The organism is Nonomuraea sp. NPDC049141 (assembly GCF_040648415.1).
Lineage (GTDB): Bacteria > Actinomycetota > Actinomycetes > Streptosporangiales > Streptosporangiaceae > Nonomuraea.
In genome coordinates this window covers 57,672-113,043 of sequence record NZ_JBEZDR010000006.1, presented here as the reverse complement: position 1 = coordinate 113,043, position 55,372 = coordinate 57,672, and the positions used below count along the sequence as shown (strand labels likewise).

Here is a 55,372-nt window from a genome sequence, read left to right as displayed (position 1 = left end):
GCGCGGGTCTGCTGACCGCAGCCGTTCGCGCCCGCCGCTCAAGGGTGCCGGCTACTTCCACACGGCCTTGCCGAGGATGGCGCCCAGGCCCGGCGTCTTCCAGTGGTCGACGACGATCACCTTCTTGGCCTTCACGTACCAGACGCGCTGGGTGTAGGAGGCGACCTTCGTCCTGCTGCCGTCGCAGGACACCTTCCACTCGGTGAACCGCGCCCGCTGCCCGGTCCCGAACGCCACCGTCGAGGTCCTTACGCGGGTGGCCTGCCCGCTGTAGTACTTCTTCATCGGCACGCACTCGATCACGCCGCTGCTGGGATGGTAGGGCCGGCCAAGCCGGTACGCGCTGCCCTCGGAGGCGTACTTGACCGCCTGGGGGCCGCCCAGCAGGAAGCCCTCGCACTCGGCGGCCCGAGCGGAGCAGGCGCCGGTGACGACGCGCAGATCGACCCCCTTCTTCTTGACCTTCCACTGGGCGGGGACCTGGAGGGTGAACCCCTGGAACGTGACCGGCTTGGTGGCGACATGAGCGGGCGAACCGCTCAGAGCGAGAGAAGCGCTGAGCGCGATAGTCGTGATCATGGGCGGCGATCCTACGGCGACCACGCTCCGCGTCGTCAACCCCGGTCGTGTTGATCACGAAAGGGTGCCGAGGCCGGGGACTTCATTCCATCCCGCTCGCCGGCGTGGCGATACTGGCAGGCCATCTCGTCGGTCTCGGTCTTTGAAGGGCGCCCCATGTACCCGCCACCGTTCACACCGCCACTGCCGTTACGTCCGGTACGCCTCCTGGCCAACCTCGCACTCGGCGCGCTGGCGCTCGACTGCCTCACAGGCCTCGCCGTCGCCGTGGTCGACTTACGGGAAGTGGCGCTCATCAACCGGCTGATCAGCGACCCCGACGCCGTCAGCGAGGCGGAGATCAACACGAGCGACATGATCTACGCCACGTCTGGATACGTGGAGACGGCGGTCTACTTCGTGGCCGGCCTGGCGTTCCTGATGTGGATGTTCCGGGTCCGGGCGAACGCCGACGTGCTGGAGCCCGACGGACACCGCCACCGCAAGCACTGGCTGATCTTCGGCTGGATCGCCCCGATCCTCGCCCTCTGGTTCCCGAAGCAGATCATCGACGACATCTGGCGCGCCTCCCGGCGGATCGACCAGCCACCGCGCTCCGGAGTGATCATCGCCTGGTGGACGGCCTGGCTGCTCAGCTCCTGGGTGTCCTACGTGGTCGTCAGACTGATCATCAAGACCGACGACCTGGAAGGGATCGCCGCCGCGGCCAAGTTCGACCTGGTGAACCTCGCGATGTGGATGGTCGCCGCGGCACTCGCCGCCGCGGTGATCCTGCGGATCACCAACGCGCAGGAAACGCGGCGGCTGGCGCCCTCCGCCCAGCCCGCCCAGCCCGCCTAGGCCGGGGAAGGGCGTCTGATCTGCCGTGAGATGCTGCATTCGTGACGACGAGCGAGCCCGCCGAACCGACTCCGCGCCGTGGTCGTGGCCGTCCCGGCTACGACCAGGCGGCGATCCTGCGCGCCGCGGTGGAGCTGTTCAATCGCAAGGGGTACGACGCCACGAGCATGGGAGACCTGGCCAAGGAGCTCGGGCTGACGAAGCCGGCCATCTACCACCACGTCACGAGCAAGGAGCAACTGCTCGGCCAGGCCCTCGACGACGCCCTCGACGAGCTCACCGCGGCCGTGACCGCGGCCTCCCGCGACCAGGCCGAGGCGACCGCCTACGAGCGGCTGCGCGAGGTGGTGCGGCGCAGCGTCGAGGTCCTCGTGGCACATCAGCCCTCCGTCACGCTCCTTCTGCGGGTACGTGGCAACAGCGGGCTCGAACTGGCCGCCCTGGAGCGGCGCCGCTGGCTCGACGACCGCCTCGCCGCGCTCGTCGCGGACGCCGTCGCGGAGGGCTCCCTGCGTGACAGCGTGCCGCCGGCGCTGGTGAGCCGGCTGCTGTTCGGCATGGTGAACTCGCTGGTCGAGTGGTACCGCCCCGACGGCCTGTACGACCTGGCGACGGTCGCCGACGCCATCACCGTCATCGCCTTCGACGGCCTGACCAAGCACGAGCCCTGAACCCACCTCTCACCACGCGTAGAAGCCCTGGCCGGTCTTGCGGCCGAGGTGCCCGTCGGCCACGAGGTCGCGCAGGATCCGCGGTGGCTCGAAACGGGGTCCGAGCTCGCGGGCCAGATGTTCGGCGATGGCGAGCCGTACGTCGAGTCCCACCACGTCGGTGGTCCGCAGCGGCCCCATCGGGTGCCGGTAGCCGAGGGTCATCGCCGTGTCGATGTCGGCCGCGCTCGCCACACCCTCCTCGAGCATCCGCATCGCCTCGAGCGCCAGGCAGACGCCGAGGCGGCTGCTCGCGAAACCCGGCGAGTCCGAGACCGTGATCGGTGTCTTGCCGAGCGCGGCCACCCAGTCCTGGGCTTGCGTCACGAGCGCGGGCGTGGTGCGGCGCCCGGTGACGATCTCGACGAGGTCGCTCACGGGGACGGGGTTGAAGAAGTGCAGCCCGAGAAAGCGGTCCGGTGCGGTCAGGCCGGCGGCCAGCCCGTCGATCGACAGGCTGCTGGTGTTGGAGGCGAGCACCGTGCCCGGCGCCCGCTGCTCGGCCAGGGCGAGCACCTGTGCCTTGAGCGCCGCGTCCTCCGGGACCGCCTCGACGACGAGCTCGCAGGGGGCCAGCTCGCCGGGGTCGGTCGTCGTCCGCAGCCGGGAGACGGCGTCCTGGAGCGGAACCCCGAGCCGGCCTTTGTCGTGGGCCTTGGCCAGACTGCCGGTCACCCGGGTCCTGGCCCGGTCAGCCGCCTCGGGGTCGTTCTCCACGACGATCACGTGGCTGCCCGAGGCGAGGAACGCGTGCGCGATCCCCGACCCCATCCGCCCACCGCCGAAGACGCCCACCGTACGTGGCAGGGTCATGAGCGCCGCTCCTGCCGCCGGTCCAGGAATGCCGTCATGCGGGTGTGTTTCTCCTCTGTCTCGAACAGGATCGCCTGGGCGACGTCGTCGATGAACGGGTGCGCGGCTCGCGGGGCGTGGAAGACGGCCTTGGTCAGCCGGGTCGCCAGGGGCGCCCGCGCGGTAATGCGATCGGCGAGCCGATGGCCGGCGGCGAGCAGGTCGTCGGCCTCCACGACGTCGTTGAGCAGGTGTACGGCCCGTGCCTCGTCGGCCGTGAGGATGCGGCCGGCGAGCAGGATCTCCTTGGCCAGGGGTTCGCCGACGAGTTCGGCCAGGCGCCAGGCCGCGCCGGCCGCCGCGATGATGCCGAGGTCCGTCTCCGGGTTGCCGATGCGCGTACGCGGTGTGCCGATCCGGAAGTCGCAGGCGTAGGCGAGCTCGGCGCCGCCGCCCAGGGCGTACCCGTCGACGAGGGCCACGGTCGGCATCGGCAGCCGGTGGATCCGGTCGAAGATCTTCGAGTTGATGCCCCGCAGCGCGTCGTCCCGGTTGCGTTCGCGGAGCTGGGCGATGTCCGCCCCGGCCGCGAAGGCCGGCCCTTCGCCGGTGATCAGGACGACGCGCGGCTCCTCTTCGACGGCGGCGCACGCCTGGTGGAGCGCGGAGACCAGCTCGCGGTCGATCGCGTTGCGGACCTCGGGTCTGTTGAGCCGCCACACGACCCGGTCGGCCGCTTCTTCGATGATCAGCGTCATTTCGGGTGTCCTGTCGGCGTCCGTACGCAGGAGTGGGTCACGAAGGGCTCCTATCCATCAAGGAACAAGATCAGGCGTCGTAGTCGACGGTGACACTCTCGCCGACCGGGAACGTCTGGCAGGTGAGCACGAACCCGGCGTCCACCTCGGACGGTTCGAGGGCGTAGTTGCGGCGCATGTCGACCGCACCCTCACGGACGACGGCCCGGCACGTTCCGCAGACGCCGCCCTTGCACGCGAACGGCAGGTCGGCGCGCGTGGCCTGGGCGCCGTCGAGGAGCGTCGTCTCCCGGGACACGGTCGACGTCGCCCGCAGCCCGTCGAGCACCGTCGTCAGGACGCTGGTCGCGCCGGCCGGCACCTCGTCGGCCCGCCGCGGTCGCGGTGGCGGCTCGTCGACGTAGAAGAGTTCGACGTGGACGTTCCGCGCGGGGACGGCGAGGTCGGTCAGCACCGCCCGCGCGTCCTGGATCATGCGCAGTGGTCCGCAGAGCCAGACATGATCGAACACCTCGACCGGCACCAGATCGGTGAGCAGGCGGCGCAATCGGTCACCGTCGAGCCGGCCCGAGAACAGCTCCACCTCGCGCGGCTCCCGCGACAGGACGTGAACCAGCTGGAACCGGGCACCGTAGCGGTTCTTCAGGTCGCCGAGTTCCTCGGTGAACATCACGGTGCGGCTCGTGCGGTTGCCGTACAGGAGCGACACCTGGGCGCCGGGGTGGGCCAGCACCGTCGAGGCGACCGACAGCATCGGGGTGATGCCCGACCCGGCGGCGATGCACAGGTGCCGCTCTCCCCGTGCCGGGTCGGCCCGCCAGGAGCCGGTCGGAGTCTGCACGTCGATCCGCGTTCCCGGCACCACCTCGCGGACGAGCCAGGAGGAGAAGAGCCCGCCCGGTATCTCGCGGACCCCGATGCGCGGCGCGGCGCCGGCCGGCGCGCAGATCGAGTAGGACCGCCGGTGCTCCCGCCCGTCCACGACGCGGCGAAGGGTGAGCGACTGCCCCGCCTGGAAGGTGTACGCCTCGCGCAGTTCGTCGGGCACGGCGAACGTGATCGCCGCGGCGTCCTCGCACAGGTGGTCGACCGCCGCCACGGTCAGCGGCCGGAAGGTGGCGGACGCCCGGGTCGGCGCCGGTCCGGGCGCGAGCGTGGTCATCTCATATCTCCTTGACATGCTCGAACGGCTCAAGGCAGTCGGTACAGGTGTAGAGGGCCTTGCAGGCGGTGGCGCCGAATTCGGAGGTCAGCCGGGTGGCCGCCGAACCGCAGCGCGGACAGGTCGGGGCGGACCGCGCCGGTCCGAGCGTGAGCGCGATGGGCCCGGACGTCCGGCGGGCCGGGCCGGGCGCCGACAGGCCGGCCTCCCGCAGGGCGGTGCGGCCGCGTTCGGAGATCCAGTCGCTCGACCAGGGCGGGTCGAGCACGACGCGTACCTCGACGTGGGGGAAGCCCGCGTCGTTCAGGCGGTGGACGAGGTCGTCGCGCATGGTGGCCATGGCCGGGCAGCCGGTGTAGGTCGGGGTGATCGAGGCGATGACGAGCTCGTGGCCGTCCGCCGTCCGCTCCACATCGACACCGCGCAGGACGCCGAGATCGGCGAGGGTGAGCATCGGCATCTCGGGGTCGCGTACCTGCCCGGCGACCTCGACGGCCCGCTCTCGGATCCTCGCCGGCGCCCGCTCGGCCCCGGCGGGCTCCCGGACCGTCAGCGGCGCTCGCTCGGCCTCGGCGGCCTGCCGGACTGTCAGCGGCGCTCGCTCGGCCCCGGCCGGCTCGGCGCCGTTCACCAGCGCCCGCTCGGGTGTGCGCGGGCGACCACCTGCATCTCGGCGAGCAGGTCGGCGAAGTCTTCGGTGTGCGTGCCGGTCCGACCGCTGCCCTCCAGGGGTGGGTGGTCCGGGCGGGCGACGCCGCTCATGGCGAGTACCTGGTCGAGGAGGGCGTCCACCTCGCCGCGCGTGGTGGCGGGGTCGACGCCGACGCCGGCGCGGGCGAGCGAGAGCTCGACGGGGTGCGTGGCGACCAGCTCGGGCTGGAGCGGCCACAGGGCGTCGAGCGCTGTGACGAGCCTGCGGCGCGATTCTTCGGTGCCCTGTGCCAGGGTGAGGAACCAGCGGGCCGCCCAGTCCCGGTGGTAGGTGACCTCCTTGACGCCCTTGGCCGCCACCGCGGCCAGCACCGTGTCGCCGCTCGCGCGCAGCCGCTCCAGCAGCGCGAGCCGAGCCACCGCGAACAGCAGCAGGCGGACGACGACGTGCCCGAAGTCGCCGTTCGCGACCTCGGCCAGGCGCACGTTGCGGAACTGTCCGGCGTCACGGAAGAACGCCAGCGCGTCCTCGGTGGGCACGGGCGAGCCCTCGGGGAGGGCGGGCAGGAGGCCGGGGTCGGCGGCGGCCGCCCGCGCCAGGAGCAGGCGCGCCTGCCCGAGCAGGTCGAGGGCGATGTTCGCCAGCGCGATGTCCTCTTCGAGGTCCGGTGCGCGGCTGCACCACTCCGTCAGGCGCTGCGACATGATCAGGGCGTCGTCGCCGAGCATGAGGCAGTATTCGGCGAGTTCGGTGTGGTCGACGCCGTCGGGCACCGTCGTGTCGATGCCGGCCAGCGGGTCCTCGAAATCTGTGCCGAACGCCCACTGGGAGGAGTCGCCGCCGAGCAGGCCGTCGTAGACGCTGCCGTGTTCGTCGCTCATGGTGATGAGTGTTCCGATCGTGTGGTGCTCACATGTGCGGGACGTTGTCGGGAATGTCGTAGAACGTCGGGTGCCGGTAGACCTTGTCGCCGTTCGGGGCGAACAGTGGGTCCTTCTCGTCCGGGCTGGAGGCCGTGATGGCGTCGGCCCGTACGACCCAGATGCTCACGCCCTCGTTGCGCCGCGTGTAGACGTCGCGCGCGTGCCGTACGGCCATCGCGTCGTCCGGGGCGTGCAGCGAGCCGACGTGGACGTGGTTGAGCCCGCGCTTGCCGCGGACGAACACCTCATACAGCGGCCACTCCCGCCGGTCGGCGCTCACCGGGCACCCGCCTCGCCGGACAGGCTCGCGCCCGCCTCGGCGGATCGGCTCGCGAACGCCGACGCCGCCTCGCGTACCCAGGCGCCGTCCTCATGGGCGGCGCGGCGGTGGCTCATCCGCTGGGCGTTGCACGGACCGTCCCCGCGGATGACCGCGGCGAGCTCCTCCCAGTCCGGCTCGCCGAAGTCGTGGTGTCCGCGCTCGTCGCTCCAGCGCAGGTCGGGGTCGGGCAGCGTCACCCCGAGCGCGTCGGCCTGCGGGACCGTCATGTCCACGAACCGCTGGCGCAGCTCGTCGTTGGAGTTGCGCTTGACGCCCCACGCCATCGACCGCGCGCTGTTGGTGGACTCGGCGTCCGGCGGGCCGAACATCATCAGCGCCGGCCACCAGAACCGGTCGACCGACTCCTGCACCATGGCCCGCTGGGCGTCGGTGCCGCGCATCATCGTCATGAGCAGCTCGTACCCCTGGCGCTGGTGGAAGGACTCCTCCTTGCAGATGCGGATCATGGCGCGGCCGTACGGTCCGTAGGAGGTGCGGCAGAGGGGCACCTGGTTGCAGATCGCGGCCCCGTCGACCAGCCAGCCGATCGTGCCGACGTCGGCGTAGGACAGCGTGGGGTAGTTGAAGATCGAGGAGTACTTCTGCCGGCCGGCGAGCAGCAGGCCGGTCAGCTCGGCGCGGGAGACACCGAGGGTCTCGCACGCCGAATACAGGTAGAGGCCGTGCCCGGCCTCGTCCTGCACCTTGGCCAGGAGGATCGCCTTGCGGCGCAGGGACGGGGCACGTCCGATCCATTCGCCCTCGGGCTGCATGCCGATGATCTCGGAGTGCGCGTGCTGGGCGATCTGGCGTACGAGCGTCCGGCGGTAGGCGTCCGGCATCCAGTCGCGCGGCTCGATCCGGTCGTTGCGCGCGATGGTCGCCTCGAACCCGGCAAGCAGCCGCTCCTCCGCTTCAACTGCCATCTTCCCTCCAAGATCTCGGTCGTATTTACTTATCACTCGGTCAGTAATACGGTTGCACGGGTCGGGGCTCCTGCGCAATAGGTCCCCCAGGGAGGAGACAAGGTGAGCGCGATTCTGGAGAGCTACGCCGCCGGACGCTGGTTCCGGGCAGCGGACGACGGGGAACCCCTGCTCGACGCCGCCACGGGCGAGGAGGTCGCGCGCATCTCGAGCCGGGGCCTGGACGTCGCCGCGATGGTCCGGCACGCCCGGGACACCGGCGGACCCGCACTGCGCTCGCTGACCTTCCACGAGCGGGCGGCCCTGCTCAAGGCGCTCGCCAAGCACCTGTCCGAGCGCAAGGAGGAGCTGTACGCACTGTCCGTACGCACCGGCGCCACCTCGCGGGACACGATGATCGACGTGGACGGCGGCATCGGCACCCTGTTCAGCTACGCGAGCAAGGGGGTCCGCGAGCTGCCGAACGACACCGTCGTCCTCGACGGCGGCCTCGAACGCCTGGGCAAGGGCGGCACCTTCGTCGGCCAGCACCTCTACACCTCCCGGCCGGGTGTCGCGGTGCAGATCAACGCCTTCAACTTCCCGGTCTGGGGCATGCTGGAGAAGCTGGCCCCGGCCTTCCTCGCCGGGCTGCCGTCGATCGTCAAGCCCGCGAGCCAGACCGCCTACCTCACCGAACTCGCCGTCCGGCAGATCATCGAGTCGGGAATCCTGCCCGAGGGAGCGCTCCAGCTCGTAGCCGGCGGCGCGGGCGGGCTGCTCGACGAGCTGACGGTGCAGGACTCCGTCGCCTTCACCGGCTCGGCGCACACCGCGGGCATCCTGCGCCGCCACCCGAACGTGCTCGACGGCGGCGTCCGGCTCGGTGTCGAGGCCGACTCCCTCAACTGCTCGATCCTCGGGCCCGACGTGCGGCCGGACGATCCGGAGTTCCACCTGTTCGTCAAGGGCGTCGTCACCGAGATGACGGTCAAGGCGGGGCAGAAGTGCACCGCCATTCGCCGGGTGCTCGTTCCCGAGACGATGGCCGGCCAGGTGACCGAGGCGCTCGCCGCGCGCCTGGCGGAGGTGACCGTCGGTGACCCGCGCGATCCGGACGTGCGGATGGGCCCGCTCGCCAGCCTTGGCCAGCGCGAGGAGGTACGCAAAGCCGTCGAGGCGCTGAGAGCGAGCGCCGAGGTGGTCTACGGCGCGTCCCTTCTCAACGGGGTCCCCGGCTCGTCCTTGCTGGATGGAGACCCCGAGCGCGGCGCGTTCATGACCCCGCTCGTGCTGCGCGCCCGCCCCGGTGCCACCGAGCCGCACGACGTGGAGCCGTTCGGCCCGGTCGCCACCGTGCTCGGCTACGACGGCATCGAAGCGGCGGTCGCCCTGGCCGCCCGGGGCAAGGGCAGCCTCGTCGCCTCCGTCGTCACCCACGACCCGCAGGTCGCTCGGTCCGTCGTCCTGGGTCTGGCGCCATGGCACGGCCGGGTCCTCGTCCTGGACCGGGACGACGCCAAGGAGTCCACCGGGCACGGCTCGCCGCTGCCCGTCCTCGTCCACGGCGGCCCCGGGCGGGCCGGCGGTGGGGAGGAGCTCGGCGGCGTCCGCGGGGTCCTGCACCACATGCAGCGCACCGCCGTCCAGGGCTCCCCGGACCAGCTCACCGCGATCACCGGACGGTGGACGACGGGCGCCGCGCGTGCCGAATCCGGCGTTCACCCCTTCCGCAAATCGCTGGCGGAGCTGCGCGTGGGCGACACGATCGGCTCCGCGCCGCGGACGGTGTCGCTCGCGGACATCGAGCACTTCGCCGAGTTCACCGGAGACACCTTCTACGCGCACACCGACGCCGCGGCCGCCGCGCGGAACCCGCTGTTCGGCGGCATCGTCGCCCACGGCTACCTCGTCGTGTCCCTGGCCGCCGGGCTCTTCGTCGACCCCGCGCCAGGACCGGTCCTGGCGAACTTCGGCGTGGACGGGCTGCGCTTCCTCACCCCGGTCAAGGCCGGCGACGCCATCGACGTGACGCTGACCGTCAAGCAGATCACCCCGCGGGCCGGCGCGGACTACGGCGAGGTCCGCTGGGACGCCGTCGTGACCAACCAGGACGGCCAGGCGGTCGCCACCTACGACGTACTGACCCTCGTGGCCAAGACCTGGCCCGCGACGCCCGCCCAGGAGGCCTGACATGGACGCCGCCTCGACCACTTCGGGCGCTTCGGCTGCTCCCGGTGCGTCGGCCTCTCCGGGCGCTTCGGCTGCTCCGCGCGCGTCGATTGCTTTCGGTGCGTCGGCCACTCCCGGTGCGCCGACCGCGCTCGCTGTCCCGGCGGCCCCGGTCGTGTTCGAACGTGACGGGGCCGTGGCCGTACTGACGCTCAATCGCCCGGATCGCCGCAACGCGCTCGACGCCGCACTCAAGACGGCGTTGCGCCGGGCCCTCGAGGAGGTCGCGTCCGATGCCGCCGTCCGTGCCGTGCTGCTGACCGGCGCGGGGAACGCCTTCTGTGTCGGTCAGGACCTCGCCGAGCACGCGGCCGCTCTCCGTACCGACGCCGACCACGCGTTCGACACCGTCGAGGAGGACTACGCGCCGATCATCCGGCTCGTGGCCACGATGGGCAAGCCGGTCGTCGCCGCCGTCAACGGCACGTGCGCCGGCGCCGGGCTGGCCCTCGCGCTCGCCTGCGACCTGCGGGTCCTGGCCGAGGAGGCGGTTCTCGCCACGGCGTTCACCGCGATCGGGCTGACGTGCGACTCCGGGTTGTCCACGACGCTCGCGCGGGCGGTCGGTGAGGCCCGGGCCAAGGAGCTCGTCCTGCTCGGCGAGTCCTTCAGCGCCCAGCAGGCGGTCGCGTGGGGAATCTCGGGACGCGTCGTCCCCCGCGCGGACGTCCGTACGGCGGGCCGCGAGCTCGCGGCCCGGCTCGCGGCCGGGCCGACCGCCGCCTACGCCGAGTCCAAGCGGCTGATCGCGCAAGCCTGGGACCAGGACCTCGGGACGGTGCTGACGGCCGAGGCCCGCGCCCAGGCGCGCCTGGGCCGGACCGCCGACCACGCCGGAGCGGTCGAGGCGTTCCTCACCAAGCAGCAGCCCGTCTTCGAAGGGCGCTGAACTCCCGCCCCTCGGTACGGTCATCGCCCCGGCCACCTGCGTGGTGACCGGGGCGAACGGCGCACGCCGCCACTTCCCTGAACGTCCGGCTTTCCTGGACGTCCGGCTTCTCTGGACGTCCGACTTCTGTGAACGCCCGACTTCTCTGAACGTCCGGCGGGGGCTCAGCCGTGGGACGCCCGCTGTGCCGACGAGGCGCGGGCGAGGTCGACGGCGGTCCACGCCATGGCCGTGGCGCCGTCGAGGACCGCCCTGTCGGCGGCCGGGGTGACGCAGGCCGCGGTGAACTCGGGCTGATGGTTGACCGCAGGCAGGCAGTCGAGCCCCAGCATGGGATGGATGCTGGGCACGGCGTGGGAGACGTTGCCCATGTCGGTGGCCGCGCCGGCCGGGGGACCGCCGCGCAGATCCGGGAAGACCCGCCCGAGCGCCTCCGCATTGGCCCGGTACATGCCCAGCATGACCGCGTCGGGCCGCAGGTCGGCGTAGTCGGGGGCCGGCGGAGTGACCACCAGGTCGCAGCCGGTGGCCAGCGCCCCGGCCTCGAAGCAGCGCCGCACGCGTGGCTTGAGCTCGGCCAGTGCCTCCACAGTGGAGGATCGGACGATCCACCGGCCGTGGCTCACGTCGGGGATCACGTTCGCGGCCGTACCTGCCTGGGTGACGATGCCGTGGACGCGGTCATCGGCGCCCGTCTGCTGACGCAGCAGCCCGATCGCCACCTGCGCGACGGTCATCGCGTCGGCGGCGTTGACGCCGAGCTCGGGGTACGCGCCGGCGTGGGCCGGCTTCCCCCGGTAGGAGACCTCGAACTGGGCGACCGCCGAGCCGGGCATCGCCGCCATCTCGACGGCGGCGGGGTGGACCATCATGGCGGCGTCGAGGCCCTCGAACGCGCCGCGTTCCAGCATGAGGATCTTGCCGCCGCCGCCTTCCTCCGCCGGGGTGCCGAGGACGGTCACGGTCAGCCCGAGATCGTCGGCCAGCCCGGCCAGCGCGGCTCCCGCGCCGACCGCTGCGGCGGCAATGACGTTGTGCCCGCAGGCGTGCCCGATGCCGGGCAGAGCGTCGTACTCGGCGCAGATCGCGATGTGCAGCGGACCGGTTCCCACGGTCGCGCGTACGGCCGTGGGCAGGTCGTAGCAGCCGTGCTGGACGTCGAAACCGGCGGCGCTCAGCGCGTCCGCCACCCACGTGCTCGCCAGCGTCTCCTCGAAGGCGAGCTCGGGGTGGGCGTGGATGCGATGGGACAGGTCGATCAAGCGGGCCGCCCAGGCGCCGACGGCGTCGGCGGCCTGCCGCTTGGCGCCCTGGGCCGCGGGCGTCACGCGCCCGGAGCGCCAGCGGCGCCCGGAGCGCCCGGGGTGGCCGGAGCGCCCGGGGTGGCCGGAGCGTCCGGGGTGGCCTGAGTGTCCGGGGTGGCCTGAGTGTCCGGGGTGGCCTGAGTGTCCGGGGTGGCCGGGGCGGCGGGGGCGGCGGGGGCGACGTGGACAGAGACGGGGCGGGTGGCCGCGTCGTAGGCGGCCCGGGAGCCGGTAGCGCCCATGCCGCTGTCGCCGGCCGGCTCGTACAGCCGCTCGGGACCGCCGCCCTGCCATTGGTTCACCCACACCACGCCGGCGGGGATGCCGCGCGCCGCGATCATGTGCGCGGGGTCGTTGGTGTACACGGTGGCGGCGAGGCCGAAACGCGTTCCGGCCGCCTTCTCCAGGCCCTCCTCGAAGGAGGAGACGACGGCGACCGGGGCGAGCGGGCCGAAGGTCTCCTCGGTCATGACCAGCATGGAGTCGTCCACATCGGTCAGTACGGTGGCGGGGTAGAAGAAGCCCTTGCCCTCGGGCACGGTTCCGCCGGTGCGGACGGTCGCGCCGCGCTCGACCGCGTCGTTCACATGCCGGACCACGATGTCGCGCTGGCGCCGGTCGACCAGCGGGCCCAGCACCGTGGTCGCGTCGTGCCCGTCTCCGAGGGCGAAGGTGCCGGCGACGTCCACGAGGGCGTCGATGAACTCCTCGGCGATCTCGCGGTGCACGTAGATCCGTTCCATCGAGGTGCAGATCTGGCCCGTGTTGACGAACGCGCCGAACGCGACCGCCGCGGCGGTGGCGACCGGGTCGACTCCCGCGTCGACGACCACGGGGTCCTTGCCGCCGAGTTCAAGGATCGAACGGTGCAGCAGGGCCCCGCTCTCCGCGCCGACCCGGCGCCCGGCCTCGACGGAGCCGGTGAAGTGCACGAGCCCGATCCGTTCGTCGGCGACCAGCGGCGCACCGGCCCGGGAGTCGCCGAGAACGAGGTTCACCACGCCGGCCGGCGGGTCCATCAGCTCCAGCAGCCGCACCGCCGACATCGGCGAGCGTTCGGACGGCTTGAGCACCACGGTGTCGCCCGCGGCCAGCAGCGGGCCGAGCGCCCCCAGTGCCATGGGCACCGGGAAGTTCCACGGCACGATGACCGCCGTGGCGCCGAGCGGCCGGCGCAGGATCGTGGTGCCGCCGGTGACGGTCTCCTCGAATGGGTAGTCCAGGGCCTCGGCCACCGCCGCCTTGAACCCCTGTGCCGCGCCGGCGATGAAGGTCCGGCCGAGGGCGACGGGCTTGCCCATCTCGCGGCATTCGATCTCCGCCAGTTCGTCGGCGTGCTCGGTGATCGTGTCCGCCCACCGGCACAGACGCGCCACGCGTTCGGCGACCGGTAGCGCCGCCCAGGCCGGCTGGGCCCGGACGGCCGCGTCCACGGCCTGGCGGGCGTCCTCCGGTGAGCCGCTAGGGCAGCGGGCGACGACCTCTTCCGTCGCCGGATTGATCACCTCGTGGAAGGCGTCACCACGGGAGTCCTCCCAGATGCCGCCGATCAGGTTCTGCAGGGTCTTCACGGAATGGTGCTCCTTCGCCGGATTCGGCTCAGCCGAGACGGTCGGCCATGAGCTCGCCGACCATGATCGATGCCAGGTTGGTGTTGGCCCGCGGTACGGACGGGAAGATCGACGCGTCGACCACGCGCAGACCGTCGACCCCGAGGACACGGCAGGACGGGTCGACGACCGCGCCGACGTCGCCGGGCGCGCCCATCCGGCAGGTGCTGGTGCCGTGCTGGGCGTCCACCGCGGTGGTGAGGAGGTGGTCGTCGAGTTCGGCGTCGTTGTCCAGCACCGCGAACAGCCGGCTGTTACTGGTCTCGATGGAGCCGGCGACGATCGAGGCGACCTCGGCGCCGCGCGCCAGTTCGACCAGGGCGCGTACCCCCTGGCGCAGCCGTTCCAGATCACGGGCGTCCGACAGCATCCGCTCCCGGACCTCGGGCTGGGCCTCCGGGTCGGCGGAGGTGAGAGTCAGCACACCGCGCGAGTGGTTCTGGTTCAGCCACACGCCCAGGCCGCCCGCCGGGAACCGCGTGTCGGCGGCCTCCATGGACAGCACGTTCTGGTTCAGCGAGACGAACATCATGTCGTGGGGGAGACCCCCGGGCCCGCTGGTGTAGCGGACGCAGACATTGGTGTGGCGGTCGCCGGCCGTCTTGATGGCGGCGTCCGCGGTCAGCGGCAGCTCGACGACGACCATCGGATGGTCCTGCATGCCGAGGCCGACCGGCAGGTCCCGCCGTACCGTGATCCCCAGCCGGCGCAGGTCGGCCGCCGGGCCCACCCCCGACCGCATCAAGATCGCGGGGGAGTGGATCACGCCCGCGCTGAGCACGATCTCGTCCGCGTACTCGGTCGTCGCCGTCCCGTCCACGATGACCCGGACGCCGACGGCGCGGTCACCGGAGAAGACGACCCGGTCCACCAGCGCCTCGCCGCGTATGGTGAGGCCGGGCAGCGACCGGGCCGGTTCGAGGTAGCCGTCGTTGACCGTGACCCTGCGCCCGGCGCGCGAATTGATCGGATACGGCGAGACCCCGCTCGCCTGCGGCGCGTTCACGTCAGGAGCCCAGGAGTGGCCGGCGGCGAGCGCCCCGGCGCACAGGGCGGCGTCCACGCCGCCCCACTGTTCCTGCGGCATGCGGAAGATCGGGGTCGGACCGCCCTTGCCGTGGTACGGCTCGTCCCCGAACTCCTCGTCGTCCTCCAGCTTCGCGAAGTAGGGCAGCACGTCCTGCCACGACCAGCCGGCGCAGCCCGCCGCGGCCCAGTCGTCGAAGTCCTCCATCGGCGGACGGATCGCGATCTGCCCGTTGATCGACGAACTGCCGCCCACACCCCGGCCCCGCCAGTACGGGCCCTGCGGCTGCTTGTCGGTCCGGGAGGAATGGACGCCCGCCCAGACCAGGCCCTCGGTGGCACTGGGGTCCAGCAGCGCCCGGACGGGGTTCGGCGACCGCCACGCCTCGTGCATGTGCGCTGAGCGGTAGTCGGGTCCGGCTTCCAGAAGCAGGACGCGCTTCCCCCGCTCGGCGGAGCGGGCAGCGAGCGCCGCGCCTGCGGAACCCGCACCCACGACGATGATGTCCCAGCCCGTGCCTGTCACGGCGAACCTCCTGCGTTCGGCTCAGGGAGCGGCTTCGGACATGTCCGGGCCGCTGTTAGCCGGTAGACTGCCCCCAGCAGGAAGTTCAGTCAATAGTGAAAGTTCATTTTTTTCTGAACGGATGGTGCCCCGTTGGTGCTCAGCCCCGTCGGTGACGAAGCTCGCGGCGCTGCGAATCCGCTGATCGACGACTTCGGCCTGCACATCGGCCGCGCCATGGGATGGCCGCCGATGGCGGGGCGGGCCGCGGGCGTCCTGATGCTCAGCCAGGCGCCCATGACGATGCTGGACCTGCAGAACGCCCTCGACGCGAGCAAGGGCTCGGTCTCCGAGATGACCCGCCTGCTGGTGCTCAGCGGAACCGTGCGGCGTTTCAAGGAGCCCGGCTCCCGGCAGTACGTGTACGAGTGGCGCGACGACGCCTGGATCGGCTGCCTGCAGCACCAGCTGGAGCAGACGGTCGAGCTGCTGGCGCTGGCCGAGAACGCGCAGACGCACGCGGCCGACCTCCCCGAGCCGCAGCGCGGGCGCCTGCGGGAGATGCGCGACTACTACACCTTCATGGTGCGGCACATCGAAGCGATCCTCGAGGAGTACAAGGCGGCCAGGGAGAGCTGACCGGCGCCGCTCAGCTCTCCCGTGCGGCCCACTCCGTGCCCAGACCCCGGGCCTCCTCGAAGACCAGCCAGGTGCGGGTGGCGCGGATGCCGGGGATGTCCTGGATGCGCTCCAGCACCACGTGCCTGAGCACCTCGTTGTCCGGCGTCCTGACCAGCACCAGGACGTCGTAGTCGCCGCCGACCATCGCGAAGTGCTCGACGTACGGGGTCTCGCGGAGCCGGGCCGAGACCGTGCGCCAGGAGTTCTGCTCGATGGTGACCGAAACGTACGCGCTGGTGCCCAGGCCCGCCTTGTGCGGGGCGAGTTCGGCGGTGAAACCGGTGATCACCCCGTCGTCCATCAGCCGGGTGATCCGGGCGTAGACGTTGGCGCGGGAGATGTGGACGCGCTCGGCGAGGGTGCGCATCGAGATCCGGCCGTCGCGGAGCAGTTCGGCGATGATCGCGCGGTCCACCCCGTCCAACTGGCTCGCCGAACGTCCCGGCCAGCCACCCTCAACGCCCCCATTTGCTGACAATTGGCCCCCCTCAAGTCCTGATTTAACCCATTTGTCGCTCATCATGCCTGATGTCTTGAACGAATGGCTCCAGAAGTACACGCTGTGGCTGTCAAACGTCCAGCATCAAGAGAAAGGGAGCGTTGCCATGTCTGTGAGGACGAGTCGCCAGACGGTCGACGGCCTGCTGCCCTCACCGGTGCCGGTGCGCTTCGTGGCCGAGGACGGCACGGCCGTCCAGCCGCCTGCCGGATACTCGGCGCCGGCGGACGAGCGGTTGCTGGAGGCGTACCGCCGGATGGTCCTGGGCCGCCGCTTCGACCGTCAGGCGACCGCGCTGACCAAGCAGGGCCGGCTCGCCGTCTACCCGTCCAGCCGCGGGCAGGAGGCCTGCCAGATCGCCGGCGTCCTCGCGCTGCGCGAGGACGACTGGCTGTTCCCCACCTACCGCGACTCGGTGGCCCTGGTCTCGCGCGGGCTCGACCCCGTCGAGGTGCTCACCCTGCTGCGGGGCGGCTGGCACTGCGGGTACGACCCCGCCGCCACTCGGGTCGCGCCTCAGTGCACCCCGCTGGCCACCCAGACCGTACACGCGGTGGGCATGGCCGAGGCCCTGCGCCGCAAGGGCGAGGACGGCGTCGTCATGGCCTTCATCGGCGACGGCGGCACCAGCGAGGGCGACTTCCACGAGGCGCTCAACTACGCCGCGGTCCTGCACGCCCCCGTCGTGTTCTTCGTGCAGAACAACAAGTACGCGATCTCGGTACCGCTGGCCAAGCAGAGCGCGGCTCCCGCGCTGGCGTACAAGGGGATCGGCTACGGCATCCCGTCCGAGCAGGTGGACGGCAACGACCTCGTGGCGGTGCTGTCGGTCCTGACCGCGGCCGTGGAACACGCGCGGGCGGGCGGCGGCCCCTTCCTGGTGGAGGCGCACACCTACCGCATGGACGCCCACACCAACGCCGACGACGCCACCCGGTACAGGCAAGCCGACGAGGTCGAACGGTGGCAGTCGGCCGACCCTCTCGCCCGCCTGGAGACCTACCTGAGCGGGCGCGGCCTGCTCGACCCGGAGGCCGTCGCCTCGGCGCACCAGGCCGCCGAGGAGTTCGCCGCGCGCGTCCGCGACGAGATGAACGCCGACCCCGAGACGGACCCGTTCGAGTTGTTCGACCACGTCTTCGCCGAGCCCACGCCCCAGTTGCGCGAGCAACGGGCACTGCTGGCGGCCGAGCTGACCGCCCCGGAGGACTGAGATGACCGCGATGACGATGGCGCAGGCGCTGAACGCCGCGCTGCGCGACGCACTGCGCGAAGACGAACGCGCTCTCGTCTTCGGCGAGGACGTGGGCCCGCTGGGCGGCGTCTTCCGCATCACCGACGGGCTGACCAAGGAGTTCGGCGAGGAGCGCTGCTTCGACACCCCGCTGGCCGAAGCGGGGATCGTGGGCCTCGCCGTGGGCATGGCCATGGGCGGCTTCCGTCCGGTGGTCGAGATGCAGTTCGACGCCTTCGCCTACCCGGCCTTCGAGCAGATCGTCTCCCACGTGGCCAAGCTCCGCAATCGCACGCGCGGGCGGCTGTCGCTGCCGATGGTGATCCGGATCCCGTACGCGGGCGGCATCGGTGGCGTCGAGCATCACTGCGACTCCAGCGAGGCCTACTACGCGCATACTCCGGGTCTGAAGGTCGTGACCCCCGCGACCTCCGACGACGCGTACTGGCTGCTGCGCGACGCCATCGCCGACCCCGACCCGGTGATCTTCATGGAGCCCAAGCGGCTGTACTGGTCCAAAGGCGAGACCACGCTGGGGGATCGGCGCGCCGCCGGGTTCGGGCAGGCGGCGGTGCTGCGCGAGGGGCGTGACGCGACGCTGATCGCCTACGGGCCGAGCATCCCGGTGGCGCTCCAGGCCGCCGAAGCCGCGGCCCAGGACGGCCTCGCCCTGGAGGTGGTGGACCTGCGGACGATCGTCCCGTTCGACGACGCGACCGTGGTGTCCTCGGTGCGCAAGACGGGTCGTTGTGTGGTGATCCAGGAGGCGCAGGGGTTCGCCGGGGTGGGGGCGGAGATCGCGGCGCGCGTACAGGAGCGGTGCTTCCACTCGCTGGCCGCGCCGGTGCTGCGCGTCTCGGGGTTCGACATCCCTTACCCGCCGCCGATACTCGAGCATTCGCATCTGCCGGACGTCGACCGGGTTCTGGACGCGGTCGACCGGCTCCAGTTCGGCGACGAGCCCGATGTTTTCCACCTGGCGGGGGAGGCGTCATGACGGCCACCGTTTCTCGGCAGGTGTTCCGCCTGCCCGACCTCGGCGAGGGCCTGACGGAGGCCGAGATCGTCGAATGGAAAGTCGCCGTCGGCGACACGGTCGAGATCGACCAGATCGTGGTCGAGGTCGAGACCGCCAAGGCGGCGGTGGAGGTGCCTGTTCCCTACGCGGGCACGGTGCTGATCCTGCACGCTTCGGCGGGGGCCGTCCTGTCGGTGGGCGCACCTCTCATCGAAGTCGGCCCGGGCATGGAAGTCGGTCCGGCGGGCGTGACGGTACCCGCCGCAGAGCGCGATGTGGACCCGGACGCGGCCCGTTACCGCGAAGAGGAGCGGGCCGGCTCCGGCAACGTCCTGATCGGGTACGGCACTGGCCACAGCTCCGGCACGCGCAGGCGGCGGCGCGGCGGCTCTCGGACCGGCTACCGGAAGGCTTCCGATTCAGCGCGGCAGGCATCCACGACCGCACCCCAGGTGCCCGTCTCCCAACACGCAACCGAACCGGAGCCCGCGCCCCGCGTGATCTCTCCGCTGGTCCGCAGGATCGCCCGCGAGCACGGAGTGGACCTCGCCGCCCTCAGCCCCACCGGACCTTGCGGAGTGATCCTTCGCCGCGACGTCGAGCGGGCCATCGCCGACACCGACGCCATGGACGGCGACGTCAGTGTCGGCGTAGGCGTCGGCATGGCGGCGGAGGACTCCGTGGCACCGCCCGCGCCCACGCCCACGCCCAAGTCCCTGCCCACGCCCAAGTCCCCGCCCGCGCCTGCGTCCACGCCCAAGTCCCTGTCCGCGCCCGCGTCTCCGCCCTCAGTGACCGGAACGGCATTGACCGCGGAGCGCATCCCCCTGCGCGGACTACGCCGGGCGGTGGCTGACAAACTGACCCGCAGCCGCAGCGAGATCCCCGACGCCACCACCTGGGTGGACGTCGACGCCACCGGCCTGCTCACGATCAAGGACGCACTGCGACAGGCCCGCCCGGACCTGGGCATCGGGTTGCTCGCGCTTCTGGCCCGCATCTGCGTGGCCGGCCTGCGCCAGTTCCCCGAGCTGAACTCCTCGGTCGACACCGGCCGCGCCGAGATCGTCCGGCACGGCCACATCAACCTCGGCTTCGCCGCGCAGACCGATCGCGGCCTCGTCGTGCCGGTGGTCCGGGACGCGCATCTGATGACGACCGCACAACTCGCCGCCGAACTGACCCGTCTCACCGGCCTCGCCCGCTCGGGCGGACTGCCTCCCGCGGCACTGACCGGGGGCACGTTCACGCTCAACAACTACGGCGTCTTCGGCGTGGACGGATCCACCCCGATCATCAACCACCCCGAAGCGGCACTCCTCGGCATCGGCCGCATCATCGACCGGCCCTGGGTGACCGACGGCGCGGTCGTACCCCGCAAGGTCACCCAGCTGTCCCTCACCTTCGACCACCGAGTCTGCGACGGCGGCGCCGCCGGCGGCTTCCTGCGCTACGTGGCCGACTGCGTCGAGAACCCCGCCATTCTGCTGGCCCACGTGTAGCGAAAGGACATAAGCCGAACTGGGACAGGGAGGACATCGGCCTTTACATGCTCAAATGCCGATGAGCCGGACACGATGGCCGCACAGTCGAGCCATGTCATCGACATCCGAGGTGAGCATGGCCACAGGCCCGGGCTGGCGTAGCGCCATCTTGGCGATCGTCGCGTCGATCGCGTACTTGTGGCCGTGCAGACCTGCCGTCTTGAGCAGATCCGCGGACGCCTTAGCGGCGCCCTCGGTAACCGGCTCGACCTTGACGCGAGAGAGCACCCACTGCAGCCGAGGCATGTTCACCCGCGTGTGGCTGACCTCCACGATGGTATTGGCGCCGATCACGAGATCGGCGCCCATGGTGTGAAAACATGGAACATCGCGAGAATCTTGCGGTCCTGCGCGATCCAGGCGGAGAGTCCCCGGGAATCCAGAACAACGGTTTAGACGTGCTCGATCACACCGTGCTCGCCGAACCGCAGGGGCCCGTCTCCCCGAAAATTCTGGTGTGAGCTTCGATCAGCTCCTCGTCGGTAAACTCCCCGTGCTCCTCCTGGTGACGCACGAGTTCGGCACCGAGAAGTTGGTGCCGCAGTTGGCGTGCTACAGCCTCGGCGACAAGGGCGGGCCCGCCGTACCTCGGGCGGTAGTTTGGCACGCAGGGGATCAGGACGGGTGCGATGCGGATCGAAGCGAGCCAGGCGGAGACGGCGGGGTTGCTGGCCGCAGCGCGGGTGGGGGACCAGCAAGCGTTCGCCCGGTTGGTGGGGCCGTTGCGGGAGGAGCTGCGGGCGCACTGTTACCGGATGCTGGGGTCCATGCACGACGCGGAGGACGCTGTGCAGGACACGCTGGACCGGGCCTGGCGCAATCTGGGGCGGTTCCAGGACCGCGGGTCGATCAGGCCGTGGCTGTACAAGATCGCGACTAACCGGGCGCTGACGGTCATCGAGCGGCGGGGGCGGCGCGAGTTGCCCATCGACCTGAGTCCCGCCGGTGCGCCGGTGACGGAGGTGGTCTGGCTGGAGCCGTACCCCGATCGGCTGATGAGCTGGACGGCGGAGCTGGGCCCCGAGGAGCGCGTGGTGGCGCGGGAGAGCGTTGAGCTCGCGTTCGTCGCCGCGCTGCAGCACCTGTCGGCCCGGCAGCGGGCGGTCCTGTTGCTGCGCGAGGTGCTCGGATACCCCGCGTCCGAGACCGCCGACTTGCTGGACACCACGGTGGCGGCGGTCAACAGCGCCCTGCAGCGGGCCAGGAAGGTGCTCGACGGGCTGCTGCCCGAGACCAGCCAGCAGCGGACGCTCGGTCAGGCGCAGCGGGAGGTGGCCCGCCGGTACGCCGCAGCCTGGGAGGCCGGCGACATGGACGCCATCGTGGCCATGCTGACCGAGGACGCGAAATACTCGATGCCGCCGCTCACGGCCTGGTACCAGGGCCACGACCGCATCCGCGCCTTCCTGGCCGAGGGGCCGATGGCGCGCCGCTGGCGGTTCCTGCCGGCTCGGGCGAACGGGCAGCTCGCGTTCGGCACGTACATGTGGGACGAGGAGCGGGGCGTCTACGTGCCGGCGGGCCTGGACTTGCTCGTCCTGCGCGGTACGCGGATCGCCGAGGTGGTCTCGTTTCTGGAGGCCGATTTCGCGGACTTCGATCTGCCGGTCGAGCTGGCGAGCGATGAGTTTCCGGATCGGCCCGGGTTGTAGTCCTGACGGACACATCAACCCGGAAGGACTGTAGCCATGCTCACCGACGAGGAGCAGATCCGTACGCTGATCGAGCGCTGGGCCGAGGCGGTGCACGCCGGCGACCTGGAAGGCGTCGTCGCCGACCATGCAGAGGACATCGTGATGTACGACGTGCCACCGCCCCACCAGGGCGTTCGCGGCATCGAGGCCTATCGGAAGACGTGGCCCGGCTTCTTCCGGTGGCAGGCGCAGGGGGCCCTGTTCGAGATCGAGACCCTGGACGTGACCGCTGGCGGCGACGTCGCGTACGCGTACGCGCTGCTGCGCTGCGGCACCCCTGAGGAACTGGCCGGCGAGCCGGACATCCGGCTGCGGCTGACGCTCGGCCTGCGCAAGCAGGACGACCGATGGGTCGTCGCGCACGAGCATCACTCATTCCCGATCATGGATCGGGGCGCAGCGGAGCAGGAGGTGCGCCGGGTGCACGAGCGCTGGTACGACGGCACTGCGGCGAAGGACCTGGACGGCCTGATGGCCGCCATCGCCGACGACATCGTCTCGTACGAGCACGAGACACCTCTCCAGCACGTCGGCGTGGAGGCGGTGCGGGCAGTTTGCGCGAGCGGTCTGGAGGCGGCCGGTGACGCCGTGGTCAGCCTGGACGTGCCGGACCTGAAGATCCTGGCACGCGAGGACCTCGCGGTGGCCTGGGGCCTCAACCGGGTCCGGGTGGAGCCGGCGAACGGGCAGGGCTTTGACAGCTGGTCACGGGGGACGCGGGTGTTCGAGCGGAGGGGCGGCGAGTGGATGATGGTCCACCAGCACCTGTCTGTCCCGCACGACCCGGTCAGCGGTAAGGCCAAGACCGACCTGCGCCCCTAAGGTCGGCCTACTCATCGATCGGCGTGAGGATCAAGCGGGCGTTGTCCCTCGATGGACGGGTCATCGCGTATCGGGCCGCCTGGCCGCTATGGCCGTCCGGGCGGCGAAAGGCGGCAAACCGCTGCGCCAACATAGCCAGGATGAGGAGCCCGGTCATGGTGGCCATGTCCTCACCGATACATTTCCGCTTTCCCTCGCCGAACGGCAGATGAGCCGCCCGTTGCTCGTGGTCGAGCCTGCCGGCGAATCGGCCGGAGTCGAAGCCCGCCGGGTCCGGCCATCGGGCTGGATCGCGGTGCGTCGCATAGGGGGCGACGATGATCTGGTCGCCCACGGCGAGCCGGTGCCTGCCAAGTTGGGTCTCCGCCTTGACGTTGCGGAAGAACATGGGGAACGCGGGATGCAGGCGCAGCGACTCCTGCAGCAGAGCCTGCGCGATGACGAGCCGCGGAAGGTCCTCCAGCGTAGGGGTGCGGTCCGCGCAGACATTGGCCACCTCGGTCCGTAGCCGGTCCAACTGATCCCCTCGCTCGGCCATCAGGACGCACGCCCACGACAGCACGGTTGCCGTGGAGTCGAATCCCGCCATCAACAGCGTGAAGACCTGGTCTCGTACCTGCCGGTCGCTCAGGCGGTGACCGGTCTGCGGATCGGTGGCGGTCATCAGCTGCCCGAGCAGGTCCCCGGCCTCGGTGCCCTGATCCCGGCGCGAGGAGATGATTGACCTAACTCTGCCATCCAGCGCCGCGATGGCCTTTCGATAGCCGCTCGCCCCGGGTGCCCAGTGCGGGAGGAAGATTCGTCCCGCCATGCCGTCGAAGACCGGCAGGGCGAGCCGCGTGAGCTCGGCCGTATCGACTGCGTTCCCCAGCGCATGCCGCATCAACACCTCGACACTCAGCAGCTTCAGCTCGCTGAAGAGCTCTATCGGACCGCGCAGGTCCCATGCGTCCATTCGGCTCCGCCAGGCATCGGCCGTCAACTCCATTACGGTGCGCAGTTCGGCTCGGCGAAAGGCGGGATTCATGATCTGGCGCAGCAGGTGCCAGGTCGCCTTATCGTTCACCGTGAATAGGCCATCCTCGCCCAGGGCATCGGCGATGATCCGATAGATGGGCCCGCCCTTGTCGAAGTGTCTCGCGTCGGTGACCAGGATTCGATGCAGGCACTCGGGATCGCTCACCACCCAAAACTTCCGGCGCCCCGGGATCGGCAGCCGGGCAACTCCTTCGTGTGTGAGCGCCAGCCGGGTGCACAGCACGACCGGGTCTCGGCGTAGCAGCGCCGCGACCACCTCGGGCAGGGACGGCTTCGTGGGCATGCGCTGCCTCCTTGTACTCCAGGGGGGGAGCTGCTGACACGCTCACCGTGAGACATGTCCGATCGGGCGTCTCGCAGGTCCAATGGCAGGCACCCTTCGTGATCAACGTCGCGTGTTGGACGCTACCGCGCGGCCGGGGATGTCAAAGCCCAATACGGCATAGCCGGTTCGTGCCAATCTCACGGCGTCGGCTTGCCGACCTCGGCACCATAGGCCACTGGAACCGCGCATCCCGTTGCCGCCTTGTCGGTGTCGGCGCGTACGTTCACCACCGAAACCACGTTCGAGATGGTGATGACCATGACCACGATCGACGAGCAGGCCGCCGTTCTCGCCCTCACCAAGGCCACCCACGACAAGCCCTGGTTCTACACCGCGCGCGTCATCCTCGACGCCGGCAGCGCCCTGGAGCTCCTCGACGGCGGCTACGCGTGCCGGGACGAGGACGACCAGGCGCACGCCGCCGCCATCGCCGCCCGCGTCGAGCCCGGCGACCTCTCCCAGGGCCGTGACCTCATCACCGACATGCGCGCCGAGGGCGTCCATCTCGTCACCGTGCTGGACGACGCCTACCCCGGCAACGCGATCTGGGCCTACGACCGCCAGCCGTTCCTGTGGACCCGCGGCCGCTTCCAGGCCGCAGACCATCGGGCGGTCGCCGTGGTCGGCGAGTACGACGTCGACCACGCGACCGCCGCAGCGCGAGCCCTGGCCGAGGCCGGGCTGACCGTCGTCGCGCCGCTGCGCACCGACCTGGACGCGGCCGTCCACCAAGCCGCGCTCGCCGCCGCCGGTGGCCGTACCAGCCGTACCCTGGCCGTCCTCGCGGGCGGCATCACCGAGCCGGCCACGGTCGGCGAGTACGCCAGTGTGGCCAAGCAGATAGCCGACTGCGGCGCGGTCGTCTCCCCGTTCTGGCCCGGCACCGCCCCCACCGACCGCACCATCACGAGAGCATGCGTCGTGACCTGCGGATTGGCCGACTGCCTGTACGTCGTCGACGGCGCCGATGGCGGACCCTCCGCAAGCCATGTCGAGGAGGCGCTGCGGACCGGCAAGCGTGTGTTCGTGTCACAGCGGCTCCAGCAGGAACAGCCGTGGGTGGACAGGGCGGGTTCCCGGGGAGGCATGACTGGCGTCCAGGACATTGACGACCTGTGCCAGCAGGCGGTCAATCTCGTAGATATGACCCCTCGAACGCACACCTGCTGACCATGGGTGACGCCGAGGCGTTCACCCGCGAGTTCCTGCCGCTGTATCGCCCGGTTCCACCGGCACGGCCGGGCGTATGCCGGATCTGTCATTCGGGCCCGAACGACTCCGAGGCCACCGGCGGGCCCTGGGCGACCTGCGCGAGCTGCAAGCGCACCACGGAGAACCTGTACGGGCACACCGAGCACGTGGTGCCGATCTCGCTCACCGCCAAAGACACGCAGCTGTACGACATCGTGGTCCGCAAAAGAGATCCTCCGGGCAGGCGGAAGCGATCGGACTTTCTCGCCGCGACGGTGGCCTGCTTCTACCGGCGGCACGCCGACTGCCTGCAGAGCCTGGCCCACGGACCCTTCACAGTGGTGGCCACCATCCCGAGCACCCGCACCGAGCGGCCCATCGAGGCGTTCCACACCATGCCGCAGGTCGTCGGCAAGGTGGGCGCGCTGGCCCGCCTGCATCGGCCCCTCCTCCTGGAAACCGATGACAGGCTGGCGCCGGTGTTCGCCGGCCGCCGGTCGCATCGGGAGGCGTTCCGCGTCCGAGGCGACGGCTTGGCCGGCGCACGGGTGCTGCTGGTGGATGACCTGTTCGTGTCCGGCGCTCACGTGCAGAGCGCCGCGTCCACGCTGATCGAGAACGGCGCCGTGGCGGTGGTGGCGCTCGTCGTCGCCCGGTTGATCAACCCCGCGTCCAAGGATCCGTACAGCGCCCGGATCTGGCAGGAGTCGCACGACCGGCCGTTCTCTTTCGACCGCTGCTGCGTCAGCGACCACCAAGGCGCGCAGGCCGCTACCGGCGCCGGGCGTGCCAGTTGAGGTAGGCGACGCAGCTCAGGTAGGAGCCGTACTGCGGCTCGACGGCGCGAGCGTCATAGATCGAGCGCGAGTGTGTGAACACCGCGTCGTCCCACTGCGCGACCGCCATCCAGCGCGGCGCCTGGAGGTACTGCCCAGGGGTGGTGGTGCTGCCCGTCCCGTCGACGCGCAGGTAGGCGGTCGGGGAGCCGTCCGTGCCAACAGGGGCGATCAGGTTCTTGCTGTACGTCCGCGCGAACCTGGCCATGTCCTGCCCCGTGAAGGACAGCTTGTCGCGGAAGGCCGCGGCGGCGAACTCGACGTCGATCGCGCCATGGCTGAGATCCTCGATGCTGCGGACCGGCGTGCTGGACGGGGTGTACTCCGAGACACCGTCGGTCTTGGCGAAGCCCTGGTACGTCTTGCCGAACGCGGGCCAGTACGTCCACACGTAGGCGTCGTCGGCGTCCACCGTGAGCTCGCGGGCGAACATGCGGGCCATCCGCCGGGTCCGGTCCCGGTAGAACGGGTCGCCCGTGGCCGCCGCCAGTTCGGCGTAGGTCTGGCCGAGCGCCAGGCCCTGGTTGGTGGGCTGCTCGGTGCCGTCGTAGGCGAGCGGGGTGCCCTTGTTCCAGACGAAGTAGCCGTATCCGTCGTCGGTCTGGCGCCACTCGTCGTCGTGCACGGCCGCCGCGTCCCGCGCCGCCTTCAGGTACTCGACCGCCTTGTGCCGGTACTTCGCCACGGCCAGCAGGCGAGGGGAGCGCAGGACGATCTTGGCGAACGACGCCATCGGGTAGGTGATCATCCCGGTGTGCACGGTGAAGACGACCGGCTGCGAGACGAACGGGGTCGCCCCCAGCACGGGCACCGCGTAGGGGGCGGACGGCGACGGCCGCAGGTCCTTGGCCGTCACCCGCGTCGGTGTCGGGAAGGCGTCCAGGATCCGGCGCACCGCGTAGTCCGCCGCTGACGGATCCAGCGACAGGTCGGGGAAGGTGGCGACCACGTTGGTCCGGTTGTTCTTCACCTCCAGGGTGAAGCGGCCCTCGGATGTGCCCGCCGTGACGGTGGCGACCGCGTCGTCGGCGTAGGTGAGCGAGGTGCGTACCTCCAGCAGCGGGGTGCCGTCCGCGCCTTTCAGCGTGACGGTCCCGACGGTGTACGGCGCCGCCGCCCGCCAGGCCGGCAGCGAGCGACCGCGATAGTCGGTCACCCCGCGCGCCGAGTCGCGGCCGGCCAGCACCAGGTCGATGTTGGTGATCAGCCGGTCCAGGTAGTGGGTGTCCTTGTACGCCTCGTACATGCGGATGAACCCGGCCAGGACGTACGACTGCCCCCAGGCGAGCCCGCCGGCCTCGTTGGTGTCGGTCGGCTGCCCGCTGCCGCCGCTCGCGTGGAACGTCCGGTCGAACAGGTCGAACGTCTCGCGCGCGGTGTAGTCGTAGCCCGCCGTGGCGCGGGCGGTTCCGGTGAGGGGCGCCAGGATGCCCATGGCCAGGGCGCCGGTGGTGAATTGCCTGCGGGACAGGTGCATGGCACTACCTTCCGAGGGGGGTGGGACGCGGTGTCAGCCCTTGACCGCACCGCGCATGCCTTCGAGGACGTGGCGTTGCATGAGCATGAAGAAGACGATGACCGGCAGGATCGAGATCACCGTGCCGGCGGCCAGGCTGCGGACGTCGGTGCCCGTGATGCCCGCCAGGTAGGCGATTCCCAGCGCGATGGGGTAGAGCGAGGAGTCCTTGAGCACGACCATGGGCCAGATGAAGCTGTTCCATACCGAGATGAAGCCGAAGACGCCGAGGATGGCCAGGGTGGGCCGGGCGGCGGGCAGCATGATGTGCCAGAAGATGCGCAGTTCGTGGCAGCCGTCAGTCCTGGCGGCGTCCACCACCTCGCGCGGCACTCCGGCGAAGGTCTGGCGGAGCAGGAAGATCCCGAACGCCGAGAGCACCCCGGGCAATATGACGCCCAGATAGCTGTCGGCCATCCCGAGCTGGGAGACCACCAGGAACCTGGGCAGCAGCATGACCTCGCCCGGCATGAACATCGTCGCCAGGATCGCGAAGAAGATCAGGCTCCGGCCCCGGAAGCTCATCTGGGCGAGGGGGTAGGCGCACAGCGCCGACACCAGGATGTACAGCGGCACCGTCACCCCGACCAGGAGCACGGAGTTGAGCAGGTAGCGGAGGAACGGGATGGCCGTCCACGCCTCCTGGGCCCAGGTGAGCACCGGCGGCCGGGGGATGATGTCGGGCGGGAAGGAGAAGACGGCCTGTCCGGCGGGCTTGAGCGCGGCCGACAGCAGGATCAGGAAGGGGCCGACGAAGACCAGGGCGATCGCGACGAGCACCACGTACATGCCCGCGCGGCGCGCGTGGAAGGCAAGTCTGTGGGTCAACGTTCCGCCTGCTTTCCGCCGGTGAGCCGATAGTTGAGCAGGGCCATGACGATCAGCAGCACCCATAAGACGAGCCCGACGGCGCTGGCGTAGCCCATGTCGTACTTCTCGAACGCCTCGGACCAGATGTAGTAGCCGAGCATGAGCGTGGCGTCCTGCGGCCCGCCCTTCGTCATGACGAACACCGTGGTGAACGCCTGCATGGCGTCGAGCATGGCCATCGTGATCGCGACCGCGATGTAGGGCATCATCAGCGGCACCGTGATGCTCCGCATGCGCCGCCAGGTGCCCGCCCCGTCGACCCGCGCGGCCTCGTACAGGCTGGCGGGGATCGTCTGGAGGCCGGCGAGGTAGATCATCATGTAGACGCCCATGCTCTTCCAGCCCTCCACCAGGATGAGCGCGGGCAGCGCCCAGGTGGGGTCGAGGAGGAACTGGACGGGCTCGTCGAGCAGGCCGAAGCCGGTGAGCAGCCAGTTGAGGACGCCCTGCTGGTGGAAGACGTAGTTCCAGGCCACCGCCACCGCGACCATCGAGGTCACGACGGGCAGGTAGTACAGCATCCGGAACGTCTTGATCCCCGGCAGCTTCTGGTTGACCAGCGCGGCCAGCGGCAGCGGCAGCACGACCAGCAGCGGGAACAGCCCGAGCAGGAACAGCAGCGAGTTGCGCAGCGCCGTCCAGAACCGGGTGTCGCCGAGGATCCTGACGAAGTTGTCCACGCCGGCGAAGACGGGCGGGCTCACCCCGTCGTAGTCGGTGAAGGAGAGCTGGAGGGCGGTGAACGCCGGCCAGGCGAAGAAGACGCCGAACAGCACGAGGGCCGGGATCGGAAAGAGGTACGGCGTGTACCAGCGCTGTCCTGGGATCCGGCTGATGGCCATCGGCATCACATCCAATTGTGCTGGCCGAAGTAGGGATAAAAACTGGCCAGAATTTGGGCGGAGCTTATAGACAACGCCCGAAAGCCGTCAAGGTCCAAGACTTGACGGCACAAGCAGCGGACTGCCATGGTGCCGAAAGAAGCATTAAGGACGGCCATAAGAGCCAGGAGGTCCCGCGGTGATGAGAAGAGGCGCCTTAACGGCAGGAGCGCTCGCCCTGGCGCTCCTGACCTCCGGCTGCGTCGCCGGCACGTCGGGCGGCACCGCCGGAACGGGCGACGACCAGCCGTTCGAGGGCGAGGTCGAGTTCTGGACGATCAACCTGAAGAAGAACTACGGCGCCTACATCGACGGCCTGATCGCCCAGTATCAGAAGGACCACCCCAAGGTCACCGTGAAGTGGGTCGACGTGCCCGGTCAGGACATGGCGACCAAGCTGCTCGCCGCGGTGGCAAGCGGCGACGTCCCCGACGCCGTCAACCTCGCCTCCAGTGACCTGGGCAGGTTCGTCAAGTCGCTGGCCCCGCTCGACACCCTGTTCAAGCCCGCCGACCTGGCCGACTTCCAGCCGAACCTGGTCGAGCCGCTGCGCGTGGACGGCAAGCTCTACGCCGTGCCCTGGTACAACGGCGGCACCCCGGTGGGCATCTACCGCAAGTCCGTCGTCACCAAGGCCGGCTTCGACGAGAAGGCGCCGCCGAAGACGTACGACGAGGCGCTGGCCCTGGCGGACAAGGTCTACGCGGAGACGAAGGTCTACGGCACCAACGACATCCCCGGCATCAACGCCGCCTCCGTCCTGCGTTACTACGGGGTCGAGCTGCTGTCGGCGGACAAGAAGAAGGCCGCGTTCAACACCCCGGAGGTCGCCGAACTGCTCGCCGGCTTCAAGAAGAGCTACGACAAGCACGGCATCGCGCCCGGCGCGGTCTCCAAGGACGTACGCAACTTCCCGCAGAGCCTGGACAACGGCCAGCTCGCCCTGTCCGCGAGCACGTTCGCCGCCACGCTGCTCAACATCCAGAAGAACGCGCCCGACGTCTACAAGGACCTCGCCATTACCGAGCCGGTACGGACCAAGACCGGGGGCTACCTGCTCCTCGCCCAGCAGACCTTCGCCATCCCCAAGTCCTCGGCCCACCAGCGGGCCGCGGCGGAGTTCATCAAGTTCTTCGCCAACGGCGCCAACCAGCTCGCCTTCTGCAAGCTGGTGCCGATCTACCCCTCGACGATCTCCTCGACCAAGGATCCCTTCTTCGCCGGTCAAGGGGGCGACGATCCGATGGACGTGGCCCGTGGCCTCATCGTGAAGGGGCTGCCGAAGCTGGAGTACTCCCCGCTCGGCACGCAGAAGGACATGGAGCTGTCGGAGTCGCTGGCCGAGGAGCTGAGAGCCTTCCTCCAGGGTTCCAAGACCGCCGAGGAAGCGCTCCAGGCCGCCGAGAAGCAATGGAATGACGCACTTGCCTAAGCTCAGCTTGCCCAAGCTCAGAATCGGGATCGTCGGGGCCGGGATCATGGGTCGCGGCCACGCCGAGGTCCTGGCCGCCCACCCGTACGCCGAGATCACCGCCGTCGCCCGCCGCCCCCTGGACCAGGCCCCGCAGGTGGCGGTCTACCCCGGCTACCAGGAGCTGCTCGCCTCCGGCACGGTCGACGCCGTCTCGATCACCACCCCCGACCACCTGCACGCCGACGTGATGGTGGCCGCCGCCGAGGCGGGCGCGCACATTCTGGTCGAGAAGCCGTTCACCACGACGGTCGGGGACGCCGACCGCTCCGTCGCCGCGATCCGGCAGGCGGGCGTGACCGCGATGTGCCTGTTCAACCACCGCTGGGTGCCCGCCTACGCGCAGGCCAAGGAGCAGATGCCGCTCATCGGCGAGCCCGTCGTGGGTTACGCCCGCAAGGACGACACCATCCACGTGCCCACCGAGATGATCGGCTGGGCCGACCGCACCACCTGCGCGTGGTTCCTGTCCAGCCACGACATCGACCTGGTCACCTGGCTGTACGACGACCGCGTCGTGGAGGTCTTCGCCACCGCCCGCTACGGCAAGCTGCGCGGGCTCGGCATCGAGACCCCCGACGCCATGCAGATCCAGGCCAGGTTCGCCGGCGGCGCGGTGGCCACGTTCGAGTCGGCCTGGATCTACCCCAGCACCTTCCCGACCATGGTCGACAGCTACGTCACCGTGGTGGGCGAGTCGGGTGTCATCCAGCTCGACCGGCAGAAGGAGAACATCCAGCTCGCAACCGAGCAGGCCTACTCCTACCCCAGGAACATGCTCCAGCGGGTCGTGCACGGCGTGCCCGCCGGCGCCTACCGCGACGCCATCCATCACTTCGTCGACTGCGCCCGTACCGGCGCCGAGCCTCTCGTCAGCGTGGAGAGCTCGCGGCACGTGACCGCCGTGCTCGCCGCCGCCCACGAGTCGGCCCGTACGGGGCTGCCGGTGAAGCCCGCATGAGCTATATCGAGAAAGCGCCGCACGTCGACCCCGAGCGGATGCGGCACATCAGCGACGAGGCGCTGCTCGGCGCGCTGGGCGCCGCGAGCGTCGCCGAGGCCAGGCGCTGGCGGCGGGCCCGGCCGGTGCCCGCCGCGCTCGCCGCCGCCGGCGCGGACGAGCTCCTCGGGGCCGAGGTCGACTTCCTCGACAAGGGCCACGGTCGCTCCCGGCTGTACGGCTTCCACTACCTGCGCTGGATGACTCCGCTGGTCACGGCGTACGCCGAGACCCGCGACCCGCGCTACGCCGCCGAGTGGGACCGCCTCTTCCGCCAGTGGTACGACGGCCGCGACCTGGTCCGGGGCGACTGGCCGGGCCTCGACGTCATCTGGTACTCGCTCGGCGTGCGGGCCCGCGCCATGTACGTCACCGAGGCCCTGGCCGTCTTCGCCGACGAGCCCGCGCTGAGCGACGGATGCTGGCTGCGGATGATGAAGACCATGCTCGGCGGCGCCCGCTGGGCCGCCGAGGAGCACGACGAGTTCAGGTACGGCAACTGGCAGTTCGCCACCGCCTGCGAACTCCTGCACACCGCGAGAATCTTCGCCGACCTGCCCGAATCGGCCGACTGGGCCGCCGTCGCGACGGCCCGCGTGCTGGAGCACCTGGAGCACGACGTACGGGCCGACGGCGGCCACCACGAACGCTCTCCCGGCTACCACGGCATGTGCCTCGAAGGGCTCGGCCGGGCCGCGGCCGTCGAACCCGGGCTCAACGCGCACCCCCGCTACCAGGCCATGCGCCGCTGGCTGGCGGTTCTCGCGACGCCCGCCGGCTGGGTGCCGCACCTCCAGGACAGCGGCGTCGTCTGGCTCGACGGCGTTCAGCCCGCCGAAGGCTCGCACAACCTGGCGGCCAGCGGCTACGCCACCTTCCGGCACGACCACTTCCACACGGTGATCAACTATGGCCCGTACGTCGGCCATGAGCTGGAGCCGCACAGCCACCACGCCGCGCTCGACTTCGTGCTGTCCGGCTGGGGCGTGCCGCTGGCCTGGGAAGGGGGCGGCCCGCCGTCCTACGACGACCCCGGCTACTACGACTGGTACCAGGCGACCAGGGCCCACAACACCCTGCTGGTGCCCGGCCAGGAGTACACCGAGGACCGCCGCGCGGCCTGCGACCTGTTCTCCGTCTCGCCGGAGGCCGACGTCTTCGCCGGGCACCACCACGGCTACAGCGCCCGCCACGACCGCGAGATCCGCTTCGTCAAGGGGCCGTCGCCGTACTGGGTGATCACCGACCGGATCGACGCCGAGGCGATCTGGCAGGTCCACGGCCTGTCTCCGTGGACTCAGCGGGCCGGTGGATACGCCGGCGAGAGTGGCCCGGGGATCCTCGTCGTCCCCCTCGAACCGCCCGACGAGGTCCTGTACGGGACCGGTCCCGCCAGGATCCCCGACCCGCTGACCCGCACCGCGGAGTACGGGGAGATCCACTCACTCGGCCTGCGCCGCCGCGACGGCCGCTTCACGGTGGGCGTCTTCCCCTACCGCGACGAGCCGCCCTCGATCCCCGACAGATGGATGGTTCATGCTCATTGACGCAGACGCCATGCTCGGCCGGTACCCCCGCAGGGACGCCGGCCCGGGCACGGTCACGGGGGCACTGGCCGGGATGGACCGCTTCGGCATCGCCGAAGCCGTGGTGAGCCACACCCTGTCATGGCTGCACGACCCCGGGACGGGCAACCGGGAGCTGCTCGGCCTGGTCGCGGCGGAGCCCAGGCTCCACCCGTGCTGGGTGATGCTCCCCGACACCTGCGGGGAGACGGGCACGCCCGCCCAGTTCGTCGCCGCCGCTCTCGACGGGGGCGTCCGCGCCGTCCGCGCCTATCCCGGCGACCACGGCTACGACCTGGCGGGCAGGGACGCGGCGCCGATGCTCGGCGCGATCGCCGAGGCCGGGCTGCCGCTGCTCGTGGACGCGCCCCAGATCGGCTGGCCCGCCGTGGAGTCCATCGCGGCCGCGCACCCGGGCCTGCCGATCGTCGTCGGCTCGCTCGGCTACCGCCTGCTCAGGCAGGCGGCCGGGGTGCTGTCGCGTACCGGCAACGTGTACCTCGGGCTGGCCAACCTGTCCTCGCACCGCGGGCTCGAATGGCTCGTCGAGCGGTACGGCGCGCACCGCCTCGTCTTCGGCACCGGGGCCCCGCTGCGGGACCCGGCCGAGGCCGTCACCCGGCTGCTCTGGGCCGAACTGGACGACGACGCCGTGGCCGCCATCGGCTCCGGCACCCTGCTGGGCCTGCTCAAGGCGGAGGCCGCGTGAACCCGCTCATGTCCGCTCAAGGCGGAGATCGCGTGAACCCGCTCGTGTCCGCGCTGTGGGAGCGGCGGCCACAGACCGAGGTCCGGATCGTCGACGCGCATGCGCACGCCGGCCCGTACAGCCTGTTCTTCATCCCCGACGCGGGACCGGAGGCGATGGTCCGGGTCATGGACCGGTGCGGCGTGTCGCACGCCGTCCTCTCCAGTCACCTGGCGATCCAGCTCGACGCCACCGCCGGCAACGCCGCCACCGCCGCGGCGGTCGGCCTCGCGCCCAGCCGCTTCACCGGCTACCTGACCGTCAACCCCTGGCAGGACCCGGTGGGGGAGTTGGAGAAGTGGGGCGCCGACGAGCGCTTCGGCGGCATCAAGCTCCACCCCGACCTGCACGACTACCCGCTCACCGGCCCGCGCTACGCCCCGGTGTGGGAGTTCGCCGAGCGGACGGGCTGTCCCGTGCTCACCCACACCTATGACGGTTCGCCGTACAACGACCTGCCCATGGTGGATCATGTGGCGGCGGCCCACCCCGGCGCGGTGATCCTCGCGGGGCACTCGGGGGCCACCCCCCTGGGCTTCGAGGCCGCGATCGAGGTGGCGCTCCGGCGCCCTGGGGTGATACTGGAGCTCTGCGGGTCGTTCAACACCGGCGCCGACATTTCCAGAATGGTGCGTGAAGTGGGCGCGGACCGGGTGGTGTTCGGGTCCGACTTCCCGTTCATTGATCTCCGGATGTCGCTCGGCCGGGTAATCTTCAGTGACCTTGCCGAGGACGACCGGGCGGCGGTGCTCGGCGGAACGATGACCCGCCTGCTTCGATGGCGTTCGGGACTGGGGTGATCAAGAACATGGATCGGTTGCGTCCCGAGACACGGTCCAGGGTGGGGATCGGGGTGGTCGGCCCGCACGACCTCGTCGAACAGATCGTGATGGTCGGCGCCGACCTACCCGCCGCCGCCGACTGGCGGCTGGTGGGCGCTCCGCTCGCCGGGGAGCACGAGACGTACGAGAAGTTCTCGCGGATCGCCGACAGCATCGACGTCGTGCTCTTCACCGGCCCGCTCCAGCACGACCTCGCCAGGCAGGGGGGCGAGCTGCCCGTCCCCGCCACGCACGTCCCGATGAGCGGGGCCGCCCTGTACGCCACCCTCCTGCGCGGGGTGCTCACCCACGGCATCGACCCGGCCAGGGTGAGCATCGACTCGCTGCCCGCCGCCGACGTGGACGAGGCCTACGGCGAGATCGGGGTGAGCACCGCCGGCGTCCACCTGTCGGAGTACGACGAGCCCGAGTCCGTCCGCGGCTTCATCGGCTTCCACGAGCAGCTCTACCGGCAGGGCGCCACCACCGCGGCGCTGACCACGATAAGGAGCGTGGCCAAGGCGCTGAACACCGCCGGAGTGCCCGCTCTGCGGATGATGCCGACCACCCACACCCTGCGGTTGGCCCTCAACACCGCCGCCCTGCTCGGCACCGGCAGCAGACTGGAGGAGGCGCAGATCGCCATCGTCGTGGTCGAGCTCGCCACCTCCTCGCGGCCCAGCTACTCGGGGCCAGGCAACTACTGGCAGCAGGAGCTCAAGCTCAAACTGCACCAGGCGCTGCTGGCCGACGCCCGGCTCATGGGGGCGACCGTGGCCCCCCGGGACGAGAACAGCTACGTCGTCACCGCCACCCTGGGCGCGCTCGGCCAGGCAACCGACGGGTTGCGGGCGGCGCCGTTCATGGACCGGATCCGCTCCGACACCGGCGCCGAGGTCGAGGTCGGCATCGGCCTGGGCAGCACCGCCAGGGACGCCGACGCCAATGCCCTGGTGGCGGTCGAGAAGGCGCGTAACGCGGGCGCGGCGGCGGCCTACCTGGTGGGCGTCGACGGCTCGGTGCTGTCCCTGCCGGTCCGCCGGCGCAAGCGCGTCGAGGCCGAGCCCGCCGTCACCACCAAGGCGGCCAAGCTGCTGGAACGCCTGATCGAAGGGCTCGACGACGGGCCGGACGCGATGGTGGTGGATGCCGAGATCGTCGCCGACGTGCTGGCCATCGCGCCGCGCAGCGCCCGCCGGGTGCTGCAGAGCCTCGCTGAGGAGGGGCTGGCCTGGCCGATACCTCCGGTCAAGGGCGCTCAGGCCGGTCGGCCGCGCCAGCCGTACCGGCTTGTTCGGGTTTAGCCGCGTCTGGGCATCGCAGGCCCATTCTGGGTACACGCCTTTAGTCGAAGGTAATCGAACGCACATCGGCCCACGTCTGAAGCGTCGGCCGTCTCGTATATCCACCCGGCCGCCGGTCGGTTCCATCGGCCACGGCCCCGGCGGAAAGGACCCGCCACCATGAACCACGAACCGGACACACCCAGCGGCCACTCCGGAGACGACAACGGCGCACGGCGTCAGCCCATGTCCCCACTCCTCAGGGACCGGCTCGACGCCGCCGCCAGCGCGGCCCGCGCCGAGTTGATCAGCGCCATCGAGAAGAGAGCCGGCCTGTTGCTGTCCTGGGCGGGCGTCGCCTACGGCGTGATCGTCACTCTCATCCTCACCGGTCCGGCCCGCTTCCCGGGACTCGCTCGCTTCGGCGTCATCCTGGCGCTGATCCTGCTGTCCGCGGCGGTCCTGCTGATCCTGATCACCATCCGCCCGCTGTCCCCCGAACACGGCGGAATGAGAATCCTCACCTACGCCGATGAGCCCACACCTCAAGCGCTGATCGCGCGGATGAACGCCGAGATAGAGGACTACGAGCTGTTCCTGGCCACCGACGCCCTCCGGGTCGCCCGGATCGCGCGCGCCAAACAGCGCAGCCTACGCTGGGTCGTCGACCTGATCGTCGCCGGAATCACGGTCATGTCGGTCATGGTCTTCCTGGAACGCCTGCTCTGACACCGTCCAGAACCGATGGCTCCACCCCCTCTCAAACGGCTCGCCTCGCGCTCCGCAGGCCGTCACCTCGGCGGCACCGCGCATCTCAGGCGGCACCGCGCATCTCAGGCGGCACCGCGCATCTCAGGTGGCGCCGTCGTCTCGGTTGTGGCCGAGCACCGCGGCAATCGGCAGGGCCGCTGCCAGGCCGCTGATCAGCACTGCGGCGAGCGCCCCCAGAACGGCCTGCTCATCGCCGAAGGCGATTCCGATGGCGGCCAGCGGAGGTCCCACGTTGCGTACCGCCGCTATGCCTCCCATGGTGGTACGGCGCGTGCGCGGTCCGGTGGCCAGCAGCGTGCCAACGGCGAACGCGACGACGGACAGGACGAACCCCGCGAGCAGCGTACGCGAGCCGAGCAGTATGACGACGTCACGCCAGCTGCCCAGAAGCATGCCCGTCAGCACCATCATGAACGTCACGTTCGACACCGTGGCGGCGGCCGGATGCCATGAGAGTGCCGTCGACCGTGCGTAGTGGCGCACCATCAACCCAATGGCGAACGGCACGAGCTGCAGGATGGCCATGGTCCGCACCAGCGCGGCGACGTCGAAGGAGATTCCCGCACCGACCTCGGCCGTGATGAGGATGCCGCTGCTCATCGGGCCGAAGGTGAGGCTGGCCACGGCGGCCAGCAGCACCTGCATCGCCGTGCCCGCGGCCACATCCCCCTTCTGCACCATGCTCAGCTTCGCCCCGAACGGCCCGCCCGGTGAGGAGGCGACCAGGACCAGGGCGATGAAACCCGCGGCCGGCAGGCCGAACAGCGCGGCGATACCCCAGCCGAGCAGCGGGACGACCACCAGATTGGCCAGCACCGTCAGCAGGAGCAGCGGCAGGTCGGTGAAGACGGCACGCAGCGCCGGCAGCGTGGTGCCGAGACCGGCGGCGAACATGGTGGCCGCGATGAAGATCACGGTGATCGCGTTGAACAGCAGCTGCAATGCGTTCATGAAACCTCCACCCTCGGCGGCGACCCGTGTCCAGGCGGTGCCTGGCGCCGCGCGTCAGTCTCTGAGGTCGCCGTGCCGGCGCCGGGCGGGTAGAGAGGGCACGAGGGGGTATTCGCCGCCGCGTGCGACCGCGAATCGTGGCAGTGCCCGCAGGCACCGCCGTCGTCCAGGACGCCCCCGGGCAGCAGCGGGCCGTAAGCGGTGCCGTGTCTGATCATTCGGTGCAGCTTCGGCACTCCGGCAACCGCCGCGCCCCGGAGGTTGCCCGGATCGTCCTGCCCAGCGTCTTGGCGCGCGGGTAGACGGGACCGTACTTGTGCTGCTCGAGGTGCTCCCCTTTCACAAGGACGAGTGAGGGACAGAACTTAAAATTACCGGCGAAGGAGCAAGTATCCGCCCACCCTTTCGCTGGCCTCATATCAAAGAATCGGCGACATTTATCAGGAACATTTCTTGTGGATCAAAACAACAGCAAAGAGAGGGAACGAACGTAACAAAACCCCAAGTCAGGTGTGCTCATCGAAAGGGGCGTCACATGGACCCCACCGCAGAGCGCACCGAGGCGCCCGAGCGTGAGACCGATCAGCACTGACTCGCGCCGTGTCCGCATCCGGACAGCGAACGATGGCAACTTTCCGTGAGCAAGAGGAGTCTGACTGTCACCAGGCGAAGAAGCGAAAGGGGAATCCGAGTGGCGAACATCCGGCGTCGCACAGCACTGCGGCTGGTCACAGGGGCATCGCTCGCTGCGCTCGGCGGGCTTGCCATCACCGCGCAACCCGCCCAGGCTCTGCAACACCTGTGGGGGACCTGTACGCGGTGCAGGACCCTCTGGTTCACCGGGAACGGCACCCGGGGTGGCTGCCCGGCGGGCGACGTCCTCGACGGCGGACACCACTACCTCGGGATCGACTGGATGGTGAAGACCGTCGAAGACGGCGGAGCCGGGCAACCCGGCTGGCGGTGGTGTGGGCTCTGTCAGGCGCTCTGGTTCGAAGGCAACGGCGGCGATCCGGGCGCGTGCCCCTCCGCCTACGGCGGCAACCCCGGACATCTCCCCTTCACGCGTCCGGTCGCGGGCACGCCGGGAACATCGTCGGCGCACTACGTCCTGGAGGACATCACCAACAGAGACCGGCCCGGCGGTTTCTCCGGCTGGCGCTTCTGTGTCAAATGCAAAGGGCTCTGGGACGCCGTCAATAACAGCCTGTACACCAACAACGTCTGCCCGAGCGACCACCAGCCGCACAGCCTCTGGGGGAGCGGCAACTACGTCCTGCGCCGCTTCGGCAGCACACGATGATCCATGGTCGTTAATCCCCGACGTCGGTTGGACATAGTTCGAGGCGATCAGCCGGAAGGGGAACGCACATCGTGTTTGATGCCGGCCTTCATGATGAACTGCTGCGACGCATGCGACGTGACCAGGAGGTACGCCTGAGCCTGCCCAAGGACGGACCTGTGCCGGGTGACCTGATGGAGAAATGGAGGAGCGTAGACGACGACAACACGACGTACCTCAAGCAGGTGGTCGACGAGTACGGCTGGCCGGGTCATGACCTGGTCGGAGAGGAAGGCGCGCAGGCAGCTTGGCTCCTGGCGCAGCATGCCGATCACGACCTGGACTTCCAGCGGCGGTGTTTGGCGCTCTTGCAGGACGCCGTAGACCGGGGCCAAGCGGCGCCGGGTAACCTCGCGTACCTGGTCGATCGCGTTCGTGTCAACGAGGAGCGGCCGCAGGTGTACGGCACGCAGTACCACGCCCCTGACGGCGTTTTCCAGCCGCGGCCGATCGAAGATCGTGAGCGGCTCGACGAGCGCCGAGCCGGGGCTGGGCTGGGACCGCACGCCGACTACGACAGATCCATGAGGCAGCAGTACGGGTGAGAACCTCCCGTGAGGTGGACCTGTCGCCGACGTGAGAATGGCACTGCTGGGTGGGGCCGGCCCGCTGGTGGTGGGCTGTGGACGTCAAAACAGCTCCTCCTGGTCACCTGTCCGCGTCGGCAGCTTCTTGGGCGGGAGACCGGCGGTGGCCTCGAGACGGTGCATGGTTCGCCATCCGGCTTGCTGGCCATCGGCCAGGAGACGGCGAAACAGGTGCGCGGTCGCTTCTGCGTCGGGCATCGCCCGATGCCGGTCGATCGGCCGTGGGATGTGCAGGAACCGCAGCAGCGTGTCGAGGTTGTGCGAGCTCAGCTCCGGGTAGAGGGCGCAGGGCCTCGAATCGCCAGAGCTCCGCCAGGTCGCCGTTCTTGACGGTGAGTGCCAGCGCGGCCACTTCGACTGGGACGGCGGGTCGGCCGGCCGGGGTCAGTGCCTCGAAGTCGATCACGACGTAGGTGTGCCTGGACACATCGGGGTCGTTGAGGAGATCGCCGGCGGGTGAGGATGCGTGGGGTGGCTGCCCGGTGGTTTTCATGTGGTCGCCTCTCCCTGGATGATTTCGGCGCGCGGGCTCAGGCGTCTCCTAGGCGCACTCGGCCGCCGTACGCGGACAGCAGGGCGTCGTTGTGCGCGTCGCCCCCAGGTGTGTTGGCGGACCTGTAAACGGGCGGCGCTTGCCCGGCGGCCAGGAACCGGCCCACCACGTCGGCGACCAGGAGCTGGGCGATCAGGACGCCGGTCAAGTTCGACACGGGACAGACGGCGCCGCCGCCGGGCAACGGAAGGGCCGCGTCCCCGTACGGTGCGCCGTTGTCGATGACCACGTCGGCCAGCCCAGCCAGCCGCTCCCGCCCACCGGGGACGCGCCCGGCACCGCCACCGCCACCGGCATCGGCATCGGCATCGGAGTCGGCCCGCTCGCGCGTGGCGGCCTCGGCTGTGTGCGTCCTCGAGGTGATCGCGATCACCGGGTGCCCGCGTTCGGCCGCCAGACGGGCCATCTCGACGATCGTCGCGTTGCCGCCGGAGTTCGAGATGATCACGAAGACGTCGTTGGGTCCGATCTCGGCCAGTTCCCAGATGCGCAGGGCCAGTCCCGGCTCCCGTTCGATCTTCGGGTCGAGGATGTCCTGCGGAGAGGCGTCGCCGTAGTAGGCGAGGTCGCGGATGCCCAGCTGGTTCGCGGGCACCAGCCCACCCGCCCGGCCGACCAGCTCCAGCGCGACCGCCCTGGAGTGCCCCGTGCCGAACGCCTGCACCACCCCACCGGCCCGCAACCCGTCGTAGACCAGGCGCCCGGCCCGCCCGATCGCCTCCCGCTCCGCGTCGAGCACCCGCTCGACGGCCGCCCTGGCGACGTCCGCGTACCCGCTCTGGCCGATCACATGTCCTCCAGCAGTTCGATCACATGTCCTGCAGCAGTTGGCGCGCGGCTCCGGCCAGCGCCTCGGCGCTGCCCGGAGCCACCTGGCTCACCAGCACTTCGTACTCGGCCCGCCCGTACGCCTCGGCGGTCGGCAGGTAGCCGGGATACCCGTTGGCGTATCCCAGTACTATGACCGGCCCCCCTGGGGTGATGCTCTCCGCCACGGCGAGGAACGGCTCGCCGGGTAGCCCCACCACGGACAACTCCCCGAGACGGGCGGCATGCACGTGCACACCGATCGGGCCTTCCCGCCCGCTGCGGTCCAGCCGGGCCCGGACCCCCTCCAGCCTGCTGCGGGCAAGCCGGACAGCGACCGGATCGCCGCTCGCCTCGGCCGCGCGTAGATCAGCGGCCAGCGCGCCCGGATCCACGGCCGGACCTACCGTTGGATCCCCGCGCCGATCCGCGACCGGACTCACGGCTGGATCCCCGCGCTGACCTCCGGCCCGATCCGCGGCCGGACTCACGGCCGGATCTCCGCGCCGATTCCCGGCCCGATCCGGCACCGGACTCACGGCCGGACCCCTGGCCCGATCCCCGGACAGATCCATGGGCACGGAGCCGCGGCTTTCGCTGAGCTGTACCGGGGCGAGCTCCAGTCGTCGCGCTGCCCACGTGATGTCGGAGCGCGCCGACCAGGCGCGGGCCGGGGGTTCGCGCAGCAACTCCAGGCAGCGGTCGGCGACTGTCGCGGCGAGGCGGTCCAGCTCGGCCGCGTCCTGGCCGCGGCGGGTGTGGCGGGTGCTGATGTCGCCCGCCGCGCCGGTGGCGACCAGTGCCCACACATCCGGACCGAGCCTCGCGCGCAGCGCCCGTCGTACGGCACCGACCAGGTCGGCGCTGACCAGGCGGCTGGCGGCGGGCAGCACCGTGGGATGAACGGGCAGCACCACCAGCACACCGGCGAGCTGCCCGTTCTCGCCCGCTTCGTTACGGCCGATGAGTCGCCCGTTCTCATCCGCCCTGTGACGGACGGCGATCACGGTGAGGGGGACCACTGCCGGGGCGGACGGGCGGCTGCGGTCGGCGCCGACGCCGTGCAGCTCGCCGTGGTGGGCCTCCCCGTCGCAGCGGCGCTCGCACTCGATCGCCTGACGTACGGCCGTGCCCACCGCATCGGTGAGCCGGTCGAGCCATGGGGCGGGTGTTGGCCCTCCGCCAGGTACGCAGCCGGTCTCCGGGCCCGAGTGGGTGTGGCTGGCCGCTAGCCATAGCTCGCAGCCGAGTGAGCGGGCCTCCGATCTGACCCGGTGGGCCAGGTCCTCGTTCACGCAGATGACGTCGGCGGTGGCCAGTGCGAAGCGGCGTTCGCCGTCGAACCAGGTGATCGCGTTCACCGTCAGCGGGTCCAGCAGGCCCGCTGACGGGCCGGGGCGGTCGAGGTAGCCGCCCATCGGTGTGCCGTCGGGAACGGGGAGGTTCGCCCTGCCATGGCCCACTCTCATCGCCGCACCGTCCTGATCATCGTTCCGTAGAGTCCTGGGTCTTCGGTGGCGGCCAGAAAGGCGGCGCCCGCGAGGCTGTCGCCGGCTGGTGGCCGGAGGCGGGCCCGGGGGAGGAGGTCGGCCAGTTCCGCCTCGAACCCGGCCCGCAGCGCGGGGTCGCGTAACAGCCGGCCGGTCCACGCCACGGGCACCTCCGCATCACCGGGGAAGGCGCGGGCGGCCGCCGCCGCGGTCGCCGCCAGCTCGCGGGCCGCCTCGTCGACGATGGCGCGGGCCGTGTCATCGCGGGCCGTGTCGCCGCGCGCCACTTCGAGTACGTGCACGGCGAAGCCCGCCACCTGCGCCACGCCATCCGGTGACAGGTAGAGCCTGGCGGGCAGCCCGGCCAGGTCGCCGAAGACGGCGCGGGCCCGCCGGGTGAGCGGGCCGCTCTGAGCGCGACCGTCGAAGCCCCGGGCCGCCGCCTCCAGCCCGCGCCGCCCGATCCAGTAGCCGCCGCCCGCGTCGCCGTACAGGAACCCCCACCCGTCCACCTGCCGGACGACGGCCGGTCGTGAACCGCTCACACCGAGGGCGATCGCGCCCGTGCCCGCCGCCAGCACGACGCCGGGGCCGCCGGAGAACGCGCCCGCGTGCGAGGTGACGACGTCCGTGGTGATCATCACGCGCCGGGCCGTCACGAGCAGCCGGGTGGCCAGCTCTTCCGGGGCGTCGAGGAGGGTGGTCAGGCCGAGGCAGACGGTGCCGAGGTTGCCCCAGCCGTCGCCGATCCGGGACAGCACCGCCTCCACCGGCGAGCCTTCGGCATAGGACAGGCCGGGTCGCTCGTACACCTCCCGGATCCGGCCGCCGCTCGCGAGGCCGAGGCGCAGGCCCGTCTGGCCGCCGTCGATCGCCAGGTCCATGTGCCCTCCAGGACGAATCACGAGCCGGGCCGGAGCCCGGCCCTTCGGTATTCGGTCGGGGAACATCCGACGTGCCGGCTGAACGCGCCGCGCAGCGCCTTCGCGCTCAGGTAGCCGGTACGTGCGGCGATCACGTCGACAGGCAGCGGCGAGGTGGTCAGGAGGCGGCGCGCGTGCCGTAACCGCAGGCCGGTGAGGTGGCGCAGGAAGGTGGTGCGGCGCTCCTCGGCGAACAGGTGCGAGATGTAGAACGGGCTCGCGTTCACCGCCTCCGCCACCGTCGTCAGGCGCAGCCCGGGATCGGTGTAGTGCTCGGCCAGGTACGCCTCGGCCAGCGTGAGCACGTCCCTGCGCGGCGGCGGCGGCATCAGCCGGCCGAGCGTCTCGCGCAGCCAGATGTGCAGGTAGGAGCGCTCGTGGATGTCGCCGACCGAGACGATGTCCTCGATCGGCAGCCGGGCGCACGCCTCCACCCAGTCGGTCGAGCCGTCGCTCAGCCTGGACCGGTTGGCCACGTCCACCACGAACAGCAGTTGCCCGATGAGCCAGTTGCGCAGCGTCCGGGGGTCCACGTCCCGCTCGCGGGCGCATCGGTCCACCCAGCTCGCGAGCAGCCCGGCGGCACCGTTGCGGTCACCGGCCCGTACTCGCCTGGAGAGTTCCCGCTCGATGCGTACGGGCGGCGCGAGCGTCACCCGCGCGGGCGGCGGCGGGGCGATCACCCGGTCGCCGCCGAGCACGAGCTTGTAGTCGTTGGCCAGCCTGGCGTCGCGCTCGGCCGCCCCGCGGCCGTCCAGGCTCGGCGAGCCGAGGCTGACAGTGGCGGTCCAGGCCGTCTCGCGCACCATGTGCGCGCGGACCTCCTCCGCCAGCGCCGCCGCGTCGCTCATCAGGGCGTCGGGGTCGGCTCCGGTCAGCAGGACGAGCCACTCCTCGGGCGGCTGCGGGCGGCAGGTGGCCCCGGGGCGGCCGCGGGTGGCCGCCCGCACCACCTGGTCGGCCTGCCGGAGCTGGCGGCGCGCCCACGGTCTTCCCCGAGCCTGCTCGGACGCCATGTAGTCGTCGATGTCCACCAGTGCGGCCACAGCGTAGTCCATCCCCCTACTTTAGGCGGACCGAAATTTGACCGTATTTACCAGCGTGCCGACTCCCGCCACCGTCGCCCTCATGGTGTCGCCGTCCTTGAGCGGCGCGATTCCGGCCACGGTGCCGGTCGCGATCAGGTCTCCGGGCATCAGTGTCATCCCGTCGGACAGGTCCTCGATCAGCCGGGGGAGACCGAAGACCATCTGCTTGGTGTTCGCCCGCTGCCTGACCTCGCCGTCCACCTCCAGGACCAGCTCCAGCCCCTGCGGATCCGGCACCTCGTCCACCGTCGCCAGAAACGGCCCGACCGGGGCGAAGGTGTCGAATCCCTTTGACTGGTCCCAGGGGACGTTCCTGGCGATGTTCGCGAGTTGCAGGTCGCGGGCCGTCATGTCGTTGATCACGGTGTAGCCGGCCACGGCCTCCTGCCACCGTTCGGCGGGCAGGTTCCTGGTGGCCTTGCCGATGACGACCGCCAGCTCCACCTCGTGCTCCAGGTGGCGGGTACGGGCCGGCGCCACCACCGGCCGGTTGTGACCGGTGAGCGCGGACGGCGGCTTGAAGAACAGCACCGGCTCGGGCGGCACCTCCATGCCGCTCTCCTCCGCGTGCGCCCGGTAGTTCAGGGCCAGACAGCAGATCTTCGTACAGGTGGCCACCGGCGGTTCGAAGAGCACCGCGCTCTGGTCCAGCAGGGGGCCCGCCGAGCGCTCGTCCACCAGTTCGGTGAGCCAGTCGAGACCGTGTACGCGCAGGGCGGCCACCGGGTCGTCGCCGAGGTCGGCCAGGCTGAGCAGGCCGTCGCCGCTCGGGTGCAGGGCCACCAGCTCGACGGGGCCTGCGGGGGTACGCCGAATACGTCCAAGGAACATGACCGCAACCCCATCAAGGGCCCGCGACCACCACAAGCACCGAAATTTGCGCTGACAACCCGCTTCTTGCCCTCTTTCTTGTGGCCAGGCGATATTTCACCGTTTGATGGCCGACATGACCCGGACACTGGACGTCAGCCGCGACCTGTACACCACCGCCCAGCGTTACATCGCCGGCGGCGTCTCCAGCGACGCCCGCCGCATGGCGGGCGTTCCGCTCTACGTGGACCGGGCGGCGGGCGCGCGGCTCTGGGACGCCGACGGCAACACCTACCTCGACTACGTGCTCGGTCAGGGACCGGCGCTGCTCGGCCACTGCCCGCCCGCGGTGGTCGAGGCGGTCACCGCGCAGGTGGCCCGCGGCATCGTCTACTCCGCCCAGCACGCGGCGGAGGCCCGCGTGGCCGAACGGCTCTGCGCCATGGTGCCCTCGGCCGAGCGCGTCCGGTTCAACACGGTGGGCTCGGAGGCCGTGCACGCCGCCTGGCGGCTGGCCCGCGGCTTCACCGGGCGGCCCAAGATCCTCAAGTTCGAGGGGCACTACCACGGCTGGCTGGACCCGGTCCTCTACAGCGTGCACCCGCCCCTGGAGGCGGCCGGGCCCGCCGACCGCCCTGCCGCCGTCCCCGGCACGGCGGGCCAGCCCGAGGCCGCCGACCTGGTGGTCTGCCCGTGGAACGACCTCGACGCCCTGTCCCGGCTGATGGACGAGCACGCGGGGCAGATCGCCGCCGTGGTCACCGAGCCGGTGCTCTGCAACACCGGAGCCATCGAGCCCGACCCCGGCTACCTCCAGGGTGTCCGCGAACTCTGCGACAGCCACGGCAGCCTGCTCATCTTCGACGAGATCATCACCGGTTTCCGGCTCGCTCCCGGCGGCGCCCAGGAGTACCTCGGCGTCTCCCCGGACCTGTCGGTGTTCGGCAAGGCGATGGCGGGCGGGATGCAGGTGTCGGCGCTCGCCGGACGCGCCCGCGTGATGGACGCCATCTCCTCCGGCAAGGTCGCGCACGCCGGCACGTTCAACTCCCAGCCCGTCGGCATCGCCGCCGCCGAGGCGACCCTGCGCATCCTCGACGAGCAACGGGACGAGGTGTACGGCACGCTGTACGCCCGGGGCCGGGAGCTGATGCGCGGCCTGGCGGAGGCGGCGGCCAAAGCGGGGGTCCCGATGCTGGTGGACGGGCCGGGACCGGTCTTCCAGATCTACTTCACCGAGGCGTCCGCCGTGCGGAACTACCGCGACTTCGCGGCGACGGACCGGGCCATGATGGGCCGCCTGCACGCCGCGCTGCTCGACCAGGGGGTCAACATGGTGCCGCGCGGCCTGTGGTTCCTGTCGACCGCGCACACCGAGGCGGACGTCGCCGCGACCGTCGAAGCGTTCTCGGCGGCGCTGAGCTCGCTCTGACGCTCACAGGCCGTGGGCCGCGTAGTCGTAGCGGTCGTTGTAGCGGACGTATGCCTTCTTGCCCACGAAAGGCTCGAAGGGGTCGGGCTGGGCGACCTTCTTGTCCTTGAGGAAGTAGTTGTCGCTGGGGCAGTTGCCGCGCGCCCAGAACGACGAGATCTTGTCCCGCCAGTAGCGGGTGAATTCGAATTTCTTGCACTTCGCGGGGGATGAGCGCCACTTCGCCATCGCACCGCGCCAGTTGCTGTGCTCGTACACGCAGTACCAACCGGACGGGCAGGATGCCTGGGTCGCCGACATCAGCAGGCGGACCGTGCCGCCCTCCCAGGAGATCTCGTTGTCGCTCAGCTTCGTACCGTTGGGAATCGCGGCCAGGTAGGTGTCGATCCGGGCCGCTTGGGCCGGGGCCGCGGCGAATCCGCTGACGACTATCGCACCGGCACCGATGGCGATGGCGGTCGTTCTCACTGCCTTCATCATGTCTCCTTCGATCGGCTGGGAAGAAGGTAGGCAGCGCGGTGTTGAGCATGTGTTGAGTCGGTGTTGAGTCCCCTCTTGCGGATCTGCCGCGCCCGCGGCCATGCTCGATTTCCGAGCACGAGTCGATCTCGGGGGGCGCGGTGCACACTCACGATCCTGGCCTCTCCCGCCGGAGTCTGTTATGACGGTGACGGCGACGCCTCCGGTCCGGCGCAAGGAGTCGGTCTCCGGGCGGGTGCGCACGCTGGCCGGGCTGTCCCTGCTGACGCTGGCCCTGCTGCTGGCCGCGATCCTGGCCGGCGCGGCGAGTACGGGCTCCAGCCTGCGCACCACCGGGCATGACGCCGGGCCGCAGGTGCTCGCCACCGCGGGCCTGTATCGGCAGCTGTCGGAGATGGACGCGCTGGTGGCCGAGGCCCTGCTGCTGGGCAGGGAGTACGGCCCGCAGCAACAGGCCGACCTGACCAGCTATGACCAGCGGCGGCTGGAGATCTCCGAGAGCCTGCTCAGGGCCTACCGGCTGGCCCTGGACAACCCGGCCGAGCAGCGCACGGTCGAGTCGCTGATCGAGGGGCTCGGCCGCTACGAACGGCTGGCGGCTCAGGCCCGGCTGCTGGACACGCAGTCCAAGCACACCGCGGGACAGCCGCCCGACAACGTGGTCAGGGCCTATCAGCAGGCCACCGACCTCATGCATCGCGAACTGCTCCCTCAGGCGTACAACCTGACCCTGGAAACCGGGACGATCGTCAGACGCGCGCACGCCGCCGAGCGCTCGACCACCTCGCTGGCCCGCTTCGCCGTCATCGTCATCGGGCTGCTCGCGCTGGCCTGCCTGCTGGGCCTGCAGGCCTATCTGACCCGCAGGTTCCGGCGGGTCTTCGCGCCGGCCCTGGTGGTCGCGACCGTGCTCACCGCGGCCGGTCTGGTGACCGGTACGGCTCTGCTCAACCGGCAGGGCCAGGCGCTGGAGGAGGCCAAGCGCGATGGGTTCGACTCGGTGCTCACCCTGACCAGAGCGCGGGCGATCAGCAAGAGCATGTACGGAGACCAGAGCCGCTACCTGCTCGACCGCTTCCGCAAGGACACCTACGAACACACCTTCCTGGACAAGTCTCAGACGATCGCGGCCGTCGAGTCGACCAGCCTGCCCGACTACCAGAGCAAGCTGCGCGCCGACTTCCAAGGACTGCTCGGCAGTCTGACGGGCCAGGACCGGCAACGACTCTTCACCGTCTACCAGCGGTTCCAGCAGGCCGACGGGCGGATGCGGACCATGTCGGCCGAGGCGGCGATCAAGTTCTGGGACGGCGAGCTCACCCAGACCTACGAGAGCTACGACAAGGTGCTGGAGGAACTGGTCCGGCGGCACGAGTCCGACTTCGAGCGCGCCATCGACAGCGGCGACGGAGCCCTGGAGACGCTGTGGCGGTCGATCCCCGCCGGGCTGGCCGCCGGCGCCCTGCTCATCCTGGTCGGCGTATGGCCACGACTCAGGGAGTACCGGTGAGAAGACTGCTGATCTGCCTGATCCTGCTGGTCAGCGCCTGCGGCGCCGCACGGCCGGCCTCCCTCATGGACCACGACGAGCTGATCGTCGCCATCCGCTCCGACGTCCCGCTGATCAGTTTCAAGGGGGCGGACGGCTCCTACGACGGCTTCAACATCGACGTGGCCGAGGATCTCATCTCCCGGCTGGGCAAGCGGATCCGCTGGCTGGAGATCAAGGCCGGCGACCAGCTCACCGTGCTCACGGACGGGCGTGCCGACCTGGTCTTCGCCCACATGTCGGTCACCCCGGAGCGGAAGAAGGTGATCGACTTCGCCGGGCCGTACCATGTCGACTTCCAGGACATCGCGGTACGACCGGCCGACAAGGGCGTCATCCGCGACGTCCGCGACCTGGAGGGCCGCAAGATCTGCTGGGTGCGCGGCACGAACATCGCCCAGCGGATCGTCGACGAGCGCCGGGTCAAGGCGATCGTCGTCCCGGCACCCGACTACAACGCCTGCCTGGAGATGATCAAGGACGGCAGGATCGACGCCATCTCCACCAACAGCCAGATCCTGGCCGGGCTGCTCACCAGGCCGGGCGTCGACCTGCACCTGGTCGGCGCGACCTTCAACGAGCAACGCACGTCGATCGGCGTGCGCAAGGGCGACGTCGACGGCTGTGAGGAGCTCAACCGGGCCATCACCGAGATGTACCAGGACGGCACGGCGAACATGCTGCTGGACAAGTGGTTCGGCAAGTCCGGCATCGACCTGTCGGTGGTGGCGGTTCCGCAGTTCGAGGGCTGCTCCTAGGCGGGCGGCCTGGCGATCTCGGCGCTGAACCTGTCGACGAGCGCCTGCTTGGCGCGCCCGGCGACCTCCACGTCGTAGGAGACCAGCTTGACCGTCGCGGGGTCGGCCGCCTTGGAGTGCGCCGGCACCTTGGTGTTGGTGGGCAGGGCGTAGAACTTCGCCAGCGGCCCCAGCCGCTGGGACGCTCCGCTCAGCGCCCAGTCGACGTACTTGCGCGCGCTGTCGGGGTTGTGGGCCCCGGCCAGCACCGCCAGGCCGCCGAGCTCGTAACCGGTGCCCTCCGCGGGGAAGGTCACCTGCAGGTTCGGATAGCCCTGCTCCTGGGCGGCGACGCAGTCATGGGAGAACGCGACGCCCACCGCCGCTTCCCCCTTGGCCGCCTGCACGGCGGCCGCACTGCCGGAGGAGTTGTACCTGAGCACGTTCGGGTGGAGCTTGCGCAGGTAGCCGAGCGCCGCGTCCTGATCGCCGCCGTTGAGCTCCACCTGCGTCCACAGGGTGGTGTAGGCGGTCCCGGAGGTGGCCGGGTGGGCGATGGCGACGCTGCCGCGCAGCCGTTCGTCCAGCAGATCCTGCCAGGAGCTGATCGGCTTCAGGCCGCGTTCGGCCAGCTCCTTGGTGTTGTTGCAGAAGGCCAGCACGCCGGCGTAGATCCCGCTCCAGGCGTTCTCCGGATCAGCCCACCCCTGCCGGATTTCAACGGATTTTTCGGATTTGTACGGCTCAAGCAGGCCCTGACTCTTGGCGGCCACGTAGGCGTCGGCCGGACCGCCGTGCCAGACGTCGAACTCCTGCCGTGCCCTGGCCGCCTTGATCCGCTCCAGCGCCTCGCCACTCGACAGCCGGACGAAGTCGGCCTCCACGCCGGTGGCGTCGGAGAACCTCTTGACCATCATCGCGCACCATTGCTCGCTCGCGCCGCACGCGACCGTGATCTTGTCCCTTCTCGACGTCGAACAGCCCGCGACCATCAGGACCGCTACCAACGCGATGGCTAACGGCCTCATGGCCTCTCCAAGGGGTCGCCCGACGTCTCGCCCGTGCGCTCCCATTCGACACTCCGCCATGAGAGTCACGCAACCGATCTCCACCCACCCATGGCCTACTGGCCGGTGCGGTAAACGGCGCGGCGCCGACGGCGGCGGCGTGAGCGTCTACATGGCGCACGGCGGGACCAACTTCGGGCTCTGGGCGGGCGGCAACGAGCACGAGGGCCGGTTGCAGCCCACTGTGACCAGCTACGACTCCGACGCGCCGGTCGCCGAGCTGCGGGACCGCCCCGAGCTGGGACCTCCGGAGGAGCACGTCGAGGAGTTCGGCTGACCCGTTTCACCCTTGGAGCCGAGCGTCGGCCGCGGCGAGGAAGACGTCGAGCACCCCGTCCCCGACCTGGGGCTGGGCCGCGCCCCAGCGGTTGCGCGGCGGGCTGACCCGGACGGCGCGGGCCTGCCGCTGCAGGTCACGCGACTCGGCGAGCAACGCGGCGGCCTTGGTCTCGTCTCCGGCCTGCTTGGCTTGGAGCGCGTCGAGCATGGTCACCATCGCCCTGCCCCACAGCTCGGTGGCGTCCAGCCAGGACGCGGCGTCGTCGGTGAAGCCCTTCTCCACCGATCCGCCGCGGATGGTGGCCGGCGCCGTGGCGACGGCCTTCGCGTACGGACGCAGCGCGGCGATCGCGTCGCCGGGCCGCCCGCCGTTCCACACTCGCCAGAACTCGGCCACGCGCGCGGCGAGGACGGGTGCCTGAGGCTGCCAGGGGGTGCCGCCGAAGGTGGGAGCCACGTGCTCCAGGTCGCCGAAGACCAGCAGGGCCTCGGTGGCCGCCTTGTCGCCGCGGGCGAGATAGGACATCGCCCGTGGCCAGCTCCTGCTCGCGTCGTACGCTCCGTCGTTCCAGGTGAAGTCCGCGGCGCCGAAGACCGCGACCTTGCTCGCGTACGGCTGGTTCATCGGGTTGGCCACGATGCCGGACAGGTGCGCGGCCAGGCCGCCCTCACGCTTGTCGTAGGGCGCCAGGAGCAGCCGGCCACTGGTGTTGCCGTAGTCGTTGACCGGGTAGTTGTCCCAGACGAAGACCTTGCGGCCGAACAGCTCCGCCGCCTTCTCGGCCTGCGCGTTGGTGATCTCCGGCGGCACCGTGTCGGTGCCGGTCCACATCACCTCGATCGCGGGATCCAGGGATTCCCGCAAGGTCTGCTTGTACGTGGTGTCGGTCAGATCGCCGTACTCGGTGGGCACCATCTGCAGCCGCTGGGCGCCGTCGTGGCCGGCGATGAAGGTGCGCTGCACGTCATTCAGCAGATCGACCTGGGCTTTCGCCGCGGCGGTGCGTCCGGCCGCGCCGTACGCGGCCTCATCCGCCGCGCAGTTCCAGCGGGTGTAGCTGATGTCGTCCAGCGGGATGGAGAACGCCCTGGCGCCCAGGTCGTAGAGCGCCTGCAGCTTCCGCTTGAGGGTGTCGCGGTCCGCGGGGTCGGAGTAACAGATCGACACGCCGGGGGAGAGCGCGAAGGTGAAGCGGACATGGTTCGCGCCGGCCCGGGCCACCAACTCGCCCAGTTCGGCGAGCTTGGCCGCCGGGTAGGGGTCGCGCCACTTGTCGCGGTGGTAGGGATCGTCCTTGGGGGCGTAGATGTAGGTGTTGGCCTTGACGTCGCCGTAGAAGTCCATCTGGTCGAGGCGTTCGGCGTGTGTCCACGGCGCGCCGTAGAAGCCCTCGATGGTGCCGCGCAGCGGCATGGACGGGAAGTCGCTGACCCGGACTCCCGCCACCTCCCAGCCGCCACCCGAGCGGACGAACAACTGGCGCAGCGTCTGCACGGCATAGAACTGGCCCCCGGCGTCCTTGCCGCCGAGCGCGATCTGGCGCGACCGGCCGCCCGAGACCCGTAACGCGTATCCCTCGGCCTTGTCGGGCACGACCACGTCGCCGAGCGCCCGCGCGATGTCCGGGCGGGCCGCGGGGCCGAGCCGCACCGTGAGCAGCCCGGCGGCGGGGGTCCGGTCAGGGGTGACGATGTCCACCCGGGTCGCGCCGTGTGCCTTGAGTTCCCGTACGAGGCGGTCGCGGGCGGCGGGGTCGGTCTGGTCGTCGGCGATCACTTGCACCCGGCTGGTGACGACGGCGGCCGCACCGACGCCGCTCAGCGACTGCGGAGTCGGCGACACCGAGGGTAAGGGAGGAGCGGCATGGGCCGCGGGGGCGGGCAGGAGTGCCCCGGCGCACAGGGTCGCGGCCAGCGCGAGGGCTGCTGTGCGGGTTGGTTTCCTCACGAAACTCTCCATTCGTCTATGTCGGCTGGAGGCGCGGTGCTGGCGCGTATGACGAGGTCGGGGGTGGGAGCCTGCACCGCGCGGGGCTCCGGACGCTCGGCCATCACGTGGAGCAGTTCGGTCGCGGTGAGCGTGCCGAGCGCGTACGTGTCGCGGGTTAGCGCGGTGATCGGGGGATGCGGCAACTGGGTGAGGATGGAATCGTCGAAGGACACGATGGAGACGTCGCCGGGGACCCGTACGGACCTCTCGGTGGCCACGCCCAGCCCCGCCGCCGCCATGACGTCGCTGTCATAAATGATCGCCGTGCACCGGGGGCTCGCCTCCAGCAACTGGCGCGTGGCCGACGCTCCTTGGGTGTCGGAGTAGTCGGTCGCCACGCTCACGATGTCGACGCCGAGCGTTTCGCGCGCGTCGGCGACGGCCTGGAGGCGGCGTCGTGTGTGCTGGTAGGAGGGGATGCCGCTGACGTGGCCGAGGAACCGGTGGCCGAGCGCGGCGAGGTAGGCGAGGACGCGGGTCATCGCCGCGTGGTCGTCGACCCAGACGCTGGTCAGCGGCAGGGGAGCCCCGTGGCCGCCCAGGATGACGGCGGGGATGCCGAGGCCGGCGATGAGCCGCGGCCGGACGTCGTCGACCGTGAGGTCGAAGAGCACCAGCCCGTCGACCCGGTTCTCGGCGGCCCAGCGGCGGTAGACCGCCACCTCCGCCTGGGGATCCTCGACGATGAGGAGCTGGGTGGCGATGCCCTCGTTGGACAGGCGGGACTGCAGGCCCGACAGGACGTGCGCGAAGAACGGCTCGACGCCCAGCGTGCGGGCCGGACGGGCGAGGACGATGCCGACCGCGTCGTTGCTGGCCCCCTTGAGGGAGCGCGCGGCCCGGTGCGGGCGCCAGTTGAGCTCCTCGGCGACCTCGAGGATGCGCTTGCGCGTCGCGTCGCTGATGCCGGGGCGGGCGTTGAACGCCAGTGACACCGCCGAGACGGAGACGCCCGCCAGCCGCGCGATGTCGGTGCTCTTCAGCCGGGCCGGTGGGGCGGGCGCCGAGGGCTCGGGGGAGCCGGATGAAGCAGGCGGAACCTCGTCGTTCGGTGGCATCGCTCCTCCATCGTCGTTACGCAAACGAGATGATCCTCCCTCGTGACCATGAGAACTAAACCGTATTAGTCTTCGGTCACTTGCCACAACTAAAACGTTTCAGGCATATTGTCACACCTCCGCTACGGAGAGGCACGCGATGCACAACCTCCTCAGCCGCACCCTTGAGCGGCTCGACCGCGTGCGGCGAGACCGGATCCTGCCCCGGATTCACGCCCGGTCGGCAGGCGTCGAGGTCGAGGCATGGACCGTCGCGGACGACGGGGAACCGGTGAGCGCCCGGCACGCCCTCGGGCTCGCCCGCGACCCCGGCCGTACCGCACCTGGCTACCGTCCCTTCCCGCTGGGCGCCGCCTGGGGACAGGCCTGGGCCACGACCTGGTTCCGGATCCGCGGCACGGCCGGGCAGCAGGCCGGTCCCCTTGACCTCGTCCTCGACCTGGGCTGGTTCGACCACTCCGTCGGCGGCCACTGTGAGGGCCTGGTCTTCACCCCGGACGGCACGATCGTCAAAGGCCTGCACCCTCGGCAGTCCCACGTCCGGTTACGCGGAGACGGAGCCGTCCCCGGCCTGCTCGACGCCGACGGCACGTTCGTGCTCTACGTCGAGGCGGCGGCGAATCCGCTGCTGCTCGGGTTGCCGCCGTTCGTCGTCACCGATCACGGTGAGAAGGGGGCGGAGGAGCCGTTCGAGCAGTTCAGGCTGCGCCGCGCGGAGCTCGCCGCGTTCTCGCCGGAGATCCACGCCCTGGCCTGCGACCTGGACGTCGCCGGTGGCCTGGCCGCCGAGCTGAGCGCGGACGAGCCCCGGCACTGGCGGCTGCTGCGCGCGATAGAGGAGGCCCTGGACGTCTACGACGAGGCGGACGCCGAGGACGGCGCCCGGCGGGCGCGCGCGATCCTGGCTCCCGTCCTGGCCGCGCCCGCGCACGCCAGCGCCCACCGGATCACCGCCGTCGGGCACGCGCACATGGACACGGCGTGGCTGTGGCCGCTGCGCGAGACGGTACGCAAGCTCGCCCGTACGGTCTCCAACGCGCTCGCCCTGCTCGACGCCGACCCCGCGCTGGTGTACACGATGTCGGCGGCCCAGCACTTCAGCTGGCTCGAAGAGCACTACCCGGAGCTGTTCGACCGGGTGCGGCACCACGTCGAGCAGGGCCGGTTCGTACCGGTCGGCGGCATGTGGGTCGAGGCGGACGGCGTCATTCC

The 55,372-nt window shown here is 70.6% G+C and carries 55 protein-coding genes (1 of these 55 running past the window's edge); 27 read left to right on the top strand and 28 right to left on the bottom strand.

Annotated features, from left to right (window positions below; all coding sequences use genetic code 11):
- Nucleotides 1-51 precede the first annotated feature (51 nt).
- On the bottom strand, nt 52-579 hold the full coding sequence (locus AB0B91_RS19530; protein ID WP_358321100.1) for a hypothetical protein: 528 nt from the start codon (nt 577-579) through the stop codon (nt 52-54).
- A gap of 156 nt (nt 580-735) precedes the next feature.
- Here AB0B91_RS19530 and AB0B91_RS19525 point away from each other — a divergent pair, with 156 nt between their 5' ends.
- Both AB0B91_RS19525 and AB0B91_RS19520 read left to right on the top strand, forming a co-directional pair.
- Nucleotides 736-1,419: a DUF4328 domain-containing protein gene (locus AB0B91_RS19525; RefSeq protein WP_358321097.1), complete on the top strand. Its 684-nt coding sequence runs from the start codon at nt 736-738 to the stop codon at nt 1,417-1,419.
- A 41-nt stretch (nt 1,420-1,460) separates the two neighbouring features.
- On the top strand, nt 1,461-2,090 hold the full coding sequence (locus AB0B91_RS19520; protein WP_358321094.1) for a TetR/AcrR family transcriptional regulator: 630 nt from the start codon (nt 1,461-1,463) through the stop codon (nt 2,088-2,090).
- A 9-nt stretch (nt 2,091-2,099) separates the two neighbouring features.
- Here AB0B91_RS19520 and AB0B91_RS19515 read toward each other — a convergent pair whose 3' ends face one another.
- From AB0B91_RS19515 to paaA, 7 genes are all read right to left on the bottom strand, one after another.
- Complete coding sequence (locus tag AB0B91_RS19515) at nt 2,100-2,942, bottom strand: 3-hydroxyacyl-CoA dehydrogenase family protein (protein ID WP_358321092.1); 843 nt, start codon at nt 2,940-2,942, stop codon at nt 2,100-2,102.
- Nucleotides 2,939-3,679, bottom strand: a complete 741-nt coding sequence (locus AB0B91_RS19510; RefSeq protein WP_358321089.1) for an enoyl-CoA hydratase/isomerase family protein — start codon at nt 3,677-3,679, stop codon at nt 2,939-2,941. Before AB0B91_RS19510 ends, AB0B91_RS19515 begins: the two co-directional genes overlap by 4 nt.
- Nucleotides 3,680-3,749: 70 nt before the next feature.
- On the bottom strand, nt 3,750-4,841 hold the full coding sequence (gene paaE / locus AB0B91_RS19505) for a 1,2-phenylacetyl-CoA epoxidase subunit PaaE (RefSeq protein WP_358321087.1): 1,092 nt from the start codon (nt 4,839-4,841) through the stop codon (nt 3,750-3,752).
- A gap of 1 nt (nt 4,842) precedes the next feature.
- Nucleotides 4,843-5,349: a 1,2-phenylacetyl-CoA epoxidase subunit PaaD gene (paaD, locus tag AB0B91_RS19500; RefSeq protein ID WP_358322185.1), complete on the bottom strand. Its 507-nt coding sequence runs from the start codon at nt 5,347-5,349 to the stop codon at nt 4,843-4,845.
- Between the two features lie 119 nt (nt 5,350-5,468).
- Complete coding sequence (paaC, locus tag AB0B91_RS19495) at nt 5,469-6,374, bottom strand: 1,2-phenylacetyl-CoA epoxidase subunit PaaC (RefSeq protein ID WP_358321084.1); 906 nt, start codon at nt 6,372-6,374, stop codon at nt 5,469-5,471.
- A 28-nt stretch (nt 6,375-6,402) separates the two neighbouring features.
- Nucleotides 6,403-6,696: a 1,2-phenylacetyl-CoA epoxidase subunit PaaB gene (gene paaB / locus AB0B91_RS19490; RefSeq protein WP_219538030.1), complete on the bottom strand. Its 294-nt coding sequence runs from the start codon at nt 6,694-6,696 to the stop codon at nt 6,403-6,405.
- A complete protein-coding gene (gene paaA, locus AB0B91_RS19485; RefSeq protein ID WP_358321080.1) occupies nt 6,693-7,664 on the bottom strand; it encodes a 1,2-phenylacetyl-CoA epoxidase subunit PaaA in 972 nt (323 codons plus the stop codon). The genes paaB and paaA overlap by 4 nt, the downstream gene beginning before the upstream one ends.
- A gap of 102 nt (nt 7,665-7,766) precedes the next feature.
- On the opposite strand from paaA, the gene paaZ reads away from it, so the two are divergent.
- Both paaZ and AB0B91_RS19475 read left to right on the top strand, forming a co-directional pair.
- Complete coding sequence (gene paaZ, locus AB0B91_RS19480) at nt 7,767-9,836, top strand: phenylacetic acid degradation bifunctional protein PaaZ (protein WP_358321077.1); 2,070 nt, start codon at nt 7,767-7,769, stop codon at nt 9,834-9,836.
- A gap of 154 nt (nt 9,837-9,990) precedes the next feature.
- On the top strand, nt 9,991-10,764 hold the full coding sequence (locus AB0B91_RS19475) for an enoyl-CoA hydratase-related protein (protein ID WP_358321073.1): 774 nt from the start codon (nt 9,991-9,993) through the stop codon (nt 10,762-10,764).
- 164 nt (nt 10,765-10,928) lie between these two features.
- Here the strand turns inward: AB0B91_RS19475 and AB0B91_RS19470 are convergent, their stop codons facing one another.
- From AB0B91_RS19470 to AB0B91_RS19460, 3 genes are read right to left on the bottom strand one after another with little or no spacing between them, the layout of a single operon-like run.
- Entirely contained in the window at nt 10,929-12,092 is a 1,164-nt protein-coding gene (locus AB0B91_RS19470; RefSeq protein ID WP_358321070.1) for a M20 family metallopeptidase, read from the bottom strand.
- Nucleotides 12,089-13,639 (bottom strand): aldehyde dehydrogenase family protein, encoded by a 1,551-nt coding sequence (locus AB0B91_RS19465; RefSeq protein WP_358321067.1) that lies wholly within the window; start codon nt 13,637-13,639, stop codon nt 12,089-12,091. The genes AB0B91_RS19470 and AB0B91_RS19465 overlap by 4 nt, the downstream gene beginning before the upstream one ends.
- Nucleotides 13,640-13,667: 28 nt before the next feature.
- A complete protein-coding gene (locus AB0B91_RS19460) occupies nt 13,668-15,230 on the bottom strand; it encodes a GMC family oxidoreductase N-terminal domain-containing protein (protein ID WP_358321065.1) in 1,563 nt (520 codons plus the stop codon).
- Nucleotides 15,231-15,365: 135 nt separating this feature from the next.
- On the opposite strand from AB0B91_RS19460, the gene AB0B91_RS19455 reads away from it, so the two are divergent.
- Nucleotides 15,366-15,848 (top strand): hypothetical protein, encoded by a 483-nt coding sequence (locus tag AB0B91_RS19455; protein ID WP_358321061.1) that lies wholly within the window; start codon nt 15,366-15,368, stop codon nt 15,846-15,848.
- A gap of 10 nt (nt 15,849-15,858) precedes the next feature.
- On the opposite strand, the gene AB0B91_RS19450 is transcribed toward AB0B91_RS19455, so the two are convergent.
- A complete protein-coding gene (locus tag AB0B91_RS19450; RefSeq protein WP_358321056.1) occupies nt 15,859-16,368 on the bottom strand; it encodes an Lrp/AsnC family transcriptional regulator in 510 nt (169 codons plus the stop codon).
- Between the two features lie 127 nt (nt 16,369-16,495).
- Between AB0B91_RS19450 and pdhA the strand changes: the two genes are divergently transcribed.
- The 3 genes from pdhA to AB0B91_RS19435 are packed head-to-tail and all read left to right on the top strand — an operon-like array spanning nt 16,496 to nt 20,143.
- On the top strand, nt 16,496-17,602 hold the full coding sequence (gene pdhA / locus AB0B91_RS19445) for a pyruvate dehydrogenase (acetyl-transferring) E1 component subunit alpha (RefSeq protein WP_358321053.1): 1,107 nt from the start codon (nt 16,496-16,498) through the stop codon (nt 17,600-17,602).
- 1 nt (nt 17,603) lies between these two features.
- Nucleotides 17,604-18,620: an alpha-ketoacid dehydrogenase subunit beta gene (locus AB0B91_RS19440; RefSeq protein ID WP_358321050.1), complete on the top strand. Its 1,017-nt coding sequence runs from the start codon at nt 17,604-17,606 to the stop codon at nt 18,618-18,620.
- A complete protein-coding gene (locus AB0B91_RS19435; protein WP_358321047.1) occupies nt 18,617-20,143 on the top strand; it encodes a dihydrolipoamide acetyltransferase family protein in 1,527 nt (508 codons plus the stop codon). Before AB0B91_RS19440 ends, AB0B91_RS19435 begins: the two co-directional genes overlap by 4 nt.
- Before the next feature lie 51 nt (nt 20,144-20,194).
- Here AB0B91_RS19435 and AB0B91_RS19430 read toward each other — a convergent pair whose 3' ends face one another.
- Nucleotides 20,195-20,494, bottom strand: coding sequence for a DNA-binding protein (locus AB0B91_RS19430; RefSeq protein ID WP_358321046.1), 300 nt, complete (start codon nt 20,492-20,494; stop codon nt 20,195-20,197).
- 11 nt (nt 20,495-20,505) lie between these two features.
- Here AB0B91_RS19430 and AB0B91_RS19425 point away from each other — a divergent pair, with 11 nt between their 5' ends.
- The 3 genes from AB0B91_RS19425 (at nt 20,506) to AB0B91_RS19415 (ending at nt 22,701) form a co-directional block, all read left to right on the top strand.
- On the top strand, nt 20,506-20,646 hold the full coding sequence (locus AB0B91_RS19425; RefSeq protein WP_358321043.1) for a hypothetical protein: 141 nt from the start codon (nt 20,506-20,508) through the stop codon (nt 20,644-20,646).
- A gap of 168 nt (nt 20,647-20,814) precedes the next feature.
- Complete coding sequence (locus AB0B91_RS19420) at nt 20,815-21,837, top strand: sigma-70 family RNA polymerase sigma factor (RefSeq protein ID WP_358321040.1); 1,023 nt, start codon at nt 20,815-20,817, stop codon at nt 21,835-21,837.
- 36 nt (nt 21,838-21,873) lie between these two features.
- Complete coding sequence (locus AB0B91_RS19415) at nt 21,874-22,701, top strand: SgcJ/EcaC family oxidoreductase (protein ID WP_358321038.1); 828 nt, start codon at nt 21,874-21,876, stop codon at nt 22,699-22,701.
- A 7-nt stretch (nt 22,702-22,708) separates the two neighbouring features.
- Here AB0B91_RS19415 and AB0B91_RS19410 read toward each other — a convergent pair whose 3' ends face one another.
- Both AB0B91_RS19410 and AB0B91_RS19405 read right to left on the bottom strand, forming a co-directional pair.
- Complete coding sequence (locus AB0B91_RS19410) at nt 22,709-23,995, bottom strand: cytochrome P450 (protein WP_358321035.1); 1,287 nt, start codon at nt 23,993-23,995, stop codon at nt 22,709-22,711.
- Between the two features lie 206 nt (nt 23,996-24,201).
- Nucleotides 24,202-24,324 carry a hypothetical protein gene (locus AB0B91_RS19405; RefSeq protein WP_358321032.1) on the bottom strand — a complete coding sequence of 41 codons (123 nt, stop codon included), beginning with the start codon at nt 24,322-24,324 and terminating at the stop codon, nt 24,202-24,204.
- On the opposite strand from AB0B91_RS19405, the gene AB0B91_RS19400 reads away from it, so the two are divergent.
- Complete coding sequence (locus AB0B91_RS19400) at nt 24,323-25,234, top strand: DNA-processing protein DprA (protein ID WP_358321030.1); 912 nt, start codon at nt 24,323-24,325, stop codon at nt 25,232-25,234. The genes AB0B91_RS19405 and AB0B91_RS19400 overlap by 2 nt on opposite strands.
- A 2-nt stretch (nt 25,235-25,236) precedes the next feature.
- On the top strand, nt 25,237-26,052 hold the full coding sequence (locus tag AB0B91_RS19395; protein ID WP_358321027.1) for a hypothetical protein: 816 nt from the start codon (nt 25,237-25,239) through the stop codon (nt 26,050-26,052).
- On the opposite strand, the gene AB0B91_RS19390 is transcribed toward AB0B91_RS19395, so the two are convergent.
- The 3 genes from AB0B91_RS19390 to AB0B91_RS19380 are packed head-to-tail and all read right to left on the bottom strand — an operon-like array spanning nt 26,027 to nt 29,325.
- The gene (locus AB0B91_RS19390) at nt 26,027-27,568 is read right to left on the bottom strand and encodes a hypothetical protein (RefSeq protein ID WP_358321024.1); all 1,542 of its coding nucleotides are present in this window, start codon (nt 27,566-27,568) and stop codon (nt 26,027-26,029) included. The two genes, AB0B91_RS19395 and AB0B91_RS19390, sit on opposite strands and share 26 nt — an antisense overlap.
- Nucleotides 27,569-27,601: 33 nt before the next feature.
- Nucleotides 27,602-28,435: a carbohydrate ABC transporter permease gene (locus AB0B91_RS19385; RefSeq protein WP_358321021.1), complete on the bottom strand. Its 834-nt coding sequence runs from the start codon at nt 28,433-28,435 to the stop codon at nt 27,602-27,604.
- On the bottom strand, nt 28,432-29,325 hold the full coding sequence (locus AB0B91_RS19380) for a sugar ABC transporter permease (protein WP_219539685.1): 894 nt from the start codon (nt 29,323-29,325) through the stop codon (nt 28,432-28,434). Before AB0B91_RS19380 ends, AB0B91_RS19385 begins: the two co-directional genes overlap by 4 nt.
- Before the next feature lie 175 nt (nt 29,326-29,500).
- Between AB0B91_RS19380 and AB0B91_RS19375 the strand changes: the two genes are divergently transcribed.
- The 7 genes from AB0B91_RS19375 to AB0B91_RS19345 all read left to right on the top strand — a co-directional run bounded on the left by AB0B91_RS19375 (nt 29,501) and on the right by AB0B91_RS19345 (nt 36,975).
- Nucleotides 29,501-30,790, top strand: coding sequence for a sugar ABC transporter substrate-binding protein (locus AB0B91_RS19375; protein WP_358321018.1), 1,290 nt, complete (start codon nt 29,501-29,503; stop codon nt 30,788-30,790).
- Nucleotides 30,774-31,790: a Gfo/Idh/MocA family oxidoreductase gene (locus AB0B91_RS19370; protein ID WP_358321015.1), complete on the top strand. Its 1,017-nt coding sequence runs from the start codon at nt 30,774-30,776 to the stop codon at nt 31,788-31,790. Before AB0B91_RS19375 ends, AB0B91_RS19370 begins: the two co-directional genes overlap by 17 nt.
- Nucleotides 31,787-33,376, top strand: a complete 1,590-nt coding sequence (locus tag AB0B91_RS19365) for a heparinase II/III family protein (RefSeq protein WP_358321012.1) — start codon at nt 31,787-31,789, stop codon at nt 33,374-33,376. Before AB0B91_RS19370 ends, AB0B91_RS19365 begins: the two co-directional genes overlap by 4 nt.
- The gene (locus AB0B91_RS19360; protein WP_358321009.1) at nt 33,366-34,103 is read left to right on the top strand and encodes an amidohydrolase family protein; all 738 of its coding nucleotides are present in this window, start codon (nt 33,366-33,368) and stop codon (nt 34,101-34,103) included. Before AB0B91_RS19365 ends, AB0B91_RS19360 begins: the two co-directional genes overlap by 11 nt.
- 32 nt (nt 34,104-34,135) lie before the next feature.
- A complete protein-coding gene (locus AB0B91_RS19355) occupies nt 34,136-34,942 on the top strand; it encodes an amidohydrolase family protein (protein ID WP_358321006.1) in 807 nt (268 codons plus the stop codon).
- The gene (locus AB0B91_RS19350; RefSeq protein WP_358321003.1) at nt 34,921-36,267 is read left to right on the top strand and encodes a transcriptional regulator; all 1,347 of its coding nucleotides are present in this window, start codon (nt 34,921-34,923) and stop codon (nt 36,265-36,267) included. Before AB0B91_RS19355 ends, AB0B91_RS19350 begins: the two co-directional genes overlap by 22 nt.
- A 159-nt stretch (nt 36,268-36,426) precedes the next feature.
- Entirely contained in the window at nt 36,427-36,975 is a 549-nt protein-coding gene (locus tag AB0B91_RS19345; RefSeq protein ID WP_358321000.1) for a Pycsar system effector family protein, read from the top strand.
- 123 nt (nt 36,976-37,098) lie between these two features.
- Here the strand turns inward: AB0B91_RS19345 and AB0B91_RS19340 are convergent, their stop codons facing one another.
- Nucleotides 37,099-37,968: a bile acid:sodium symporter gene (locus AB0B91_RS19340; protein WP_358320997.1), complete on the bottom strand. Its 870-nt coding sequence runs from the start codon at nt 37,966-37,968 to the stop codon at nt 37,099-37,101.
- A 691-nt stretch (nt 37,969-38,659) separates the two neighbouring features.
- Between AB0B91_RS19340 and AB0B91_RS19335 the strand changes: the two genes are divergently transcribed.
- Nucleotides 38,660-39,271, top strand: coding sequence for a hypothetical protein (locus AB0B91_RS19335; protein WP_358320995.1), 612 nt, complete (start codon nt 38,660-38,662; stop codon nt 39,269-39,271).
- Between the two features lie 71 nt (nt 39,272-39,342).
- Nucleotides 39,343-39,855, top strand: coding sequence for a DUF6624 domain-containing protein (locus AB0B91_RS19330; RefSeq protein ID WP_358320994.1), 513 nt, complete (start codon nt 39,343-39,345; stop codon nt 39,853-39,855).
- A gap of 572 nt (nt 39,856-40,427) precedes the next feature.
- On the opposite strand, the gene AB0B91_RS19325 is transcribed toward AB0B91_RS19330, so the two are convergent.
- Genes AB0B91_RS19325 through AB0B91_RS19305 form a run of 5 tightly spaced genes read right to left on the bottom strand, consistent with a single transcriptional unit; the run spans nt 40,428 to nt 45,589 of the window.
- Nucleotides 40,428-41,240 (bottom strand): SIS domain-containing protein, encoded by an 813-nt coding sequence (locus AB0B91_RS19325; RefSeq protein ID WP_358320992.1) that lies wholly within the window; start codon nt 41,238-41,240, stop codon nt 40,428-40,430.
- A gap of 19 nt (nt 41,241-41,259) precedes the next feature.
- Complete coding sequence (locus AB0B91_RS19320) at nt 41,260-42,726, bottom strand: hypothetical protein (protein ID WP_358320989.1); 1,467 nt, start codon at nt 42,724-42,726, stop codon at nt 41,260-41,262.
- On the bottom strand, nt 42,723-43,631 hold the full coding sequence (locus AB0B91_RS19315; RefSeq protein WP_358320986.1) for a BadF/BadG/BcrA/BcrD ATPase family protein: 909 nt from the start codon (nt 43,629-43,631) through the stop codon (nt 42,723-42,725). The genes AB0B91_RS19320 and AB0B91_RS19315 overlap by 4 nt, the downstream gene beginning before the upstream one ends.
- Nucleotides 43,632-43,648: 17 nt before the next feature.
- Nucleotides 43,649-44,728 (bottom strand): AraC family transcriptional regulator, encoded by a 1,080-nt coding sequence (locus tag AB0B91_RS19310; RefSeq protein WP_358320984.1) that lies wholly within the window; start codon nt 44,726-44,728, stop codon nt 43,649-43,651.
- Between the two features lie 9 nt (nt 44,729-44,737).
- Nucleotides 44,738-45,589: a fumarylacetoacetate hydrolase family protein gene (locus tag AB0B91_RS19305; protein WP_358320982.1), complete on the bottom strand. Its 852-nt coding sequence runs from the start codon at nt 45,587-45,589 to the stop codon at nt 44,738-44,740.
- A gap of 115 nt (nt 45,590-45,704) precedes the next feature.
- Here AB0B91_RS19305 and AB0B91_RS19300 point away from each other — a divergent pair, with 115 nt between their 5' ends.
- Nucleotides 45,705-47,000: a glutamate-1-semialdehyde 2,1-aminomutase gene (locus AB0B91_RS19300; protein ID WP_358320979.1), complete on the top strand. Its 1,296-nt coding sequence runs from the start codon at nt 45,705-45,707 to the stop codon at nt 46,998-47,000.
- 3 nt (nt 47,001-47,003) lie between these two features.
- On the opposite strand, the gene AB0B91_RS19295 is transcribed toward AB0B91_RS19300, so the two are convergent.
- Nucleotides 47,004-47,480 (bottom strand): peptidase inhibitor family I36 protein, encoded by a 477-nt coding sequence (locus tag AB0B91_RS19295; protein ID WP_358320976.1) that lies wholly within the window; start codon nt 47,478-47,480, stop codon nt 47,004-47,006.
- 181 nt (nt 47,481-47,661) lie between these two features.
- Here AB0B91_RS19295 and AB0B91_RS19290 point away from each other — a divergent pair, with 181 nt between their 5' ends.
- Entirely contained in the window at nt 47,662-48,990 is a 1,329-nt protein-coding gene (locus AB0B91_RS19290) for a hypothetical protein (protein ID WP_358320973.1), read from the top strand.
- Complete coding sequence (locus AB0B91_RS19285) at nt 48,987-49,787, top strand: transporter substrate-binding domain-containing protein (RefSeq protein ID WP_358320970.1); 801 nt, start codon at nt 48,987-48,989, stop codon at nt 49,785-49,787. Before AB0B91_RS19290 ends, AB0B91_RS19285 begins: the two co-directional genes overlap by 4 nt.
- Here the strand turns inward: AB0B91_RS19285 and AB0B91_RS19280 are convergent.
- Nucleotides 49,784-50,794: an ABC transporter substrate-binding protein gene (locus tag AB0B91_RS19280; RefSeq protein ID WP_358320968.1), complete on the bottom strand. Its 1,011-nt coding sequence runs from the start codon at nt 50,792-50,794 to the stop codon at nt 49,784-49,786. The genes AB0B91_RS19285 and AB0B91_RS19280 overlap by 4 nt on opposite strands.
- Nucleotides 50,795-50,852: 58 nt before the next feature.
- On the opposite strand from AB0B91_RS19280, the gene AB0B91_RS19275 reads away from it, so the two are divergent.
- Nucleotides 50,853-51,110 carry a beta-galactosidase gene (locus tag AB0B91_RS19275; protein WP_358320965.1) on the top strand — a complete coding sequence of 86 codons (258 nt, stop codon included), beginning with the start codon at nt 50,853-50,855 and terminating at the stop codon, nt 51,108-51,110.
- A 6-nt stretch (nt 51,111-51,116) separates the two neighbouring features.
- Here AB0B91_RS19275 and AB0B91_RS19270 read toward each other — a convergent pair whose 3' ends face one another.
- Complete coding sequence (locus tag AB0B91_RS19270) at nt 51,117-53,060, bottom strand: beta-N-acetylglucosaminidase domain-containing protein (protein ID WP_358320962.1); 1,944 nt, start codon at nt 53,058-53,060, stop codon at nt 51,117-51,119.
- Nucleotides 53,057-54,160, bottom strand: a complete 1,104-nt coding sequence (locus AB0B91_RS19265; protein ID WP_358320960.1) for a LacI family DNA-binding transcriptional regulator — start codon at nt 54,158-54,160, stop codon at nt 53,057-53,059. Before AB0B91_RS19265 ends, AB0B91_RS19270 begins: the two co-directional genes overlap by 4 nt.
- 139 nt (nt 54,161-54,299) lie before the next feature.
- On the opposite strand from AB0B91_RS19265, the gene AB0B91_RS19260 reads away from it, so the two are divergent.
- Nucleotides 54,300-55,372, top strand: partial view of a glycoside hydrolase family 38 C-terminal domain-containing protein gene (locus AB0B91_RS19260; RefSeq protein ID WP_358320957.1) — the 5' portion only. The gene runs 1,990 nt beyond the window's last position; only the first 1,073 of its 3,063 coding nucleotides appear in the window; the start codon lies at nt 54,300-54,302; its stop codon lies beyond the right edge, outside the window.

What these genes read in the sequence shown, in the direction of transcription:
- AB0B91_RS19395 (WP_358321027.1), top strand. Translation starts at nt 25,237, where the DNA reads ATGGGTGACGCCGAGGCGTTCACCCGCGAGTTCCTGCCGCTGTATCGC.
- paaC (WP_358321084.1), bottom strand. Translation starts at nt 6,374, where the DNA reads ATGAGCGACGAACACGGCAGCGTCTACGACGGCCTGCTCGGCGGCGAC.
- AB0B91_RS19435 (WP_358321047.1), top strand. Translation starts at nt 18,617, where the DNA reads ATGACGGCCACCGTTTCTCGGCAGGTGTTCCGCCTGCCCGACCTCGGC.
- AB0B91_RS19415 (WP_358321038.1), top strand. Translation starts at nt 21,874, where the DNA reads ATGCTCACCGACGAGGAGCAGATCCGTACGCTGATCGAGCGCTGGGCC.
- AB0B91_RS19360 (WP_358321009.1), top strand. Translation starts at nt 33,366, where the DNA reads ATGCTCATTGACGCAGACGCCATGCTCGGCCGGTACCCCCGCAGGGAC.
- AB0B91_RS19315 (WP_358320986.1), bottom strand. Translation starts at nt 43,631, where the DNA reads ATGGACCTGGCGATCGACGGCGGCCAGACGGGCCTGCGCCTCGGCCTC.
- AB0B91_RS19420 (WP_358321040.1), top strand. Translation starts at nt 20,815, where the DNA reads ATGCGGATCGAAGCGAGCCAGGCGGAGACGGCGGGGTTGCTGGCCGCA.
- AB0B91_RS19400 (WP_358321030.1), top strand. Translation starts at nt 24,323, where the DNA reads ATGACCACGATCGACGAGCAGGCCGCCGTTCTCGCCCTCACCAAGGCC.
- AB0B91_RS19340 (WP_358320997.1), bottom strand. Translation starts at nt 37,968, where the DNA reads ATGAACGCATTGCAGCTGCTGTTCAACGCGATCACCGTGATCTTCATC.
- AB0B91_RS19510 (WP_358321089.1), bottom strand. Translation starts at nt 3,679, where the DNA reads ATGACGCTGATCATCGAAGAAGCGGCCGACCGGGTCGTGTGGCGGCTC.
- pdhA (WP_358321053.1), top strand. Translation starts at nt 16,496, where the DNA reads ATGTCTGTGAGGACGAGTCGCCAGACGGTCGACGGCCTGCTGCCCTCA.
- AB0B91_RS19320 (WP_358320989.1), bottom strand. Translation starts at nt 42,726, where the DNA reads ATGAGAGTGGGCCATGGCAGGGCGAACCTCCCCGTTCCCGACGGCACA.
- AB0B91_RS19290 (WP_358320973.1), top strand. Translation starts at nt 47,662, where the DNA reads ATGACGGTGACGGCGACGCCTCCGGTCCGGCGCAAGGAGTCGGTCTCC.
- AB0B91_RS19430 (WP_358321046.1), bottom strand. Translation starts at nt 20,494, where the DNA reads ATGGGCGCCGATCTCGTGATCGGCGCCAATACCATCGTGGAGGTCAGC.
- AB0B91_RS19295 (WP_358320976.1), bottom strand. Translation starts at nt 47,480, where the DNA reads ATGATGAAGGCAGTGAGAACGACCGCCATCGCCATCGGTGCCGGTGCG.
- AB0B91_RS19265 (WP_358320960.1), bottom strand. Translation starts at nt 54,160, where the DNA reads ATGCCACCGAACGACGAGGTTCCGCCTGCTTCATCCGGCTCCCCCGAG.
- AB0B91_RS19425 (WP_358321043.1), top strand. Translation starts at nt 20,506, where the DNA reads ATGGAACATCGCGAGAATCTTGCGGTCCTGCGCGATCCAGGCGGAGAG.
- AB0B91_RS19345 (WP_358321000.1), top strand. Translation starts at nt 36,427, where the DNA reads ATGAACCACGAACCGGACACACCCAGCGGCCACTCCGGAGACGACAAC.
- AB0B91_RS19300 (WP_358320979.1), top strand. Translation starts at nt 45,705, where the DNA reads ATGACCCGGACACTGGACGTCAGCCGCGACCTGTACACCACCGCCCAG.
- AB0B91_RS19440 (WP_358321050.1), top strand. Translation starts at nt 17,604, where the DNA reads ATGACCGCGATGACGATGGCGCAGGCGCTGAACGCCGCGCTGCGCGAC.
- AB0B91_RS19365 (WP_358321012.1), top strand. Translation starts at nt 31,787, where the DNA reads ATGAGCTATATCGAGAAAGCGCCGCACGTCGACCCCGAGCGGATGCGG.
- AB0B91_RS19310 (WP_358320984.1), bottom strand. Translation starts at nt 44,728, where the DNA reads ATGGACTACGCTGTGGCCGCACTGGTGGACATCGACGACTACATGGCG.
- AB0B91_RS19530 (WP_358321100.1), bottom strand. Translation starts at nt 579, where the DNA reads ATGATCACGACTATCGCGCTCAGCGCTTCTCTCGCTCTGAGCGGTTCG.
- AB0B91_RS19375 (WP_358321018.1), top strand. Translation starts at nt 29,501, where the DNA reads ATGAGAAGAGGCGCCTTAACGGCAGGAGCGCTCGCCCTGGCGCTCCTG.
- AB0B91_RS19280 (WP_358320968.1), bottom strand. Translation starts at nt 50,794, where the DNA reads ATGAGGCCGTTAGCCATCGCGTTGGTAGCGGTCCTGATGGTCGCGGGC.
- paaE (WP_358321087.1), bottom strand. Translation starts at nt 4,841, where the DNA reads ATGACCACGCTCGCGCCCGGACCGGCGCCGACCCGGGCGTCCGCCACC.
- AB0B91_RS19380 (WP_219539685.1), bottom strand. Translation starts at nt 29,325, where the DNA reads ATGCCGATGGCCATCAGCCGGATCCCAGGACAGCGCTGGTACACGCCG.
- AB0B91_RS19525 (WP_358321097.1), top strand. Translation starts at nt 736, where the DNA reads ATGTACCCGCCACCGTTCACACCGCCACTGCCGTTACGTCCGGTACGC.
- paaA (WP_358321080.1), bottom strand. Translation starts at nt 7,664, where the DNA reads ATGGCAGTTGAAGCGGAGGAGCGGCTGCTTGCCGGGTTCGAGGCGACC.
- AB0B91_RS19350 (WP_358321003.1), top strand. Translation starts at nt 34,921, where the DNA reads ATGGCGTTCGGGACTGGGGTGATCAAGAACATGGATCGGTTGCGTCCC.
- AB0B91_RS19515 (WP_358321092.1), bottom strand. Translation starts at nt 2,942, where the DNA reads ATGACCCTGCCACGTACGGTGGGCGTCTTCGGCGGTGGGCGGATGGGG.
- AB0B91_RS19305 (WP_358320982.1), bottom strand. Translation starts at nt 45,589, where the DNA reads ATGTTCCTTGGACGTATTCGGCGTACCCCCGCAGGCCCCGTCGAGCTG.
- AB0B91_RS19390 (WP_358321024.1), bottom strand. Translation starts at nt 27,568, where the DNA reads ATGCACCTGTCCCGCAGGCAATTCACCACCGGCGCCCTGGCCATGGGC.
- AB0B91_RS19405 (WP_358321032.1), bottom strand. Translation starts at nt 24,324, where the DNA reads ATGGTCATCACCATCTCGAACGTGGTTTCGGTGGTGAACGTACGCGCC.
- AB0B91_RS19275 (WP_358320965.1), top strand. Translation starts at nt 50,853, where the DNA reads ATGAGAGTCACGCAACCGATCTCCACCCACCCATGGCCTACTGGCCGG.
- AB0B91_RS19370 (WP_358321015.1), top strand. Translation starts at nt 30,774, where the DNA reads ATGACGCACTTGCCTAAGCTCAGCTTGCCCAAGCTCAGAATCGGGATC.